Genomic DNA, 56,163 nt, shown 5'->3' with positions numbered 1-56,163 from the left:
TGCAACTGATTCTAATTCTGGTGGAGAAAGTTCTATCGGCTCTACGGTTTCTGCAACCGGTTCCGATGCTGAATGAGAATCATCAAGCAACTCTTCAGTTTCTGCAACTGGTTCCGATGCTGAATGAGAATCATAGAGAGACTCTGGTTTATTTGAAACGGGCAGATTGTCCGGGATGATCGTCGGTTGTGATTCCGATTGATGAGAATCGGCGATCGAGTCTTGAATTTCTGCCGCTTCTTGCAGATTTCGATCGACCTCCGGTTCGCTGTGAACCAGATTTTCTTCGGGTTTCTTTTCAGCCGCTGTCAGCCTTAAAAAGACATCTTCGAGAGTAGCGCGAGACCGGCGCATTTCGCACAGTCCAAATCCAGAGGCGACGATAGCTGTAGCAATTTCTCGTCCGGGTTCTCTTTCCGGTTCGCACAAGGCCCGCAGGCGGTAGCGATTCACTAAAAATTGCTGGCTTGGAATCAATTCGATCGATCGAACTCCCGGCAATGTTTCCAAAGAAGGCAACAGCAGACTGTTTACCAAATCCCCCTCGCCTTCAACTTCGAGTTCGTAACCCTCTCCGACAGCCAACTCTCCCATCAAATTTTCGGGAGTACCCGCAGCGACGATTTTACCGCGATTGATGATGGTGACGCGGTTGCAAGTCATGCTGACTTCCGGCAGAATGTGCGTGGAAAGGATGATTGTGTGCTGGCCGCCAAGACTTTTGATTAAATTGCGGACTTCGATGATTTGTCGGGGGTCGAGGCCGACGGTTGGTTCGTCTAAGATAATGACCGGTGGATCGTGGACGATCGCCTGTGCGATACCGACGCGCTGCCGAAATCCTTTAGAAAGCTTGCGGATTAAAACTTTGCGTTTATCAACCAGTCCGCAGCGTTCGATCGCGGAGGTAACTCGTCGCGCGCGATCGCCCGCAGGTACTTGCTTAATCCTGGCGACAAAAAACAGAAACCCTTCCACACTCATTTCTGGATACAGTGGCGGGTTTTCCGGCAGATAACCGATGCGCTGTCTGACTCCCATCGAGTTTTCGTGAACATCGAGGCCGGCGATACGGGCCGTACCGCTGGATGCCGGCAAATATCCCGACAAAATCCGCATGGTTGTGGTTTTACCAGCGCCGTTTGGCCCCAAAAAACCGAGAATTTCTCCTGATTCGACCGAGAAGGACACGTCCGCGATCGCTGCGGTCGAACCGTAAGTTTTGCTTAAGTGTTCTACTTCAATCATTTGTCAGAAGTGACGCGATTTTAGGTTTGAGATTTTAGATTTACTTTGCCAACCACAGGCGGGACGCCTGTTCCACGAAGTGGAGAGTCCCCCCAGCACAGCGGGTCGATCGAATTTATGGCTCAAATGCTAATTTGATTTTGTTTCCCAGTGTAGTCTGGCAAGAACCAAATCTATCATAAGTGTCGATCGGACTTTGAAGCAAAATGCTAGGTAGTAGGGTGCCAAGCCCGGAAATGAGTAGCCGATGTACATCGAATCGCTACCAACCGACGCACCCTACCAGTAGAGTCCGTGCCTACCCGAACCCTCAACTAGCTGCCTTCGATGTTGTTAGGCGCTGTTTCTAGGTTGATATCGGCATTAAAAACAATCACAAATTGAGCCTTGGGGATTAACTGCCGGACGATCCGCAGATAGCCGTCAGCATCGGAATGCCTGAAAAAGTGGGCCACAGTGATTCGCTGCATATTGGGAAGCAGGCGAACAACCAACCACCTGTTAAGGCGCTGTTTGTAGGGCATAATTAAGTTTGTCTCCATTCAGTGTTGGAGCAAAAGCCAGTTCAATGCTTGTCTAGGGCGCGGACTGGCTTTTGACCTTTGTTAGACTTTGTGTCTATATCTAGGTTATGACACGAACTACATATAGTCAACTGAATAAATAGAATAAACTGAACTAAGTACGGGATAGATAATGACGCTGGGGCAAAAGCTAAGAGAAAGACGTGAAAGTCTAGGTTTGACTAGAATACAAGTGGCAAGAGCGTGTAATGTGGTGGAATCCACAGTTATCAACTGGGAAACCGACAGACACGTCCCCAAGCTATACCCAGCACAGATGAAAGCCCTGTGCGACTTATTGAAATTCTCGATCGAAGATTTAGTCGTGTAGCTTCGGGAGTTAAAATAAAGTAGGTTGGACAATCGCGCTTTTTTGCAGAGAGGGCGATCGCTTTCTATTTAGATTACTGCTGAAATTGAGCCAGCAACCAAGCCCCTACCTGTGCTTGATCTTCAGTGCGACTCCGCCGCAAAGCCTCTTCCAACACAGCAATAGTTAATCCCGGCAAAACTTCCGATCGCACAAGCCGCCGACTGCCATTATCAGCAATAATAGCAAAGGCAATAATTTGAGATTTCTGCACGTCTACTACCCAATATTCAGCGACTTTTAACTCTTCGTAAAGCAACCGTTTTTCACCAATATCATCAGCCAAAGTTGAGTCCGCAACCTCTATCACTAAATCTGGCGGTGGGGTAACATCAAGACTTGCGATCGAACTTCCCCTCGGTGCTAATTGCGCTCTTTCTCCAATATAATATGATACATCCGGTTGACACTCTCGCACTCCAGTTTTCCGGTAGCTACAGTTATCCAATCCGTTAAGAGAAATACCTTTGATAGTACAAAATAGATTAATTGCGAAAAGTGCGATCGCATTATCTCGTGAATGATCAGGCCCTACTGACATAGTTTCAATCCTCATTTGTCCGTTGCGGTAATAGCATTTTGCTTTACTGTAAGCTGGGTCATCTGCCATCGCGATGAACTCTTCCCAGGTTGCTACCACCCAGATATCAGTTGGCAATTTAGTCTTTAGTCCACTCATTTTTTTATCCCAAATATCTCGATCGTATAACACCACTCAATCAAACGCAAACCCTGTTCTCTCTACTCTTCCTCTGCGCCCTCTGCGCCCTCTGCGGTTAAATAAAAAAAATCTCAACTCCTTTTCCAAATCTTAATTTCCCCCAACCAACCCGCACTAACAATAGTCTTCCCATCGCTGCTAATAGCCACAGCACTAACATAGCCAGAATGCCCGCTCAAATTACCTCTCAAATCCCCCGATCGCACATCCCAAAGTCTCACACTCTTATCCCAACTCCCAGTAACCAGCGTAGTGCCATCCCGACTGAATGCCACCGACCAAACCCCGTCAGTATGCCCGCTTAAACGCCGAATTAACTGCCCGTTTCCGGCATTCCACAACCCAACAGTGCCATTGCTGTTTCCCGCAGCTAAACTTTTGCCGTCGGGAGTAAAAGCTAGCGACAAAACAGCCAAGTTTTTGCCGCCAATCGTGCGAATTGCTTGACCGCTAGCTAAATTCCACAACCTAATTGAACCATCTTTACTGCCGCTAGCTAAAGTTTTGTTGTCGGGGCTAATTGCAACAGCATTCACCAACCCAGAATGCCCGGTCAAAGTCCGCAGCAGTTCCCCCGTTTTCGGGTTCCAAATCTTAATCGTTTTGTCCCAACTGCCGCTGGCTACAAATTGACCATCAGGGCTAACGGCAACGCTCGAAACTGCATTGGAATGCCCGCTCAAAGTGCGTACAACCGCACCAGTTTCTAAATTCCAAATTTTCACAGTTTTGTCGTCGCTGCCGCTAGCTAACACCTGGGAGTCCGCACTCGCGGCCAGTGCGTTTACGGCTTCCGTGTGACCTTGCAGGGTAGTTTTTAATTGCCCGCTGGGAAAATTCCAAACTGAGATAGTGCCGTTGCTATTTCCTGTGGTAAAATAAGCTGAAGCAAGGGCAAGGGAACTGACAACTTCCGAAGGCCCTTTGAGGGTATTTGTAGCAGCAAAGGCGATCGCACTTGCGGGCGTGCGGGGCGCATTATTCGCCGGAGTTTTAGGGTTTCCGGCAGTAGGAGATTGGGGAACGACTGGCAGGGAAATAGTCGATCGCCATTTCATGAAAGTATTAATTTCTATTCCCGCCGCCACGATTTTATCGGAGTTTTCCTCTAACCTGACAATGCCGTTAATTGCGACAACTCGCCCTGCATCATCGAGCACCGGGCCCCCGCTCATGCCCGCTCTCACTAAGTTGTTGTATACCAAAGTATAGCCGTTCCAGGGAGTTTGGCGGCCGGTAAGCTGACCTTCCGTGGCGATGAAAATCGGCTGTCTCAGGGAACCGCCGGATATCGGCCAGCCCGCCACATAAGCCTTGTTTCCCTTAGTTGCTGCGGAATTGGCTAATTGAGCCAAGGGGTAGCTTTGAGTGCTGCTGAAAGGTACGATCGCCAAATCCGCACCGGGCATTCGCCGCACGAGGCTATAGTATACAGAGTGAGCTTTGCCGTCGGGAGTTACGACCTCGTAATCGCCGGCTTTATCGACAACGTGCCAGTTTGTGAGAATATAGTATGTGCTGCCCTGCTTCTCTAAAATTACTCCTGAACCGCCTTTTGCCCCCTGGATGCGAACAGTAATTTGTTGGGCAACGGTTTTAACTTTGTCGGCGGTTAATGCGAGGGCGATTTGAGGTGATGTCAGTGGGATGAGGGCGATCGAACTCAGGGCGATCGTAGCACTCAAAATAGCCGGAATTGTTCTGCTGTAATTCATTATTGTGTCAATTTAACATACCCACATATCAACTGACGGAAAAGTTATCCGGTTTGTGGCATATTTACAACGCGAAAATGCCTGCGCGATCGAACTTTCGACATTCGCACAAGCCTCACAATATTTGACACAGCCCTCTGGCTAGCAGAAAAATTTAGAATTGGGAACCACAAATAGACTCAACCATAGCAACTGGCTTATCTCTATTTTGATCTCGGCAAATGATACTTTCAGCCCTACGCTGCCGCGAATATTCCCCATTAGCCATCCAGCCGAGGGGTGCGCCTGCGATCGCGCCGACTGCTAAACCAGTGATGAGGCTCCAAACAAGATGCTTTCTGGCGATCGGGTTTTGTTGCATAAAAATTTATCCTAAAGACTCACCCTTAGAAAAAATATCACAAATAAAATTTACTTTCTTCCTCCTATTTACTTATTTCCTAAGTAGTAACCCACCCTAAGTAGGGTGCGAATTACGCACCTTACTGAGTATGTAGGCTGCCCAATTTTATGCTAAATCAAAAAGCAAAATTTCTGCATCTGCTGCCGCTTCAATCACCACCTCATACTCACCGCTAACCGCCGCAGCGTCGCCATTTTTCAAGGTCAAACCGTTCAGCAAAACCGAGCCGCGAGCCACTTGCACCCAAGCATGGCGATTCGGCTGCAAAGCATGAGAAACCCGCGATTCTTTATCCAAAACAGCCGCATACAAATCAACATCTTGATGCACTTTCACAGCACCATCTCTCGCATCTCGCGCCGCCACTAAGCGCAGTTTTCCGTGCCTTTCTGCTAGGGGAAATTCGCGCTGCTCGTAACTCGGCTGCAAGCCTTTTGTATCGGGTAACAGCCAGATTTGCAGCAAATGAACCGGGTCTGTTTGCGAGTTATTGAACTCGCTGTGCTGGATACCCGTACCTGCACTCATCCGCTGCACTTCACCGGGTTTAATCACTGCACCGGTACCCAAACTATCCTTGTGTTCTAATGCTCCTTCTAATACATAAGTAATGATTTCCATGTCGCTGTGGCCGTGAGTGCCGAAACCTCTGCCGGGGCTAACGAAATCCTCATTAATTACCCGCAAAGAGCGAAAATTCATATAATTTGGATCGTAATAGCCGGCAAAAGAAAATGTGTGGTAACTGTCCAGCCAACCGTGATTAGCGTGTCCTCTTGCTTCACTTTTTCTGACGGTAATCATTTTCTGAATCCTCAGTGAAATTTATCGGGTGTTTCTTTGATGTTTTTATTTTAAACCGAGTCAAGCTATTATGGATAGTACGCACTTAAAAGTGCGGTACTTACCAAAAAGATACTATGCAAGTCCAAGAAGTAAAGGTCGATCGAGCAAATTGCCCTGTAGAACGCACTCTAGAGGTGATAGGCGGGCGCTGGAAAGTCTTGATTCTGCGGGAGTTGTTTCCAGGAGTGAAGCGCTTTAACGAGCTGCAACGAGCTGTCAACGGCATTACTCAGAAGATGCTGACGCAGCAACTGCGGGAAATGGAATCAGATGCGATCGTGCACCGGGAAATTTACCTGCAAGTGCCGCCAAAAGTTGAATATTCGCTAACGCCTTTGGGCGAAAGTCTCAAACCGATTATTAATGCCATGCACGAATGGGGAATTCAGCATATTAGCGAAGATGGAAAATGAGCGGTTTCTAGATGGTTTTTTCCGTCTTCCGACAGATTTCAAATTTTCAACCTAGTTCAACAATAATAATATGAACAACATAGAGCGTCTCGCCACCCTCAACCGCATCCGCAAACTCAGCCGCCTGATGGATACCGCCATTGGCATCCCCGGCACTAAATTTCGCATTGGTTTAGATCCCATTATCGGTTTAGTTCCGGGTGCTGGGGATATCGTAGATACCGCGTTTTCCGCCTACCTAATTTATTTAGCAACTCGATTCAACATTCCCCAAAAAACTCTAGGGAAAATGGTTTACAACATCGGTCTAGAAGCCGTTGTGGGATCAGTACCTTTAGTAGGAGATATCTTCGATGCTTTTTATAAATCAAACATGAGGAATCTGGCCCTTTTAGAAGCACATCTCGAAGAGGCTGAACCCGAACTAGCCGCAGTTGCCGAACCTGTTCCTCAATCTATTAAATTGTAGGTACGGGTTTCACAAACAATAATTGTAAATAACCAGCAATCTCTCAAGCCCGCCCCCACCCAACGAGAAATCCCCGTGCCTATTTTTCCCATTTAAAATGTAGGGGCGGGTTTCACCAACAATAATTGTAAATAACAAACAATCTCTCAAACCCGCCCCCACCCAACGAGAAATCCCCGCGCCTATTTTTCGCATTTAATATATAAATCAAGGTTGATGTGGATGATTTGTTAGGTGGGGGCGGGTTTCTTAGATTGTTCATAGCTGGCCGGTATTATTTGTAAAACCCGCCCCTACATTTTAATCATTGATGTCGTTTAACCGCTTCCACGAAAGCAATAACATCCGCTTCCAAAGTATTAAAAGCCGTTACCAGTCTAACAGTACATTCATCCCACCGATAAAACAGAAAGCCCTCAGCTAAAACCGCTGTAATTACCGATTCGGGAAGTTGAATAAAAATCTCGTTGGCTTCAACCCGATGGCAAAAATTCGCTCCCTCAACTCCCGCCAAACCTGCGGCTAATTTGGCGGCCATATTATTTGCATGAGCCGCATTCTTCAGCCACAAATCATCCGTTATATACGCTTCCAACTGCGCCGACAAAAACCGCATTTTCGAGAAAAGATGCCCGCTGCGCTTGCGGTAAAAAGGGAAAGTCTTTGCTAATTCGCGATTTAAAAAAACCACAGCTTCCGCAGCCATCGCGCCGTTTTTTGTCGCTCCAAACGAGAGAATATCTACACCAGCGCGCCAAGTGATATCCGCAGGAGAACAGCCCAAACTCGCGACAGCATTGGCAAAGCGAGCTCCATCCATGTGCAGGTGCAAATTGTGAGCGCGAACTACTTCCGAAATATGGGAAATGTCCGCTGGATTGTAGACTGTGCCGGCTTCCGTTGCTTGAGTGATGCTGACGGCTGCGGGCTGTACGTGATGGACGACACCTGCACCAGCGCGATCGAGTATTTTTCCTAAAGTCTCTGCCTCTATTTTAGCATGATTTCCTGTTACTGTTACTAACTTTGCACCGCCTGTAAAAAACTCCGGCGCGCCGCATTCATCTACATTAATATGAGATGCCGCGTGACAGTAAACAGCGCCGTAAGGAGGAGTAACAACCGCAAGGGCCAGAGCATTAGCAGCAGAACCAGTTGCTACCGGAAAAACAGTCACCGATGTCTCGAACAAATCCGAAAATTTAACTTGCAAACGCTGTGTATATTCATCATCTCCGTAAGACATCACAGCACCGCAATTAGCCGCTGCAATCGCAGCCATAATCTCCGGCGAAACCCCGGTTGCATTGTCGCTACAAAAATTCATTAGAATAATTGGTAAATAGAATCTATAATATAACTCAACACTCAAGAGTCAACACTCAAGCATTAAACCACGAGGCAGAATTATGGCAGAATACCGCCAAATAGAATACCGCATCGGCAAAGACGGCAAAATTACCGAAACCGTCCTCAACGCCACAGGTTCGAGTTGCACCGAAACCACCGCCGGAATTGAAAAAGCCCTCGGAAAAGTAGAATCTCAAGACTTGCTGCCAGAATACTACCAAGGCGAAGAAAATTTGGTCGTTGAACAAACGCAGACTTTAAAACAAGTTTAGAAGAGTTAAAGATGTTTGATATCCTGGGTGCAACAGTTGATGTAACAACAGTGCCTGCCTTCAGCTTCGCGCTAGCTATCGGGGGCATTTTTCTAATTTTAGTGTACGTTTATGCTGCATCTGAGGCGGGAGATGCGATCGAGTTTAAGTACGATACAATTCTGCGGGAACGCATGAATCAGCTAGACATTCTCGATTGGCAAGATTTAGGCGAAAAAGCAGGCTTAAGTCGCTTTGGGGTGCGCTTAGTGCGGCAGGGAGACGTGGGAAAACTCACCCTAGACCAACTGAGGCGGCTGGCAACAGTGCTGAATTTGAATTTTCAAGAGTTCGATCGCACTTTGAGCGCGCTGCCAATATCGGCTACAATCACAACTAATCCCAGCGAAATAGAAGAATTGAGGCAGCAGTGTTTCCGGCTGCGAGAAGAATTGCAGCAGCAAAAAGCTCAACTAACTGCCGATTTTCGCCGCGCTACCTTTGAACAGTTGCAAACTTTGTTAACCAACTATCCCGCCGCCCGCAAAATGGCAGAAGCCAAGCCGGATATGCCCGCCAAAAATCTCTCAGCTTTGTTTACTCCCTTAGAAAACCTGTTATCAAGCTGGGATTTTCAAACAATCGGTTCTGCGTGGGAACAAACTCCTTACAATCCGCAGTTGCACCAGCCGGATGTTGAGGATATAACAGAAGGAGAATTAGTTTATATTCGGTTTGTCGGCTATCGCGAGGGAGAGCGAATTCTTACTCCTGCTAAAGTTAGTCGCACCCTGCCAGCGGGAATGAAAAATTAAATTTTAAATTTAAAATCACCATGACTACAGTTGCCATTGACTTCGGCACCAGCAACACGGTTGTCTGCATTCTTAACCCGGATACGCAAACACCAGAAACTTTGAGATTGGGCGAGATGTCCCGCATTTTTAAAACCAAGAATTCGAGCGGAGATGTTCGAGAAATATCTGTAGTGCCGACTTTAGTCTTTGTGAACAAGGCGGGAGAGTTGGTGTTAGGAGAAAAAGTGCGATCGCAGCGTTTGGGACAATCCCAGCCCGACCGTTTTTTCAAAGCTTTTAAACGCAATTTAGCTGCCGATTTTCAGCCGCCGCCCCGCAATATCGACGGCGAAACCTACACAGTCGAATCAGTAGCTGAACAGTTTATCAAAACTATTTGGAAACAATTATATTTACAAAATATACAGGCAGACAAAGTAATTTTTACCGTCCCCGTTGGATCATTTGAGCGATATCTAGATTGGTTTCGCGACTTAGGAGAAAGTTTGGGAGTTGCGGAAGTTCAGGTAATAGATGAATCCACAGCCGCCGCCCTGGGATATGCAGTAAAACGCCCCGGCTCTCTAGTTTTAGTAGTTGATTTTGGCGGCGGAACTTTAGATTTAAGTTTAGTTCGCACTGCTGTAACCCCCCCCTTACCCCCCCTTAGCAAGGGGGGGAGAAATCTCGATTCCCCCCTTAGTAAGGGGGAGATAAATCTCGATTCCCCCCTTAGTAAGGGGGAGATAAATCTCGATTCCCCCCTTAGTAAGGGGGAGATAAATCTCGCTCCCCCCCTTAGCAAGGGGGAGATAAATCTCGCTCCCCCCCTTAGCAAGGGGGGGCTGGGGGGGGTGCGTGCCGAAGTGTTAGCAAAATCCGATGCTTATGTAGGCGGCGAAGATATTGACATCTGGATTGTCGAAGATTATTTGCGGCAAATTGGTTCATCGCGGGCAGAAGTCGGCCCAATTGGCTGGCAAAATTTATTAGACATAGCGGAAAAATTAAAAATTCAGCTTTCTCAAGTTAATGAGGCGAAGGAAAGCTGGTTTGACGATGAAAATTTTATGTCTTACGACTTGCAGCTAAACCGAGAGAAGCTTGAGGAAATTCTGGAATCTAGGCAGTTGTTAGAACAGTTGCGGGAAAGTTTAGATGAAGTGCTGATTATTGCACAGGGAAAAGGTATCGGTAAAGCAGATATCGAACAGGTTTTGCTGGTAGGAGGAACTTCTCTAATTCCGGCTGTATCTAACTTAGTGGTTTCGTATTTTGGGCGGCAAAAAGTCCAAAGAGACAAGCCTTTTGAAGCAGTGGCGCACGGTGCTTTAGCATTGACACAATTAGCGAGTGTTGACGATTATTTGCGCCACAGCTATGCAATTCGCCTCTGGGAACCTTATGCTAAAGCTTATGCTTATTCGCCGATATTTAGCAAGGAAATGAAGTATCCCTGCCAAAGTTCCGAAGAGTTGACGTTGCAAGTGGCAATTGAAGGGCAAAGGGAAATTCGGTTAGATATTGGGGAAGTTGCGGAGGTATTGCAAGCGGAGGTTATTTTTAACGAAAAAGGGCAAATGATGAGCAGCTTACTCAACAAACAAACGGATTTTCGCTCTCTGGAAAGCCACCACCAGCAGGTTTGCGTAGCGCATTTGAATCCGCCTGGGGTATTGGGAATTGACAGGGTTTCGGTGAGTTTTGAGGTGGATGAGAGGCGGGTTTTGTTGGCGACGGTGCGGGATTTGGTGACTGGTAAGGTGTTGGTGGAAAAAGGGGCGATCGCCAAACTGCAATAATGGTAAAATCTCAAGTATCATCGGTATTTTTTAGTTAAGTTAAGGACTTTTAAAATGTCATATAGTGAATTTACTACCATCACCAAAGTGCGTGCAGCATTTAACCTCACTGTTAATGAAAAAACTGTTTTGTTTGCAGATGTAGAATCAATTGCACCTAGCGAATATCTCAAAACAACCCTAGCAGAATATATCCCTCTCGCCAATGCTATCAATACTGAAAAAGCTCGATCCGAGTTAATTATTGCTCCCGTATTATTAGAAGTACGGCGCATTTTAAACTTCCAAATCGGCTTTTTTTCCGGCACGGAATTTAATGCCGATCCCGAAAGTGGACTTAACGGGTACTGCGATTATATCCTCACCGCATCCAGCGATTTGTACGAAATCAGAACACCAGTTGTAACCTTAGTAGAAGCCAAAAATGAAAACATCAAAAACGGATTAGGACAGTGTATTGCTGAAATGTTGGGAGCCCAGCGATTCAATCAACAGCAAAATGATGAAATTGAGGCGATTTACGGAGGTGTTACCACGGGAAATGCTTGGAAGTTTCTCAAATTGGTAAATCAAACAGCTTTTATTGACTTGAACGATTATTATATTAACGAAGTTGACAAAATTCTCGGAATTTTAACAAAACCTTTACGAAAAGACTAAAAACAACGATTGAAATCAAATTTATGCCCCCATGAAAAAGCAACAAAATAAATTCAGCCACCTGACGGCAATGGAAAGAATTTCCCTGTCCTTTCCAGCCAGATTTTTATTGGATAAAAACTTGCTGCAAGGCAAAGTCTTAGATTTTGGGTGCGGCTTGGGCAGCGATGTTAGATTGTTGCAGCAAAAAGGCTTCGATATTACGGGTTATGACCCTTATTATTTCCCGGAATTCCCCGAAGATAAATTCGACACAATCATTTGCTTTTATGTTTTGAATGTTTTGTTTCCCGAAGAACAAGCTAATGTCCTGATGGAAGTGTCGCACCTGTTGAAACCGGGAGGGCAGGCGTATTTTGCGGTGAGAAGGGATATCAAAAAAGAAGGCTTTCGAGAACATTATGTCCACAAAAAACCTACATATCAGTGCATTGTCAAACTTCCTTTTAAGCCAGTTCACCTAGATGAGTCTTGCGAAATTTACAAATACGTGCATTACAATCATCAAAGAAATTCAACTAATCACTGCATATTCTGCAATCCGTATAAAAACCTAATTTTGCTAACTGAATCAGCAACAGCTTATGCGATGTTTGACGGTTATCCCGCCAGCAAAGGTCATGTTTTAATCATCCCCAAGCGTCACGTTGCCAATTATTTTGAACTGCCGTTTCGAGAGCAATCCGCTTGCTGGTTTATGGCTAATAAGGTGCAAGAAATGTTAAGTAAAGAGTTTCAGCCAGACGGTTTTAATGTGGGAATCAATATTAATAAACAGGCTGGTCAAAGTCGCAGTCACGCGGCTATTCATGTTATCCCCCGCTACAATGGCGATGCGGCTGGGAATAAAGGCGGAATTAGGTATGTGATTCCCAAGAGTGAAAAATAAAAGTTAGCCAATTGTGAAAGGAATTCTTTTTTACCGCAGAGGCGCAGAGAACACAGAGGAATAGAGAAGAGAGGAATTCATAATTTTTGTAAGGATTGTTATATTTGAGCAAACGGCGAGCAAAATAGAGTTAAAATGTGTTGGCAAGGTCTAAAACTACACATTAGCAGCAATTTGGTGTTCTGTTTATGTCTAAGCGCAAAAAGCAAGCATGGCTCAAGGAAACTCTAGAACTCAAAGAAGACCACAATTGGAAGTCAAAGCCGGGAACCCGAATTTTTGTAGCAGGAAGAGGTGCAGTCCGCTTTGATGTCCCGGAAGATTGGCATTTTGAACCGGATACTAATTCGTTCCGGTTTACGGATAAAAAGCCGCCGGATGATGATTGTCGTTTGGAGGTTTCGTTTAATTTGCTACCACCTAATAACTGGGCAGATTTTCCGCTGGTGCCGCTATTACAGAAGGTAGTTGAAGATGATACGCGAAATCCGATCGCTTTTGGGGAAATTATCCAATTGAAGCGGCAAACTGCCCGCGTTGTTTGGACTGAATTTAAGTTTATCGACCCTCCAGAACAGCGGGAAGCTTATTCGCGAATCTGTATTGGATTGGGTTCTAATGTTCAGTGTTTGATTACTTTTGATTACTGGGTTGACGATGCAGAGCGTTTGACTCCTGTCTGGGATACGGTGATGGATTCGTTAGTTCTGGGTTTGTTTATCAGCGACCCTCGAACGGGGTTCGCACGTCCAGACTAGACCGATTTTCTGGGAAACTTTCAACAACTAATTTTGCTAAGTGTTGAATTGGCAAGCCACCAGTCAGTAAATTTAGAACCTACATTAAACTTTACAACCGCTTTGCCATGTAAATATCTGGCTTGCCAATTCCGTTCGCGTCGGGCATCACTCCCACGATCGCAAAACCCATCTTTTGATAAAATTCGTAGGGATGACCGCGCAAATTTCTAATTTTGGCGACGTGTTCCCAAACGTTAGGATAAAGATTGATGCCTGAAAGAGTGGTTTGATTGTCTTCGTCGTCGGTACCCACCCACAGCACGATCCCTCCCCGGTTTTTAGCTTCTGCTGCTAAATCAGCTACGAGCGATCGACCAATTCCTTGTCTGCGAAATTCTGTTCCCACTACCAGCGGGTGCAGTTCCCAAACATTACCGTCATACTGTTTAATCCCGCCAATCCATCCCAAAACTTGATTGTTGTCGGCCACAGCAATTCGACTGATGCGATCGGCTCCCAAAGATTCTTGCACTTCTTGCAAAGCAGAATTTAGATCGGGCCAAGCATCGGGCCAATGCTCTTTAAAACCTTCAACTATTAATTTAGCTACCTGTTGAATTTTTGGCTCGTCAACCGCACGCAAATCTGTAATTTGTACGTTCATGATTTTACATACTAAATCAAGGATTACGGACTAATACGCTCACAAACCGGATTTTAGAACCGGGGTAAACGGCAAAAACGAAGTCAGGACTCACGAGGGCAACATTCGCTACAGCTTGCCCGATAGCCAGATTTCATATTTCATTCTAGGCTAATTTTGCCATAAAATCGGATTTGGCGATCGGGTAAGGGCGATCGATCTTCTGCAGCGATAATTTGCGATCGCTAGTTTGCTAGATTTGAGTCGATCGGCTAATCCTGAAAATGCTATAATTATTAACAAGTTGTGCTTAGGGAGACTACGGAAATGCAGCTCGCACCATTTGAAGAAAAGATGTGGAATAGTTGGTCCCAAAACACACCAGATCATCGCAGGTTCGATCGCGACACATACCAGCGCTACGACTTCAAAGAAACACCAATCGTTACCGAAATTAACCGTGAAAAGCTTCCCCGGTTTGTTGAATCATTAAAACTTTCTAATTATATAGAAATGCGATCGTTCTACCAAAGAAGGGGTCGTTGGACTGCGACGATGAAATCCAGATTGATAGAGTCATTTATTCTCAATATTCCCGTACCTTCAATAATTCTGTATAAACAAGATTTCAAGCCTTATGAAGTCTTGGATGGTGAGCAGCGAATCTCCGCTATTCAAGAGTTTTATGAAAACCAACTAAAACTGACTGAGCTGGAAATTTTGCCTGAATTAAATGGACATACCTACAGCAGACTTCCTCTACAAATTAGGGCTAATATCGATCGCAGATCCATATCCTCAATAGCAATTCTTGCCGAATTAACATCCAATCCTGAAGCAGACAAGTTCCTCAAAAAGAAAACCTTTGAACGTCTAAATACTGGAAGATTAAATTTCAGCCAACAGGAAATGAGAAACATTTTGTATGGTGGAAAGTTCAATGAACTGTTGCTAAGATTAGCGCGCAATCCCATATTTGCTGAAGCTTGGGGAATTCCGACAGACGATAAAAGCCGAGACTTAGAGAAGAACAGTATTTATGAAAAAATGGAAGATGCTGAATTAGTTTTGCGTTTTTTTGCCCTAAGAAATATAGAACATTATCAAATGGAACTGCCAGATTTTTTAGACTTGTATATGATGAAAACTGCAAGTTTTTCCCTGCACGATATTAATTTTCTGGAAGATTCTTTTATAGAAACTCTTTCATTAGCCTATCGAGTTTACGGACAGCATTTATTTAAACCATTCGATCCTCAATCTCAAACTTGGTCTGAACAATCCAATCGATTCTATTATGATGCGACTATGCTTGGTTTTAACAAGCATTTACTTGATGCCTATCAATTAATGTCTGGAAGACATCGCGTTATTGAAGCAACAAAAAACCTCTTTAACCAACCGGAAGCTCGTTTTTTGACAGGAGGTGGAACAAGTAAAGCAGAGATTCAGGAGCGGCTCGGAATATTTGACGAAATGCTTTCGCAAGTTATCGGAGAGTAACTTGCGATGTTTGAGGAGCTGATCGAGAAAGCTAGTGTCAAAATTTCAACAGTTCGTGCGATAATCAAGACTAACCATCGACTTAGAAGAATCGTATTTCGAGACAGTTTAAATAAACAGAAGTTGGCAGAAGATGATGAATTTGCCGCATTAATAGACGTAATTCCTAGCGAAAAGGAGTGGGAAATTTACGATCGCTCTGCTGTTGTAACCCGATTGTATGCTATTTACGAGCGCTTCGTTGAGGATTTAATTTCTGATTGGCTGCGACGGATGCCCGATTTGGTTCCACGTTATTCAGATTTGGGAGAAAAAATCCAAAATACCCATCGAGAGGGTATAGGGCGTTTATTGATTGACATCAAAAAGAATAGGTTTCAACACCTTTCAGTTGAGAAAGTAGTGCAAGGATTATCCTGTGGAATTACTGACACTGGAAAATACGAACTACTTCCTGATGCTTTCCTATTGCACGAGCAAAATTTACGGAAGGAAGTGCTAGAAACAGTTTTGAAAAATGCTGGGATTGATGAGGCGTGGAAATGGGTAATTAACCACAAAGAAATTAAATATTTTGTAGAGGAAGTTGGCGGCAGTCAAAACACGGCAGAAGGAGAACTCAAACAACTGGTTGACTATCGAAATAAAGCAGCACACGGCTCTACAGATGAGATTTTGGGAACTCAAGAACTGTTGGACTTAGGTGATTTTGTTGAGGCTTTATGTAAATCCCTTGCCGATTTAGTCACCTACAATATAATTTTACGCCAGATCGATCGAGGGCTGGTAAGGGAGATTGGAAAAATTACTGAGTGGTTCAAAAAGCCACAAGCAGGCGTAGCCAAAGTTCAGGAAGTTACCTTAACTGTAGGAGGACGTGTTTTTCTAGTTTTAGTTAATGATGAATTGTCGTACTGCTACTCTCCTAAAATTGAGAGCATTCAGCTTAATGATATTTCCCACAATCAGGTGGAAATAACCTCGGAGGCAGAAGTAGGGTTAAAGTTCGATCGGGATGCCAGAATAGGATTGACTATTTATGTAACTAAATCAAACCAAGTTGACTGAATCTTTCGTTAACTGCGAACTGCGATCGCCCCAAAATCCCGACCTAACGATCGCACAAGTGCCGTACAATTAACCCACCATCCGGCATCAACCAACCTGCTAACCCCATGCTTTGCGATTACCTAGTACAAATCCTCACCGCCCGCGTCTACGATGTTGCTCAAGAAACAGCCCTAGAATGCGCCCCGAATCTATCAGCACGGCTCAACAATAAACTTTTGCTGAAGCGAGAGGATATGCAGTCGGTGTTTTCCTTCAAACTGCGGGGTGCGTACAACAAAATGGCGCAACTGTCGCCGGATTTGCTAGCACAAGGCGTCATTGCAGCTTCCGCCGGCAACCACGCCCAAGGAGTCGCCCTCGCCGCCCGCCACCTCGGAACTCGCGCGATCATAGTCATGCCCGTAACGACGCCGCAGGTGAAGGTAAATGCGGTGATAGCCCGTGGTGGAGAGGTAGTCTTGCATGGGGATGCTTACGATGATGCTTACGCTTTTGCGCGTCAATTAGAGGCCCAAAAAGGTATGACTTTTATTCACCCTTTTGATGACCCCTACGTGATTGCTGGACAGGGTACGATCGGCATGGAAATTCTGCGGCAACATCAAAAACCAATTCACGCGATTTTTGTGGCAATTGGTGGCGGCGGATTGATTTCGGGAATTGCGGCCTATGTCAAGCGGTTGCGGCCGGAAATTAAGATTATTGGCGTCGAACCGGTGGATTCCGATGCAATGAATCAATCCCTGAAAGCGGGTAAACGGGTGCGTTTGTCGCAGGTGGGTTTATTTGCTGATGGCGTTGCTGTGCGGGAAGTTGGGGAGGAAACTTTTCGGTTGTGTCAGGAGTATGTGGATGAGATTATTTTGGTGGATACGGATGATGTTTGCGCGGCGATTAAGGATGTTTTTGAAGATACGCGATCGATCTTAGAACCTGCTGGCGCTTTGGCGATCGCAGGTGCGAAAGCTTACGTGGAACGGGAACAAATCGCAGGAGAAACATTAATTGCTGTTGCTTGTGGCGCGAACATGAATTTTGATCGGCTGCGTTTTGTAGCAGAAAGAGCCGAGTTTGGCGAACGCCGCGAAGCCATTTTTGCAGTCACAATTCCCGAACAACCGGGAAGTCTCCGCAGGTTTTGCGAATGTCTGGGCAAGCGCAATTTAACTGAATTTAGCTATCGAATTGCGGATGAAAAAGAAGCACATATTTTTATCGGCGTGCAAATTGAAAACCGTGCGGATGCGGTGAAGATAGCCGCAAGTTTTGAAGATTGTGGTTTCAAGACTTTGGATTTAACTGATGATGAATTAACGAAATTGCACGTGCGGCATATGGTGGGCGGGCGTTCGATGCTGGCAGATCATGAATTGTTTTATCGCTTTGAATTTCCCGAACGTCCGGGTGCGTTGATGAAGTTTGTCGGTTCGATGAGTCCTAACTGGAATATCAGCGTTTTTCACTATCGAAATAATGGCGCCGATTACGGGCGAATTGTGGTGGGAATTCAAGTACCGCCCGATGAGATGCAGGAATGGCAGGCTTTTTTGGATACGCTGGGCTATCAGTATGGGGATGAGAGTCAAAATCCGGCTTATAAGTTGTTTTTGAGGTAGGGTTTATGACTCGGCGGTTTCAACCGCTTCTTGTCAAACGAAGTCCGCGCAACGCGAGACTAAGAAAATGGACGCGAACAAAGTCATGTCTGGTTTTCGACGCATCAAACTTCCGATCGCAAATTCCGCACATCCTCTATACTGAGTCCGGTTGTTTGACTGATAGTTGCATCATCCAGGCGATCGAGCAATTGCCGTGCGATCGCCAGCTTTTCTGCTTGAACGGCTTGGAGTATAGCTCCTTGTTGGTCATAAATAAACATTTCTCGCCGTTCGATATCCGCCAATTCATCAGGTGTTAAATTGACTTGATTTGCGATGTCAAAGGCTTGATGAATCTCTGGAACGCTATCCATTACTGCCGGGACATCCGTTATTGTCCTCGCATATTTCATGAAATATATCCATTTATCCGCAAGGGTTTCTAGCTGGTCTACTTCTTTGGTGAATTTAGGAAGTTCTACAAATACCAACTCGATGTTATTATCGGTATATGGGAGATTGCTCGTTACTTCTTTGTAGACAAATCTCGAAATTAGTCGAGCGCTATTTGCAAACATCTCGAAATCAGTCAGTGTTAATGCTATCACTGGTTTGAGCATTCGGTAGCCTTCTCCTTTTTGCAATTGAAAGGCGTAAGTTTTGGCTGCGTTGTACAAAACTCTCTTGCCGAAAGACTCTACGTTTAATACCTGCATTTCAATAATGACTAGCCTACCATCAATTAGTTTGGCTTTGACATCTAAATAAGTATCTTTCAAGCCTTCGACTTTGGGCGGTAAGTTAGGGTCGATAATTTCTAAGTCTGCAATGGTAGGATTGCCATCGTAAATCATGGCGTTGAGAAAGCTGATGAGAATGTCTTTGCTTTCTGAGGAGCCAAATATTTTTTTGAAGGCGTAATCGGTTTTGGGGTTGATGAATGTCATGGTTGGAATCGGGAATCACGATCGCTATTTCGATTTTATCATCGGTGCTCTTTTTGAAATAAATCTCATTCCGATCGCAAATTCTGCACGTACTCAACGCTAAGTCCGGTTATTTGAGCGATTGTTGCGTCATCTAGGCGATCGAGTAACTGCCGTGCGATCGTCAGCTTTTCTTCTTGTCGGCCTTCTTGTCGGCCTTCTTGTCTGCTTTCTTGTCTGCTTTCTTGAACAGCATCTTTAACAGCTTTAATTATCGCTCCTTGCTGGTCGTAAATAAACATTTCTTGCCGTTCGATATTTGCTATTTCCTCCGGGCTTAAATTCACTCGATCTGCGATGTCAAAAGCTTGATGGATTTCGGGTACGCTATCCATTACTGGCGGGATTTCCGTTATCGTTACCGCGTATTTCATGAAATAGAGCCATTTATCTGCTAGAGTTTCTAGTCGGTCTACTGTTTTGGTAAATTTTGGTAATTCTACAAATACTAACTTTAGATCGTTATCGGGATAGGGTAAGTTAGAAATCTCTTCTTTGTAGACAAATCGCGAAATTAAGTTGTTGCTGTTTTTAAACATCTCGAAATCAGTTATTGTTAAGGCAATTACTGGTCTGAGCATTCGATATCCTTGTCCCTTTTGCAATTGAGATGCGTAGGTTTTGGCGGCGTTGTACAAGATTCTTTGTCCGAAAGATTCGACGTTTAATACCTGCATTTCAATGATGACTAAAGTACCGTCGGCTAGTTGGGCTTTGACATCTAAAGAGGAGTCTTTTAAACCTTCGACTTTGGGCGGGAGGTTGGGGTCGATAATTTCTAAGTCTTCAATGGTAGGATTGCCCTCGTAAATTATGGCGTTGAGAAAGCTGATCAGAATGTCTTTGCTTTCTGAGGAACCAAATATTTTTTTGAAGGCGTAATCGGTTTTGGGGTTGATGAATGTCATGGTGGGAATCGGGAATAACGACCGCTATCTCGATTGTATCAATAGGGCGATGGCTACGCCCCGGCCCCGGCCTACGAACTTGACGGGCGATCGCACGATTCCGAAACATCAGGTTTATGAAATGCGATCGCCCTCCTCGTCAGTTGCGTCAATTCTTCTGCAACCATTTGGTGAGCACGCGCATCCACTGGCCGGTATTCGGTGCACGCTGCAAGTCGCTCCAGTCTGCCATTTGGGCAAAACCTAGTCGCACCAGCCAATTTACTACGGCGGTTATGCCTTGGCGGGAGCCAACAACCATGATACGCACGGGTTCCCGGTTTTCTCGATCGTCCGTGGGTTCTGCCTCTTGTTGGGTGTCCTTGGGCGGTTCGATTGGAAAGTCTTTAGCCATTGGGAAGTCCTCATCTTCAAAATCAACCTATGACTACATATGTGTAGTTACCAATATCATACCGCAATGAATACATATATGTAGTCATTTACGGTTGGGGCATCCCTTGGCATCATGGGGTGCATGGGGAAAGCTGGTCGAGTTTTGAGAGATGTGCTGAATACCTATGGCATTAGCCAAAACAAATTGGCGATCGCAATGGGCGTGCGACGTTCCGTTGTCTATCGTTGGTTTAATGAGCTCATCGATCCAACGGGAGACACGCTTGTGAAGATGGTTGTGGCGTTAAAGTTGCTAGATATAGATGCAGCGCGGGAGTTTGTGCAGCGCTATTTGGGTGAAGTTTTGGAGGATGAGGGTGAGGGTGAGGTCGATCGATCTACAAACACAGAATAGACTTATTGTTCAGAAGGTCGATCGAGCTTTTCCAGATAGACGCGATTGGAAGTACAATAAAGTTGAAGAATCTCGGTAGAGCGGCATCAAGTTAACCGCATTGTTTACGAGCCAATAAATGAGGTGATTGTGCAATGGATAAACTAGAGCATTATCGTCAGTCGATTCAAGCATTATTGACCCAATATGCGGCAATTCCGGTCTCCAACGGTGCGATCGAGTCGCAAATAATTTTTGATACGCAGCGGGATCATTATCAGGTGACGAATGTTGGTTGGGATGGGCATCGGCGGGTGTATGGATGTGTGATCCATTTGGATATTAAGGATGGCAAGATTTGGTTGCAGCAGAATACAACGGAGATGCGAGTCGCGCACGAGTTGGTGGCAATGGGTGTGGCAGAGGATGATATTATCTTGGGATTTCAAGCAACCTATGTGCGCGAATATACGGGATTTGGGGTGGCTTAGCCATTCCCAAGGATGCGGCAATGTTTTTTTTAGAAAGAAACCGGGTTTTTAGGAAAATATTTCGTTGCAGCCAGTACCCAAGGCAAAAAACCCGGTTTCTGGGCCCTGATGCGGAAGTTTTAATAAAGCGGCTCTTGGATAATTATAATGGGTACAGAAGTCTAGCAAGGAGAATGTGCGATCGTGACCGTCCGGGAAGAACTAATCAATGAGATCGATCGAGCATCAGATGATTTACTTCAGGTGCTATTGAGTTTTTTGCGTCAGACGCGCTTGTCGAATGCTGAGCCTTCTATGTTGACAGATTTAGCTGAGATTTCGAGTGCTGGATTGACAGCGCAAAAGCATTATCCTCTGCGCGGGATGCCGTTGGTAATTGCTGAGGATTTTGATGAGCCGATGTCAGATTTATGGGATGCGCTGGGTACATGAATTCTGGTGGAGATTAACGCTTCAGCTCAATATCGAACTCAAGCCGAGAACGATAAAAGTGAACGTCAAATTCTAAGAAGAAATTTGTCTGTCCCAGAATCAATGATACGCGGTCACTTTTTGCCCAAGCAAATACTAATCTTACCGGAGCAAACTCCCCTATTTCAGCCATGAAAAATACTGGCATCGCTGGTTGATTACCAATGTTACCAGCAAGTCGAATAATGGCTTTACTGTCATCCCAAACTAAGCCAAGCTGAGTTCCTATTTGGTAAGGCAATACATTCACGGTTGCACCGCTATCTACTAACCCAACAACTTCGACTCCCTGGTTATTGTGGTGCAGAATCAAGGGAATGCGGGGTAGGCTATCAAACTCATCTTGAGAGGGGTCATTGGTAGAGTATTGGAATCGCATAATACTCAGTTTTCGTTGTTGTTAGCCAAATTCATTGCCTGCATCAAAGCTGCACCAGCACCAAAAGTATCGTAGGGTGTTGGTAGGTAGTAAATCTTGTAAGGTTCCAAAGGGAAAATATCCTCACTGATATCTTCTTCCGCCATTAGAATGCGGATTAACTCTCGTTTCTCGATCGCAGACAGTTGTCTAATGGTAGGGAGTAATTCTGTTAGTGTCATCAGTTGTTTTCCTACGATGCGTCTATGTTAACGGTAGCAGCTTAGCGTAGTAATTGCAACTTCCAGGGGAGTTTTACAAAGATAGGCGCGATCGCAACTAAGATGCGATCGCGCGGCGGTATGATATTCCTGACGTTGAAACGATTTGGAGTTGCGGGCGATCGGGCTTTTTTCTGGTTAGGGCGATCGCACTTCACGCACCACAATTTATTCTGGTTTCATCCAACCTTTAACGATAGCCTTCCCGACAATGACATAGCGAGTGTCTAAAAACTCTTCGATCGCAGCTTCACCACTAGCCTGCAATGCAGCAATCAAGCGACGCTTGAAACTAGGGGTTGTTTCATCATGAACGTACTCAATCTTTTCGGCTTCAGTAGGATTTGGATTAATTCTTGCTAACTGTTCGAGAAGTTGTTGAATTTCTTTAGCTGAAGCAGCAAGAGTTTGCTTTTGCTCAGACTCAGATAATATATTGTTGACTTGGATACTAGCTCCCTGGGTCATTTGATTAGCGACGTTTCCCCTGTTAGAAGCACCGTAGATGGTTCCACCGCTCACAGCACCGTAAACATTTCCACCACTCACATTAATTGACCGATTATTGTCAGACATACTTTAAAATACTCCTTAATCACAAACTATTTTACTATTGATTTAGGATAAAATGTATCAACATCGTTTCTTGATAAAAACCGATTTGGCTTTTCATTTGCTTTCAGTGGTATCCAAATTGAAGTGCTTTTATTTTGAGCCATAATATTCTTGAAATTCAGATCGTCCTCATCTTTAATGGTAAAACAACTTTTGAATCCTAAGTCAGGCACTGGTACATCTTTTGTTTATGCATAAATCATCAACTCGTAATCACCTGTTTTGACCTGGAATTGTCTTCCTCCTATTTCAGTAATCCAATCAAACCGAATTACTTTATTCACCGAAGAAAGACCTTTTATAGCAATTGGCTGAGCTAAATTTTCATCTTGAAATTCAGAATTTTCAATCTTAACGAAGGTAGTCCATGTCATGTCATAACAATCATCATGACCTTGTTTGGAAACAACTAAGCGAATACGTTGAATTGTTCCACCTTTTGGACTCCAATTGTAAAATGTGATCGGTAGGTTAAATCCTACTCCCGCAATGCTTGTACTACTTGTTGTAACATTAGTTTTAGGAACGGGGAAAAGTATGATATCTCTTCCAAAACATAACTGAATACGTTCTTTTCTAAAATTAGAGCTATAAGCAACAGCAGAAGATACAAGTAAGCTAAGTAGAGAAACTACCATTGTGATCCAATCAGTTTCTTTATTTGTTTGTTGTACAGCGGTAGTATCGTTGAGTGTTAAAACATTTTGCGATGGAGTAGGTGATGATATCGGTGCTTTTTTAGTTGAAGTACCAGAGCCTTGTTTGATGGTGCCAGTATCTGGTCTATTTGTAGGTTGCTGAGCTACGGATTTAATTGAAGTAGCTAATAATGAAATAGTACATATTGCTAATAGCATTTTATTTATCCTCATGCCACCATATCCATATTCTTGATGTAATGCTTCATATTTACATATATTTGAATATTGGCGGAAATTTCTCATTTGCAGTTTATTACGCTTGTAGGAAATAATCGCAATTGACTTTACACAAATATTAATATAATCATTACTTTTAATTATAAACGGAGCATTCAAAGCCGTAAACCCAAAAAAGTGGGAAAAAGTTGGATCTTCATAAAATTGCTATAGACACTTTAGATACTAGCTGGAAAAAGTTGGAAAAAGTTGGAAAAAGTTTGGTATAGTAACCATACCTATCTCACCATCCCACCTATGGATAGTCCTCAGATATTGCAATTTGTCGATGAAGCTGTCTATACCAACACAGGTAAACGTCTAAATAACTTGCAGCGGAGGATTATCGCAGGCATACTGAAGCGTCAAAGATATGCTGACGTTGCAGAAACTTATGGTTATAGCTCCCAGCACGTTAAAAAGGCTAGTCACGAGCTTTTGCAAATGTTATCTGAAGTGTTTGGCGAACAAGTGAAAAAAAGTAATCTTGAATCCGTCTTAGAAAGGCATATAAATCTGAATATAACTTTTGGCAATGAAAACAATATTAATAAAAATCTTATTGGTATTGGCTGCATAAATAATTGCCCTGAACCCTCTACTCCTACGCCAGATAAAAGTCAGCCGGAAATTCCCGACTTGCAGGAGGAAAGCAAAAATCAAACTAAGATTGAAACAATTGATAAATTACGGCAGTTTGGCTTGAGCGACGAGCAAATTGCAGAAGCGCTAGATATACCTTTAGAGCAGGTTAAACAGGTGGACTTGGAGGAGTAAAGTCTGCTACAGTAATGAACAGGTAAGTTTTGAGAATAAATTAGGAGGATCAATTGAAAATCAAAATTATCATTCACGAAGCAGAAGAAGGCGGATACTGGGCAGAAGTTCCTGCTATTCCTGGCTGTGCAACTGAGGGAGAAACTTTTGAGGAATTGCTGCAAAACCTCTATGAAGCGATCGAAGGTTGCCTTGTTGAAGTAAGATAAAATATCCCCAGATTTTTTCAGCTATGAACACAAAACTCATTGAATCCTTAGTACAAATCATCCAGACACTCTCAGAAGAAGAGCAATTGCTAATCAAAGCAAAACTATTTAGTAACATCCCCTATCCTTCTACTGCGGAAATAGCCCAGTTAGCCCAAAGCGGAGGAGCATTTCAATTCCTGCACGACGAACCTGATATTTACACCCTTGAAGATGGAGAGCCAATTTAGTGAAGCTAAAAAAAGGAGATATTGTTTTAGCTGAATTTCCCTTTACAGATTTGAGTCAGAAAAAGTTACGTCCGGCTTTAGTGCTGTGGGCAAGTTCAACCATAGATGAAATTACGCTCTGCTTCATTTCTTCGCAAAATGTCACTACCCTAAGTTTAGATGAATTTGCTTTAAATGCTTCAGATCCAGAATTTCCCAGCACGGGATTAAAAGTATCTTCTAAAGTTATAGTGACTCGGATTGTCAGTCTTGAACAGAGATTAATAGTGAGAAGATTGGGCGAGTTAGGAAGTCAGAAAATGCAGGAATTGAATGCAACTATCATACAAGCATTTCAATTAGTATAGCCTTGTTTACTCTCGCGTACTTGCCGGAAACGATCCAAAATCCCTGCAATAAACGTTTCGCCATCAATCGGTGGAGTATGTTCCGACATGGCAACAGCAGCATCTATCTTAACTCGTACACCATCGATCCACTGGCGATCGGCGAGAGCTGCTTGAAACTCATCAAGCCATTCGAGAAACTCTGCGAGTTCATTTTCTGGAAGTTCCCTTACTGCTGTCTTGAGTTCTGAAATGTTCATGGGTAATTAACTTTTTTTGCTAATAGCCGTTTACCTGTGTACTCTAATTATCAGATTGTTCCCATGAAATAGGGGAGAAAATCTCCGACGCAACCGACAACACAAACTATAGCAATCCTAAATCATTTGCATAATTATTGTAGGGGCAATCCGACCCCTACTCCCCGTGGTTGCCCGATAGATAAGGGGTAGGCACGGGGAGTAGGGGTAGCACTACCCCCTACAAATTTATCTGAATCATTTAGGATTGCTATAGAATCATCGTGCAAACTCATAGGCAATATTCGTGATGCGGCCGCGCCAGTAGGGCAATAGCGAGCCATCAGGCAGTTGCCACGCCACCTCACCGGAGAGGGGAATCCGCATACCGTCTCGCAATTCGTAGTCCCAGAAGCGGCCTTGCCAGGGCGCAAACACCAGCCCGCCGTTAACTGTACGGGCGCGGGCCTCGGCGCGGATACTGGCGATTAGCCCTGCTTCATCAAAGCGGAAATCCAGGGAAACAGCGGTGTCGCCATCCTGTAGCGTTGCTCTGGCCGAAGAATTGTCGATCGCATCCCAGCGAACACCCTGACTCGGCAGCAGTCTCGTCGGATACCAAGCCGCCTCCGCGAAAAAGCGCATCAGTTCGCCTTGTGCAGCTTCTGGAGTGCCGCGGAGATCCGCCAGAGTCACCAGGCCCAGCAGCGCTGCATGGAGGATGCCTTCGCCAGAAATGTAGGCATCATGAACAAACGCATTGATACCGGGCATCATGGCAATTCGCCCCTCCCAGTCAAAGCCTGGGCGCTGAGTAATTACCAATTGAGTTGAGGTGAAGGCGCTCCATTTTTCTGCGGTTTCGCTCATGTTAAACGTGCCTTCGTGGGAAACCCGCGCTGCTACAATTAGCGGTTGTCCATCCTCGATCACCGCGCGAAAGTAGCGCTGCACTGGCTGGGGTAAATCGGCAATTTCCCGCGCATCAAATGTGAGAGGTTTAATCGGCGATCGCGCAGCTTCCAGATTTGTTCGCAGTTCCTTGGTACCCAGATGCCAGCGGTATCCTCCAAGGGCGATCGCGCCAACAATGCCAACTACAAGCGCCAGGATAATTAGTACGATCGGCACATGATTACTCCTCTTGATATTTCAATAAGCTGTCGCCCATTTAATTTTTAAGCTAGGGTTTACTTAAACTTTTGTGGCGCGGGCATCCTGCCCGCGCTCCATCTTCAATTTAAATGCCAAATAGCTTACCAGTTAATCCAGAGCGAGTCTTAAACCCATCTACCAACTACAACTCTCAGCGTTCCATCTGCCAAAGTTTCCTCTTCTTCAACATGAAAACCCTCTGAATGCACCGCCGCCATCAAACTTTTCCGCGCGTATTTTTGACTGATTGAATTGATAAATTCCTGCTGATTAATTCGAGCGCCCCAAAAATCCGCCACCAATTCGTAATCCTCTCCGCTGCGGCGAAAACCCAAATCGTAACCATTGGATTGCCGAATCACGTACTCGGCATTAGTTTTGTCACCCCGATAACCCCGTACCTGCACATTGGACTCTACTTGATAACCCAACTCTTCCAACACTTGATGCAGCAGTTCGCCGTTCTTGATCTGAACCTTGATAGTTGTGAAGTGTGACATATCACTTTCGGATTTTTGTGTAAAACGCTGATTTGATTATAATAGCATAAACAGCAAGAGTCAAGAAGTTAGAAATTGTGCTCTTAAACCCGGTTTTAGCGTCACAGAAAGCAGCCCGGGTACAAGCCCCCGGATTCATAGGTTCAGAAAATCACAACAGAGTATCCGATAACAATTGCCCCGATTTATCCGTGCGTGAGTTCGCTTTCTTCAATCCTCCAATTCTTCAAATCTAAAATCCAAAATCTAAAATCTAAAATCGTATGATGGCCGACAATTCTAATCAACCTAGAGAATATGATGCCGTCCTCGGCGGCCAAAGTCAAATCCCGATCGCCGCCGCAGTTTTGGGAGGCATCGCCGGAGTCAAGCAGCGCTTCAACAGTCCTAGTATCGAGGCTCGGATTGCCGCTGTTAAAGATGCTCCTAAATACGGAGGCGCTGGTTTAAATTTAGCAATTGAGGCGCTGCTTGACCCCGCAGCAGAAGTGCAGCGAGTTGCTTATTTAATTTTGCGATCGAGGACAGAACCTCTAGTGCGCCAAGCTTTAAAAGAATTCGTGCCTTACAAGCTTTTTGACTCCATTCGCAGTGTGAAAACTGGCACAAATGTTGCGATTAGTCCCGGAGGATCTCGCACGGCGAGTTTGCACGGCAAAATAATTAGAATTTGCGATGTAGATACAGGAGAAATACTCTATACTGTTGACAAGTATCCCCGCGCTCAAGAAACTTTTGTCCTTTGCCAAGAAAGCGAAGTTTTTGTGAGAAGCAGAAATACTCCGAAACATCGTGCGATCGAAATTTGGCAAGGAGGAGAATTGCGGCATACTTCTCTCGGACATGAAGGGGAAATTAGCGCAATTGTTATCAGTCCCGATAGTCAAGTTATCGCCACAGGTTCGGCAGATACTACTATCAAAATTTGGAATTTAGAGACGGGAAAGTTAATCTGTACTTTTGGCAGTCTTTTAACTTGGGGAGCTCATAAAGCAGGAATTGTTAGTCTTGCTTTTAGCCCGATCGCACAAACTCTCGCTAGCAGCAGTTCTGACGGTACAATTAAACTGTGGAACCTCCGCAGCAGAGAATGCTTCCAAACAATTAAGGGTTACGCGAATTGTCTGGCTTTCAGTCCAGACGGGCAGACTTTGGCTACTGGCGGCTGGGACAGAAATATTCAACTGCGGCCGCTATCGAATCCAGATAGTTCAATCACTTTGGCCGGGCATTTTAACTCGATAAATGCGATCGCCTTTAGTGCCGACGGACTCACTGTTGTCACTGCTAGTGCCGATGGTAATATCAAATTTTGGAATGCCAGTACGGGCGAAAATATTCACACTCTCAGCGGACATCAAAACTCTGTTACTTGTCTTACTTTTAGCAGCGATGGTGAAACTATTATCAGCGGCAGCTTAGACAAAACTGTCAAAATTTGGGGAGTTAATTGAAGGAAGTTCGGCAACGATCACTGTACAAGATGTAGCGGATGGAAGAAAGAGGAATAGGGAATAGGGAATAGGGAATAGGGAATAGGGCAGAAGGCAGAAGGCAGAAAGAAGAGGGAATCGACTTCATGATTTTCACAAATTAAGTACCTCCTAACCATTCAGGCGCTGCCTATATTTCTATTTTCCCGATTCCAGATTCCTCGGTGCGTGAATCTACGCAAACAAATATAATAAATTTACAATCCCAGTTCTTGTGCAAGCCGAGGATTGCGGAACTTCTTTTTGCATTACTACAAATAGTGACCGTAAAAATACCGACGCATCGGCCTTATTCAGCTTATTATCAATTTGTGAACTGTCGCCGGAAAGCCTGAGCGAGCCTCAATTTCTGAATCCTTTAAAGTAGCTTTAATATATCGCATCTTGGTCGGAGGAGTATTCCTGCTAATTGTAATATTTGACTTAAAAAGTTTATGCTTAAAAGATAGGCTGAGGTTAAATATACAGTGCGCCCTAGAGCAACCATGTCACACTGCAACCAATCCATCTGTCGTTCCCGCAATCTCCCAGAAATGTGCGCTACTGCTGCCAGTTGGCAGCAAAAAGCCGATCGACTAAGGGTAGAATTAAACACCACCCAGGATCTGCTTCACGCAGAAATCGCTCGGCTCAAACAAGCCAACGAAACCCTTCACGCCGCCGTCAGTTGTGCCCCAATTTTCCTGTGGGCCACAGACAGAGACGGCAAGTTAACCCTTGCAGCAGGGAAAGGATTAGAAAATTTGGGACTCAAACCAGGTGCAACTGTCGGGCTGTCGATTTGTGAAGTTTACAGCAGCCAGCCAGATATCTTAGAAAATATTGCTGAGGTACTAGCAGGAAACGATCGCACTTGGAACGTCCGAGAGAGGCATTTTATTCACGAAATTCGATCGGCAGCCCTGCGAGATGGAAACGGCGAAGTTGTCGGCGCCGTCGGTGTTTCTACTGAAATTACCGAGCGCGAGCAGTCCATCGCCACTCTGGAAACGGCAAATCAAGAATTAGAAGACAGACTGCAGCAGCAAACGGCTGTCTTCAATGCAGCACTTGCCGAAAGCGAAAAAAAGTACCGCAACCTCGTAGAAACCTCCCAAGAATTGATTTGGTCGATCGATATTGAAGGCCTCTTGACTTTTGTCAATTCCGCCGCCAAACGCATCTACGGTTACGAACCGCCAGAAATGATCGGACGGCGTTTCACCGATTTTTTAGTTCCCGATCAAGAAAATAGACCAAGAGAAATATTTGCCCAACTTTTAGCGAGAACCAAAATTCAGCCACAAACCGCTAATTCTCCTTACGAAACAGTACACCTTCGCAAAGACGGTACTCCCGTCCACCTGCGCGTCAACAGCATCGTCAACCAAGCTGAAAACGGCGCTATTTTAGGGTTGTGCGGAACGGCGACAGATATTAGCGATCGCAAGCGATCGGAACAAGCACTCCAAGAAGCTACAGACCAACTTCGCGCCGTCTTGGATGCCGTACCCGGACTGATTTCTTGGATCAGTTCCGATTTGCGGTATATTGGAGTCAACCAGCACTTAGCAACCTCATTCAACCTGTCTCCTGAAAGCTTTGTCGGTCAAGAAATCAACTTTCTCGACAAAGGCTCGACTTTCGGAGAACTGATCCGAATTTTTTTTAACAGTTCATCTCAGCAAACCTGCCAAGAAATAGAAATAGAAATTAACGGTTTCGTCCGCAACTATTTGATAGTAGCTCAGAAATATCATCAGGGAACCGCAGCAGTTTCTGTAGGAATAGACATTACCGACCGCAAGCGTGCAGAAGCTCTCAAAAACCAATTGATCTGCTCGCTGCAAGAATCCGAACACAAATTTCGTAGCCTTTATGAAGCCACCAGCGACGCAGTAATGTTGCTTGACGAAAAGGAGTTTTTTGACTGCAACCCCGCTACCTTAAAAATATTTGGCTGTAGCAACACCAAAGAATTTTACGGCAAGAAACTGAGCGACTTTTCCCCACAATTTCAGCCTAGCGGACAAGACTCATCCAGTCTAGCAATACAGAGAATATCGACAGCAATGCAAACAGGTAGCTGTCGCTTTGACTGGGTACAAAAACGACTCGACGGTTCAGAATTTCCCGCTGAAGTGCTGTTAAATGCAATGGAAATTAACGGACGAAAAGTAATTCAAGCAGTAGTGCGGGATATTACAGATCGCAAGCGCGACGAAGATGGCATCAAAGCATCCCTCGCAGAAAAAGAAGTTCTCCTCAAAGAAATTCACCACCGTGTCAAAAACAACCTCCAAGTTATTTCCAGTTTGCTCAAACTTCAGTCACGCTACATCCAAGACAGCCACGTTAGTGAAATGTTAAAAGAAAGTCAAAACCGAGTCAGATCAATGGCCCTGGTTCACGAACAATTGTATCAATCCAAAGACTTGTCAAACATTGACTTTGCTGAATATATCCAAAATCTCGCCCACAATTTATTCCAAGCTTATGAAAATCATGCAGAAGGCGTCAACTTGCAAACAAATATTGCGCCGTGTTCACTCAATATTGATACGGCCGTTCCTTGCGGGTTAATTATCAACGAGCTTGTAACAAATGCCCTCAAATATGCCTTTAAAGGACAAGTTAAAGGTAAAATTAACATAGATTTCACTTTAGATAATAACAGAGTTTGCGTGCTAACCGTGAGCGACAGCGGAATTGGTTTTCCTCAAGACTTAGATTATCGCAAAGCCCGAACGTTGGGTTTGAGACTTGTCGGGTCTTTAGTCAAGCAAATCCGGGGGGAAATAGAACTGTTAGAAACTGCGGGCACGACTTTTAGAATAACCTTTTGTCAACCCAAATTGCACTCGGAGGAGAAAAATTAGTGTCAAACAAAAAAATTCTGATAGTTGAAGACGAGAGCATCATTGCGGAAGACATTTCCGACAGTTTGATATCTCTAGGATATAGAATAACTGGGATGGTATATTCTGGAGAAGAAGCGATTGAATCGGCCGCCAAGTTCCGCCCGGATTTAGTTTTAATGGATGTTAACCTGCAAGGAGAAATCGACGGCATTACAGCAGCCGAAGAAATTCGCTTGCGCTTTCAAATTCCCGTAGTTTATCTGACAGCTTATGCCGATGAAACTACTTTGCGACGAGTCAATAGTACAAAACCGTTCGGCTATATTGTCAAGCCCTTTGAAGAAAAAAACTTGCACACAACTATTCAACTGGCACTTTACAGACATCAGTATGACAGCTTGACAAACCTGCCGAATCGTTCATTTTTGCGAGAAAAGTTAAGTCGAGAATTAGATGGTCAAAAAGAATTGTCAGGAGTCGTTCCAGTTGTCACGCTTAGCTTAGATAAAATCAACCGCATTAACAGTACCTGGGGACACGATATCGGCGACTCGGTGCTTTGCAGCATCGCCCAGCGGCTAACTAACTGCATGGAAAACATTAATATTGTTGCTCGTTTGGAAGCGGCAGAATTCGCGCTGATTCTTAAACCAGTTGCAGAAAAACAGGATGTGGCTAAGATTGCTCAAAACATTTTAGATATTGTATCCCAAGGTATGATTATCAAAGATTGCGAAGTCTATGTCACGGCTAGTATGGGGATCTGCTTGTATCCCGGAGACGGCATCGACGGAGATGAAATGCTGAAAAATGCTTATATAGCAATGTATCAATCTCAGCAAAAAGGCGGGAATAATTATAATTTTTATACGCCCAAAAAGGCGAATTATTTCATCAATACACTTCTTCAAGAAACTTCGCTGCGCCATGCTTTAAAAAGCTCAGAGTTTGAAATATACTATCAGCCGCAAATAGAAATTAAAACAGGTAAAATTATTGGTGCTGAAGCTTTAGTCCGCTGGAATCATCCAGAACGGGGGCGAGTTTCTCCGGGGGAATTTATTCCAATGGCTGAAGAAATGGGCTTGATTGCGCCGTTGGGTGAATGGGTATTAGAGACTGCTTGCAGGCAAACTAAAACATGGCAGAGAGCAGGTTTACCGCCCCTGCGAGTGGCAGTTAACGTGTCAGCCCGTCAATTCGAGCGCAAAAATTTCACGGAAAGAGTCAGGGAGATATTAACAGAAACCGATCTCGATCCCCAGTGTTTGGAATTAGAACTGACGGAAAGTCTTGTTTTGCAAGACGAAATTGCAGCAGCTAAAGCTTTTACGGTGTGGAAAGATCAGGGTATTAGGATAGCAATTGATGATTTTGGAATGGGATATTCTTCTTTGAGTTATCCAAAACGCTTTCCGTTTGATGCGCTCAAAATAGACAAGAGTTTTATTCGCGATATTGCAGACGATCGCCAAAATGCAGCGATCACAATAGCGATTATTCAAATGGCACACTGCATGAACATGACGGTGGTGGCTGAGGGGGTAGAAAATGAGCAAGAACTTGATTTTTTGTGCGAGTACGAATGCGACGAAATTCAAGGCCATCTTTTCAGCCCAGCTTTGCCAAGGGCTGAGTTTGAAGCGCTGCTGAAAAGCGATAAGTGCTGGGATTTACATCAATTCCGGTTGCAATCCTCCGGAATAGTTGACTGTTGACTGTTGACTGTTGACCGTTAACTGTTGACAACTGACAACTGACAACTGACAACTGACAACTGACAACTGACAACTGCCAACTGACTAATTCAAAAGATACGATCGCCCAACCAACTTCCCAGCCACAGCCCAAAACCGGAAGTAGCCACCAACAGGATAACCGTGTAAAGCCCGCTGCTGGTGTGGATCAACCTTTCTGCGGCTACCATCCGGGCCACAACTCCAGCAATAATGCCGATCGCAGCCCAAGCCCCATAAACAGCCTTAGATCCGGCGATAGCCAAAGCTTGGACGAGATCCCCCGAACCCGCCCCAGCAAAAACCCCCGCCCACGCCCCAATCCCCAGCCCGATCGCACCTCGGAGCCCGACGGGGCCGCCAGAATTGACGCCTAGTTCCGTCGCCAGCCCGCACATCAAGCCGACAATCGCCCAACACACGGCCGCCACCAACGCCTTAACCCAATTCCCAGAAACCGTTCCCGCCATCAATCCCACCACTGCCACCACTCCCCCTACAGCCAAAACAGCAGCCACAGCCCGATACTGGGCCTCGGAACTGGCGATCGCCCCCAAACCAGCCCCAACTGCTGCCCAAGCAGCCCCTGTGACCCTTCCTCCCGCCTGAAAACCAGCGATCGACCCCCCTACCGCCCCAGCCAAAACTAACGCCGCCAGCCACACTCTAGGCGTTGCCGAACCCTCCGCCAGCAAAATCGCGGCCCACAGCCAATCTGCACCGCAGATTAAAGCCCACATCCACAGCGGGGCCGCTGATTTCGTCAAAATCCAACCGGTCAAAGCGTAACTCGCCACAGCGATTGCCAGCGGCCACCAAGGGAAGCTTGAATAGTGTTGAGATGGCCGCACTTCCCTCGGCGGGATTCGTGGTTTTGAGTATTGAGTTGAAAATTCTGTTTTCCTTCTCGAAGTAAGCTTTCGATAGTTTTGAGATGGCCCTGCTTTCCTCGCAACGATTCGCCCTGGTTGCTTTGTGCCCCGCCACGCTGGGCTATTGTGAGTGGTAAATCGTTTCTTGCTTGAAGAGTTTTTTTGAGTTAGAAATTTTTTGGAGGGGGCTTTTGGGCGGGTTTGACGGCGCTGGGAACCAGGCTTGGCGGCTGATTTTGCAGAACGCCTTCTCAGCGGCTTTTCCGGCGCAGGGGGCGGTGGCTGCTGAAACTGTTGTTCGATCGACTTTGATTCAGGCTGACTCAGAAATAACACCAACTCCTGGTAAGCTTCATTAATTTCTGTTAATCGTTGTTGAGCTTTTTGTTGCAGGCGATCGTTGTGGGCAAACCGATCGGGATGCCACACAAACGCTAAATCCCTGTAAGCGCGCTTAATTTCTTCTAGGGAACTTCCCGGCTCAATTTCGAGGATTTCGTAGCATCGATTAATGTCAGCCATAGGCTTCGGGCAGGTGTTGGTAAATTCGCGTGAAGCGAAGCTATCCCCTAGGGAATCGTACTTAACTCAATTGGCGTAAGTCCCACGCTGTAATTGTACTCAATTGGGCGTTGGGATATAAGCTTTCGCAAGGTCTATGAAATAATCAAAAATTTCCTGATTTCTCACAAAAAGATGGTAAGATATAAGTGGTTGCGACCCACCCACTCGGCTGCAAACAACAGGTCACAGTAGCAGTAGTATGCTTACCAAGGATAACTGCGAGAGAAAGGGGGAAAAGACAGACCGCTGGTTATTGGGATACGTCCTAATTTGAAATACAATCCAAGTTTGTCATACGGAATAGTTTTTTGCCTTGGGAAACAGGGTTTCTGCGTGGGTTCCCTACGAAGGGATAAAGGCTGCAAAGCCTTCTTATGCTGTGTAAGACTTGGATCGTCTTGAGTGACGAATATTCAGCAATGGATATCCCCAACGCCCGCAACGGCAAATGAGACACGAAGCCTACACGCTCACCGCAAGGTTAGTGTGAGGTATTTCACCATCTTGTACTATTCTCAGCCAAGCTGCACATTAAGCCGAGATCCGATCGAGTGTCAAGCGTCCTCAAGTCTGCGGGCCATCCTTCCGGTCGATCAATGCAGGCGGACAACTGAGTACAATGAGAAAATCCTTTCGTGCGATCGGTATTTGTGTCTGTGTCGGCAAATCAAGCTCCCATCTTCATCTTAGTTGACGGCCACTCTCTGGCCTTTCGCTCCTACTTCGCCTTTGCCAAAAGTCGAGACGGAGGCTTGCGAACGACAACAGGCATTCCCACCAGCGTCTGTTTTGGCTTTCTCAAGTCGCTGCTGGAAGTAATGGCGGCCCACGACCCCCAGTACATGGCGATCGCCTTTGACCTCGCCACACCCACATTTCGCCACGAAGCAGACGACACTTACAAAGCCGGTCGAGCCGAAACACCCGAAGATTTTAAGCCGGATATCAAAAATCTGCAAGAATTGCTCACCTATTTGAATTTACCTGCAATAACTGCTCCCGGCTACGAGGCGGACGATGTTTTGGGAACTTTGGCAAACAAAGCCAGCGCGGCGGGTTATCAGGTCAAAATCCTCACGGGCGATCGAGATTTGTTTCAATTAGTAGAAACCGAAAAACAAATCAGCGTATTATATTTGAGTACCGATGAACTCAGGCGATCGGGCAAAGGCAAATCCCAAGAATACGGCCCGGAAGCAGTCAAAGAAAAACTCGGCATTTTGCCCGAACAAGTAGTAGATTACAAAGCTTTGTGCGGCGACAAATCCGACAACATCCCCGGAGTAAAAGGCATCGGCGACAAAACCGCCCTGCAATTGCTGGAAGCTTACAATTCCCTTGATGGAATTTATGCAGCCATCGACGAGATTAAAGGAGCAACTAAGAAAAAGCTAGAAGAAGGCAAAGAAGCTGCTTATCATTCTCAACGCATGGCGACAATTGTCCAAGACGTGCCATTAGAAATCAACTTAGAAGATTGCCAGCTTATAGGTTTTGACGAATCAGCCTTGATTCCGATGCTGGAAAAGTTGGAATTTAAAACATTTTTAAGCAAAGTTAAACAAATTCAAAAGCGTTTTGGTGGCGTAGAAGAGAAGGAAAAACAAGAAGAAGAATCCTCGTTCCCCGGCTCTGCCCGGGAACGCATATCCAGAGGCTCTGCCTCGTCGGAAAACACCCTAGAACAGCCATTGGAGGGTGTAGAAAAGCCCTTGGAACAGGGCGGGCAAGATGCCCACCCCACAATAGATAAGTCACCTCCAACTTCTGAAAGTTCAGAAGAAAACGCCTTATCCTTTTGGAGTCATGATGATACCAAAGCCGCCCAGCAGGAAAACAAACTGCCCATTAAACCCCGAATAATTCAAACAACCGAACAGTTAAACGAATTAGTCGAACTGCTACAAACCTTCACCGACAAAACTACACCCGTGGCGTGGGATACCGAAACCACCGCGATCGAACCGCGAGACGCCGAATTAGTCGGAATTGGCTGCTGTTGGGGAATCGGTGAAGAGGATCTCGCTTACATTCCCACGGGACATAAAACGGGCAAAAACTTGGACAAAGCCACAGTTTTGAATGCTTTGCGTCCGATTTTGGAAAGCGAGAATTATCCCAAGGCGCTGCAAAATGCTAAGTTCGATCGATCGATCCTGCGTTGTCAAGGAATCAAACTAGCCGGAGTCGTCTTCGACACCATGCTAGCCAGTTACGTACTCAATCCAGAAACTAGCCACAGCCTCAGCGAATTGTCAAAGAAATACTTAGGCATTGTTGCCCAAACTTACAATGAATTAGTGCCAAAAAACAAAACAATTGCTGACATCAGCATTGGAGAAGTAGCTAAATACTGCGGCATGGATGTTTACACTACATTTCAGTTAGTAGGTAAACTTAGAGCAGAATTGAAGGAAGCTGATAAAACTAGCTTTCCCCGAAAAACTTTGGAGGGGTTATTGCTGGAAGTAGAACAGCCCCTAGAACCAGTTTTAGCAGAAATGGAATATCAGGGGGTTCGCATAGACCTAGGACATCTTAAAGAACTCTCCAATCAACTGGAACCGCAATTAGCAGCTATTGAGCAGGAAATTTATAACGCCATACCTCTTGAGGATTTCAAGGCTTATCTCGCCGAAAAAATCGAACATATCGAACCCACTTTAGGGACGGTTCCTCAGAAAGTTTACGAAGCCGTACCTAGTGCAATTTTAAAGCCTTATCTCAAGAAAATATTGCCAAAAAATAACCTTAATTTGGCTGAAATTAAGCAGAAAGTTGACAACACAGCACCCAGTGAACTTTTAAAGTTGAACTCACCATCCCAGTTGAGCGAACTGCTGTTTGACATACTCAAGCTAAACACCAAAAAGTCTCGTAAAACTGCGACAGGCTTCTACTCCACCAATGCTGACTTCCTAGAAAATTTGCAAGGAGACCATAAGGTTGTCGATGCTATCTTAGATTACCGTACCCTGCAAAAGCTTTATTCTACCTATGTAGATGCTATACCGAAGCGGGTGCGTCCCGATACTCAGCGATTGCATACTGATTTCAATCAAACTGTTACAGACACAGGTCGTCTGTCTTCTTCTAATCCTAATTTGCAGAATATTCCCATCGGTACGGAATTTTCTAAGCAAATTCGCAAAGCTTTTTTACCCGAAGAAGGTTGGCTGATGGTGTCTGCTGACTATTCTCAAATTGAACTGCGAATTTTGGCTCACTTGAGTCAAGAACCTGTGTTAATTGAAGCTTATCAAAATAACCGAGATGTGCATACCGTGACGGCTCAACTTTTATTTGAAAAGGAAGAAATAACTCCCGACGAGCGCAGGTTTGGCAAAACGATTAATTTTGGGGTAGTTTACGGTATGGGAGCGATCAAGTTTGGGCGATCGATGGGCAAGACTTCCAAAGATGGCAAGGAGTTTATTGCTAAATTTAACGCTCGCTATAGTAAAGTTTTTGAATTTTTGGAGAAAGTAAAAAAAGAGGCGATCGCCCTCGGATACGTTACCACAATTTTAGGCCGCCGCCGTTACTTAAACTTCGAGAGCGAAAGCCTCCGCGACTTAAAAGGCCGCAATCCCCAAGACATTCACTCCGATCGACTTAAATCTGTCAGCAGAGATGATGCCCAATCTTTGCGGGCCGCAGCCAACGCTCCGATTCAAGGCTCTAGTGCTGATATCATTAAACTTGCCATGATTGAGGTACACAAAATTTTGCAAAACTATCAGGCGCGGCTGCTGCTGCAAGTTCACGATGAATTAATCTTTGAAGTACCTCCCGATGAATGGGAAGAATTGCAGCCGAAAATTAGAAGTGCGATGGAAAATGCTCTGCCACTTAGCGTACCGCTGATAGTTGACATCCACGCTGGGCAAAATTGGATGGAAACTAAATAAAACACAGAAATATGAGCCAACTTAAAATCGCCATTTTCCCAAAAATAAAAACCATAAGTGCAGTTGCTGTGCTATTGCTACTATTCGGGTGTCCGCAAAAGTTTGCACCGAATAACTATGCTGTCAAGCGAGTCAGCGACGGCGACACCCTTGTCGCCAGTGATGCCGCCGGGAAAGATATCAAAGTGCGTTTTGCCTGTGTAGATGCACCGGAAGTCGCGCACACCAATGCTGAGAAAAATAGCAAAGCAGCAGCAAAAAAAAATCAATTTAAGTGGGGAAATCTAGCCCACCAAAGAATGCAGCAGCTAGTCAAAAAAGGGGGTGGTCGCGTTGTTTTGACTGTCACCGATACTGACCGCTACGGCCGCCAAGTTAGCGAAGTTCGCTTGCCAAACGGCACATTTGCCCAAGAAGTTTTGACCCGCGAAGGATTAGCAATGGTTTACCGTCCTTACTTGAAAAACTGTCCGAGTGCAAGTATTCTGGAACAAGCAGAAGCCGAAGCTAAGAAAAATCGCCGCGGCGTTTGGGGTGATTCCAAGTTTGTGCCAGCTTGGCAATTTAGACAGAACGGCAAATGAGCGAAATTTTGATTTTGTGGTAATTGTTCTTTATCTAAGAATCCCCATGTTAGAAATCACCGTAAAAAACAACGCTATCTGTTTCGGTAAACACTTCTCCCTGAATTTTGAACGCACTTTGCGGATACCCGACGACGGTAAAACCTATCCCTTACCGCCGGGATTAGGCGATTTTCCAGTCTGCAAAGTTGATGACTACATTTCTAGAGTACCTGAAACTTGGAAAGAACACGGGGGCGTGTTTATTCCCATGTATCAACGGGAAGCTTTGTGGATTTATTTTAGAGGCGTTGATTGGCGGCCCAATGCTGTTAAAATTGCTGTTGGTAAAATCAATGCCGTTTCAGGCAAACCTTGGCAGCAAAAACTGCAAGCTGATGACCAAGATTATGTCATTTGTCCCGATCAACCCTGGTTAGATGGTATCAATGCTGGTGAAGGTTACATCCGCCAATTTGTTGCTATGCCTCTCGGTATGGGTTACACTGTCGAAGGACAAGTAACTGGTAAAGAAGAATTTGGTGGCCTTCAAATCATTGTATTCGATCCGAAACCAGGGTTATTTCCAGAAGAACCGCCGCCCTCACAATTACTGAGAGGTAGAGGCTTTAGTGATTTTGCACCTCTCGATTGTATCGCATTTGGTGGTGCGGAAATGGGATTAGCAGCAGGTGGTAAAATGAAACAAGAAATTTATCCCGATAGTTACGGTATCAACACCTGGGACGAGACGAATTTCGGCAGAGTATACGTCCACATTGTTAATAGCATGATGTATCGGGAAATCACTGGTAAAGAACCGCCAAACACGCCCGTTTCTGCCAAAACTTACAGTGAATACAATCTTCCTTGGTTCGACCTTTACGACGAACAAAAAGGCTCTGTCGCACCCTCAACTATCCTTTCTCAAGTCAAGTCTGTCAAAGAGATGGACGAAAATCAGGGATTTGCACCGCAGCAAGACGATACATCTGTTGACATTCCTCAAGCACAAATTAAAAAGCTCAAAGTCGATCCCGATGGAGTCAGAGATGGCAATTGGTAGTCTACTAGCAGAATCTCGATTGTATATAGGGACAATTAATCAATTGCCTTTGTAAATAGACAGTGCTGCATCAGGCCTGCTAAATTAGACACTACCTGTCGCAGTAAGGCGCGCCGAGACGTACCCTACCGATAGATTCTTTGTGCAAATCCAATCAATTAGCAAAAAATTAACCTTAAGGGACATCAATGAATTTCAAACATCTGGTTATTTCCGGCATGGCTCTGCTCCTCGGTACTGCAATCGTAGGAAATGCTATTGCTCAAGAACTGACCAACGACCAAAAAACGGTTGTTTGTCGCTTGAAAACAGAAGTTGACCAGCGGAAAGGCAACGGTCAAAAATTAGTATTTGTGCCGTTGCTGGGCCAAGTTCGCAAGCAAGTTTCATCTCCTTTTAGAGCAACACTGCATCCTAATGTGGAGTATGTTTTTGTTGCCACTTGCGACGGAAATTGCCAGGATTTAAACTTATCTCTCAAGGATGCCAGCGGTCAGGAAATCGCTGTGAGTCAAAAAACAGGCGAACTGGCGTCAATCTCTTTTACTCCCCCATCCCAAGGCGAATATCAAATCAGTGCTAAGCCTGGGGAATGCACGACGGCGGAGGGTTGCAGTTACGGCCTGGGAATCTTCGTTCCGGCAAGTGCTAGCGTACCTAATGCTTCAAGAATTCCTGCGGAGATAGCACAATTTCGACTTTGCCAGTAGAGGAACAGGGATAGAGTTGTGGGTTGCGAGTAGAGTAGAGTCTTGAATCAGACATCTAACTCATAACTTGCAACTTATAACTCGCCACTCATAATATCGCAACCACGCCCGACGGTGAGGACGTTCTTAATTACTCAAACCCTCCCTTTGACTGTTTCTTCCTTCTTTCTTCTTCCTTATGCTATGATTTGTTACGCATAACTCCTCCAAACAGTCAAGCCGATCGAGCTGTGGAACCCTGCAAAGACCCAATAACTGCCGAAACCTGGCCCGAAGCCAAAACTTTATTTACCCTCACGCAGGCATCAATTAGAATATAGATGGTGCCTCTCAAAGGTGACGAGTACATTGCCCATGTCTTTAACCTTAGCTTTGAAAAATCAACTGCAGAACCGTCCTCAAATAGGGTTGAAAAGTCTGTTGGGCCGCTTAGGTATCAGGCAGAAAATCGGCTGCGGATACGCCTTGGTCATTAGTATTGCCGTTTTGGGTGCTGTGGCGGGACGGGGAGTAGAATCCTATCACAAACAGCAAGTTAGAGAAAAACTAGCGCTCGATCGAGATAAAGCGGAAATCCTGACAAACCTCAACAACACGGTGCAGGAAGTCAGAATTCAGCAGCAAGAGCTCGCGAGTCTGACGGCCCAACCGCAAATTTTCGATCGCCAACGCTCGGAATTCCTGACTCGCGTTGCTCAGATGAGCGGCATCCTCGAACAACTGCAAACCCTACCGCCGACGAAGAATGCCGAGGTTGCCAAAGACTACGAACTGCTTCAACAGTTCGCTCAAACCAACGGCAAAACCGTAGAATCATACTTTCAACAAGTACAAAAATTGTTGGCGGCTGCCAAATTATCTGCTTTGAATCCGCAACAGCAGCAGGCTTTGGGGCGGAACTTGAACAATTTTGTGGCGGGCGAAACTGCTTTGAAACTCAAACAGTTTTCCGAGGATTCAGCCCAACTGGCCGTCAACTTTCGCGAGAAAGCAGACGAGGCATTGAGAACCTACGAAAATGCCGAAAAACTCGGAACTCTCATTCTCGTTTGCTCTCTCTTGATATCAGGTGCGATCGCAGCAATTCTAGCAGCATACACCAGCGGGGCGATCGCTCGCTCCTTAGAAGCCACCACCCTCATCGCTCAGCGAGTGACAGAAGAATCTAACTTTGATTTGCAAGTACCCGTCACTACTTCCGACGAAGTGGGAAGGCTAGCAATTTCCCTCAACGAACTAATCCAAAGAGTAGCCGAATACACCGAAGAATTGCACGAAGCAAAAGTAGCAGCCGAAGCGGCCAACCGCTCGAAAAGTGCATTTCTCGCCAACATGAGCCACGAACTACGCACCCCCCTCAACGCCATCATTAACTACAGCGAAATGCTGCAAGAAGATGCTCAAGATTCCGGTTCAGAAGACTTTCTCCCGGACTTAGAAAAAATTCAAACCGCAGGCAAACACCTGTTAGATATGATTAGCGATATCCTCGATATTTCCAAAATAGAAGCAGGTCACGTCACCCTTTATTTGGAAAACTTCGACGTGGCAACGATGATTGAAGAAGTGATGACTACGGCTCAACCGCTAGTAGAGAAAAAAGGCAATGCTTTAGCACTGAAAACAAAAGGCGAACTCGGCACAATGTACGCCGATCAACCGAAAGTGCGGCAAATTCTCCTTAATTTGCTCAGCAATGCTGCCAAATTTACCGAAAAAGGCGTCATTACTATCGGCGTGGAAAGAATTAAAATTGAAAAATCAAGACCGGGGAAACAAAATAAAAATAATGATATTCAATCGGGTTCAAGCTACACTTCTCAAGTTGTAATATTTCGAGTCAGCGACACTGGCATCGGCATGACAAACGAGCAATTAGAGCAGATATTTAAACCTTTTACCCAAGCTGATGCTTCGACTACCCGCAAGTACGGAGGGACGGGTTTGGGGTTGACAATTAGCCAGCGTTTGTGTCAAATTCTCGGCGGCGAAATTAGCGTCGAAAGCGAAGATGGGAAAGGTTCAACTTTTATTGTCAGTCTCCCGGAACGGGTAGTGATGCAGGCATGAAGTCAATCGATTTTAGATTTTAGATTTTAGATTTTAGATTTTAGATTAAAGAATTGAAGCATTGAACCCACGGATAAATACGTTCGGCAAGTTTCATCGGATACAGGTTTTTTATTTCTGGACGGATCAATCCGGGGGCTTGTATCCTGGATGCTTGATTGTCAGGCAATATCTGGATTTTGACACGGATATACGGATTAATTATTGAGCATTTGTCAATAGTCAGGAGGCAGATATTCAAGGAAAAAGAAAGAGGGAGGAAGGAAGAGGGAAATTTTAAAATGTATTGATATAGCAAGCGCTTTCGTCGGTTAGGGCATAAAGTGTAAATAGCCCCAATTGCCGTGCGATCGCAAAACCCATCTCCAAAGTTGCACTCTTAAATATGAATACTTGGGACAGTTGTTGATTACTAACCGTAGGAGAAGGGTTTCAAGGCTCCAAGGCGATCGAGCTACCAACGGAAAATTGAGGGTTTCAGACTACGAAATAAAAACTGTTCGGACTATTGAAATATCAGGGCTTATGAATATTACTCGCGTTTCAGTTGACTCAGCAGGCAATCAGGGCAATCGAGGGCCATTGGGCACCTTTTCCTCTGCTTCCATTTCGCCCGACGGGCGGTTTGTGGCGTTTGAATCTCCAGCATCCAACCTCGTGCCGGGAGACACTAACGCTAGCGAGGATGTCTTTGTGCGGGACACGCTAGCCAATACCACCACCCGTGTCTCTGTTGACTCAGCAGGCAATCAGACTCTCGGCGACTCCTACAGCCCCTCCATCTCAGCCGACGGGCGGTTTGTGGCATTTTGGTCTGATGCCACAAACCTTGTGCCGGGAGACACTAACAATACAAACGACTTCTTCTTACGGGACTTGTTGACGAATACCACCACCCGCGTCTCTGTTGACTCAGCAGGCAATCAGGTGACGAACAATGCCTCCGGAGGTGGCTCCATCACCCCCGACGGGCGATTTGTGGTGTTTTTTTCTGACGCCTCCAAGCTAGTGCCGGGGGACACTAACAATACAGCCGACATCTTCGTGCGAGACTTGTTGACGAATACCACCACCCGCGTCTCTGTTGACTCAGCAGGCAATCAGGCGAACAGGGAGTCCTACGGCTCCTCCCTCTCAGCCGACGGGCGGTTTGTGGCATTTTCCTCTCTTGCCACAAACCTAGTGCCGGGGGATACTAACAATACAAACGACATCTTCGTGCGGGACTTGTTGACAAATACCACCACCCGCGTCTCTACGAACTCAGCAGGCAATCAGGCGAACGGGGAGTCCTACAACCCCTCCCTCTCAGCCGACGGGCGGTTTGTGGCATTTTCCTCTTTTGCCACAAACTTCGTGCCGGGGGACACTGACAATAACATCGACATCTTCGTGCGGGACTTGTTGACGAATACCACCACCCGCGTCTCTACGAACTCAGCAGGCAATGAGGGGAACAGTAACTCCAACAGCGCTTCCATCTCAACCGACGGGCGGTTTGTGGCGTTTCATTCTAGTGCCTCCAACCTCGTGCCGGGGGACACTAACAATAGAAGCGACATCTTCGTGCGCGACACGCTAGCCAACACCACCACCCGCGTTTCTGTTGACTCAGCAGGCAATCAGGGGAACAGCCTGTCCTTCGAGGCCTCCATCTCTGCAGATGGGGGGAGAGTAGCGTTTTCATCTGATGCCACTAACCTCGTACCGGGAGATACTAACAATAACATCGATGTTTTTGTTTCTGACATCGGTAACATTCCAGGCAATAATCCTCTTGGTAACAACATCAACGGCACTCCCGGCAACGACAACCTGTCTGGCACCAGCGGCAAGGATATCATCAACGGTGTGGAAGGTAATGACGTACTCACCGGTTTGCGGGGCAACGATATCCTTGTCGGGGGCGAGGGCAGCGATATCCTCAATGGCGCCAAAGGTTTTGACACTCTCAACGGCGGTTTGGGAAACGATATTCTAGTCGGCGGCGCGGGCAACGATGTATTTGTTTTAGGTGCGGGATTGGGAGTTGATACGATCGCTGATTTCGCCAACTCTCAAGATACCGTGCAACTAATCAATGGCTTGACCTTCGGACAGCTATCAATTTCGCCGGGAACTGACGGCACATTAATTACAGTAACCAGCAGCGGTGAAGTTTTAGCTTCTTTGATAGGTGTTGCTCCCAATCTCATCGTTTCTGAAGATTTCATCTCGGTCTAGAGATAGTAAAGTGGTCATTTGTGAAATCACTTTTACTCAGGGAACATGATTAAAATTGGCCAACAATCCTTGTAAGTTTTGATAATTCCCAGGTCAAAACCTGGGAATATAGCAAGCCTAAAGAACAAAGCCTTGTACAACAGTAGTTTTCAAGACTCCTTCAAAAGTGCGTTCTGTCTTGTCCAGCAGGACAACGACATTGCGCCCGTTCGGAGACAAACGAACTTCTCGGATTGAATAAGAGAACACCCAATCTTGAAAATTGTTCAGCGTTCCGAGGACACGCGGCCGACCGTTATGATTAATTACAAGACGCATGGCCGCGCTTTCTCTGCCAGCCGAAGCATTTTTTTGCCGCTGTTCTAGGCGAATTTGTAAAGGCTTTGCTGTATTGACTTTGACGGCGACTGTCTCGCTTCCATTGGCTCCGGGAGTACGAGAAATAATGTTCAGTTTAGTTCCAGCTTGAGGAGGAGTTAACTTCAAAGTTTGCCTGCTATTCCAACTTTTTTTAAGCAAGTCATCTTCGGCCATTTTAGTGCTTTTATTGGAGTCTGGTTCGCCATATTTAGTTTCGATACACCCATTTCTGATGCAGGAATTTGCAGCAACTTGGACAATTTGCAATTCGGCTTTGGGAATTCCCGCTCCTGTATCTCTCGAACTTTCTAGATACAAGTAGTAATTGCTGTCGGCGGAAAAACCCGACATCCGGTGTGCGGCACGCCAGGTACTTGCCAAAGCTTCAGGGGCTAGTGCGATCGCGGCACTTGCTATAATTCCTAACGAAAATAAAGGTAAAATTTTCATGGCTATATTTTCCAGGTGTGAGAGTTATAGCGGCTGTTATTGATGAGTAAAACAATAACGCTTCGGGTTTCGCTATAGGACTGTGACGGTTCTCAAGTCCTCTCTCCTATTTACATGAGTGTTTCTCGATTTTCCGCAGCAGGAGACTGTTTAAGAATGTGCCGTTTTTGTAAGTGGCACTAGAAAGCATTTTTAATGTGAGAGTTGGTCTTATCTCACATCTTGCACTCTTCTCAAGAACAGGCAAGATGCCTGTTCCACAAAGAGTGAATTTTCTTCTTGTGGAACAGGCATCTTGCCTGTTCATAAAAGCTTATTGACAATGGTGCAACATCTCATACCAATTTTTTATGAGGTTGCATAGAATCCGATCCCCCCTAGCCAAGAGGGCGGGCACGGGGGCACCGCCCCTACTAAGGGGGGGGACAAGATTCTTCTCTTTCGTCCCCCTTATTAATAAGGGGGATTTAGGGGGATCGAGATATGTGCAACTTCACATTAAATTGGTATCAGTCTTATCCAAGAGTCCAACTTTTAGGCGCGGCAGTTTGCTTTTCCTTGCGAGAGACTGCTACACAGGACGGAAATACCTATCTCAAGATAGGGGAACACCGATCCGCCCCCTCTCCGCAACTCCCTACAATGACAATTGTACGGGCGATCGAGCAATTGCCTCTACAGCAATCATCATTTTTAATGCAGGGAATTAAAATTTATGCAACCAAATAATCCAAACCAATTTACCGAAAAAGCCTGGGAAGCCCTCGCCCGCACCCCCGAAATCGTCAAAGCAGGTCAGCAGCAGCAGCTAGAAAGCGAACATTTGATGAAAGCTTTGCTGGAACAAGAATCGGGGCTCGCTAGCAGCTTATTTAACAAAGCGGGAGTTTCTGTAGCAAAATTGCGCGATCGCACGGACGAGTTTATCAGTCGCCAGCCGAAAATTACTGGAAGCGGCGGCAACGTTTATCTAGGTCGTTCTCTCGACACTTTGCTCGATCGCGCCGAAACTTATCGCAAAGAGTACGGCGATGAATTTATTTCGGTCGAGCATTTGATACTAGGTTACGTTAAGGACGATCGTTTCGGCAAAAATCTACTACAAGAATTTAAACTATCTGAAGCTAAGCTCAAAGATATCATTACCCAAGTCCGGGGGAACAACAAAGTGACTGATCAAAATCCAGAAGGCAAATACGAAGCGCTGGAAAAATACGGCCGAGATTTGACAGAAGCCGCGCGTCAAGGCAAACTCGATCCGGTAATCGGACGCGATGACGAAATCCGCCGCACGATTCAAATTTTGAGCCGTCGCACCAAAAATAATCCGGTATTGATTGGGGAACCGGGAGTCGGCAAAACTGCGATCGCCGAAGGACTCGCCCAGCGAATTATCACCGGAGATGTGCCGCAATCTCTCAAAGACAGACAATTAATTAGCTTAGATATGGGCGCGTTAATTGCCGGGGCAAAATTCCGGGGAGAATTTGAAGAACGCTTGAAAGCAGTGCTCAAAGAAGTGATGGACAGCAACGGCAAAGTCATCTTATTTATCGATGAAATTCACACCGTTGTCGGTGCCGGTGCAACTCAAGGATCGATGGATGCCGGCAACTTACTTAAACCCATGTTAGCGAGGGGAGAATTGCGCTGTATCGGTGCTACAACTCTCGACGAATACCGCAAGTACCTCGAAAAAGATGCGGCACTAGAACGCCGTTTTCAACAAGTTTATGTTGACCAACCGACAGTTGAAGATACTGTCTCGATTTTGCGGGGATTGAAAGAACGCTACGAAGTTCACCACGGCGTAAAAATTTCTGACAGCGCCTTAGTGGCGGCGGCTACTTTGTCTACTCGATATATTAGCGATCGCTTCCTTCCAGACAAAGCCATTGACTTAGTGGACGAAGCAGCCGCTAAACTCAAAATGGAGATTACCTCCAAGCCGGAAGAACTAGACGAAATCGATCGCAGGATTTTGCAGCTAGAAATGGAAAGACTGTCGCTGCAAAAAGAAAGTAATGCTGCTTCGATCGAACGCTTGGAAAGACTGGAAAAAGACTTAGCCAACCTCAAGGAACAGCAAAGCGCTTTGAATGCCCAGTGGCAATCGGAAAAAGGTGTTATCGGCAGCATTCAAAAGATTAAAGAACAGATTGATAAGGTGAATATTGAAATTCAGCAAGCTGAATTAAAATATGACCTTAACCGCGCTGCTGAGTTGAAATATAGCAAGTTAACTGAATTGCAAAAACAATTGCAAGAAGCAGAAGCTCAACTGTCAGCAACTCAAACCACAGGTAAAACTTTGCTACGGGAAGAAGTTACAGAAGGTGACATAGCCGAGATTATTTCCAAGTGGACGGGAATTCCGATTAGCAAGTTAGTTGAATCGGAAATGCAGAAACTTCTGCACTTGGAAGATGAACTGCACAAGCGGGTAATCGGACAGGATGAAGCGGTGACGGCGGTTGCAGATGCAATTCAGCGATCGCGCGCAGGTTTAGCAGATCCAAATCGTCCGGTTGCGAGTTTTATCTTCCTCGGCCCCACGGGTGTTGGCAAAACCGAATTAGCCAAAGCATTAGCGTCTTATTTGTTCGACACCGAAGAAGCGATCGTGCGAATTGATATGTCGGAATACATGGAAAAACACGCGGTTTCCCGATTAATTGGTGCGCCTCCGGGATACGTTGGCTACGACGAAGGCGGACAATTAACTGAGGCTGTGCGCCGCCGTCCTTACTCCGTGATTCTATTCGATGAAATCGAGAAAGCGCACCCGGATGTCTTCAACATCATGCTGCAAATTCTGGATGACGGCCGCGTTACCGATGCTCAAGGTCACACAGTAGACTTTAAGAATTCTGTGATTATTATGACATCGAATGTCGGCTCTCAATACATTTTAGATGTGGCGGGAGATAACGAACAAATGCGGAGTCGGGTGATGGAAGCGATGCGGGGAACTTTCCGCCCAGAATTCTTGAACCGGATTGATGAGATGATTATCTTCCACGGTTTGAGTAAGGCCGAACTGCGGCAGATTGTGCTGTTGCAAGTTAAGCGCTTGGAAAAACGCTTAGCCGATCGCAAAATGTCTCTGAAATTGTCGGAATCTGCGATCGACTTCTTAGCAGAAATTGGTTACGATCCGGTTTACGGTGCGCGGCCTCTGAAGCGGGGAATTCAACGCGAGTTAGAAACGCAAATGGCGAAGGGTATTTTGCGGGGAGATTTTGCTGACGGCGATACCATTTTTGTGGATATCGAGAATGAAAGGTTGGCGTTTAAGCGGCTGCCGGCACAGTTGGTGACTGCGAAATAATAGGAGTTGGGTGGGCTGCGGCCCACCTTATTTTTTGGGCGATTCCCTACGGGATAGCTGGGCTTCATGCACTTTTTTTTCTAAATTACGGTAGGTAATTGAAAAACTTCTAAAATCTTTTGTTTCAAAGTAACTAAGTCATCTGTAGCTGCATGAGCTTCATAAATAGCTTCGGATGCTGCTACAAAAGGATCTGCATCAAGGGCAAAATAGAGTGAATTCACGGCGCGCGCTGTGTGAAATGCAGCTAAATAATCTGATAATTCTATATTGCCTTCTCCCATTTTTTCTTGCAAGTCCCACTGAATCTCATCGAGTCGATCGACCAAGGATTGAAGTTTGTTTTGAAGTGAAACATCACCACATTGACCTTTTTCTAGCGCGTCTAATCCTTCGTCAAGAATTGGGTGACTCAAGCTAGTGCGCTCAATTGCGAATTTACAAGCGGCTTTGGCTGCATTTCGCTGTTCGGAAATAGTTGCTTGTTTCAGCATTTCCGATTGTTCAGGAGCGATAATTTCTAAGCGATTTTCTGTCATTGTGTAATTAACTCCTTGGATTAGATTTTTGGGGACTTGCGACTAAGCCGCCAGCGCCTTCTATCGTTTGGACGCAGTTTTCACAAATAGGACGCCCTGCTGCTACTGCAATTACTTTACAATCATTTTTAACGGCCCAAGCAACTATGTTAGCTTCTGCATGACCAAAACCGGGAATAACGGTTTCTCCGAATAGAAGTGCAGACTTTACTCCCGGACGCAAGTAACCATTGGGTTCGCTGGTTCCTATCACTACTCTGCGGTTTTCTTGGGCGTTTTCAACAACCCCAGCACCCATTGTTACTCTAGATTGCGCGGGTGGTGATAAAGCTTGCTGTAAGGCGATCGCTCGCGTTCGGGCAATGCCTTCAGGATTGCTGAAAAGTTCTGCTTCTGTGTAGTCTTCTGGCAGTGTTGTCTCCTCGGTTGTTAAAGATATAGGCTGTGGTGATCGCTTAAGGGCGATCGCTTTCTGATTTATCTTTTTTCTGTTCTTGGCGTTCTGGAACAGATTTAGTCAGCAGGTACGTTGCCAAACTGCTAACGGATCTGCTGTCTTCTTGTGCCCATTCTTCGAGAGCTTTTTGAATTTCCTCTGGTAGGTATGCGGTAACTCTTCCCCGTGAAGCCATTCGTTGTACTGCAAAACATTTCAACACACTCCATCTTACGCCGTGGCCATCGCTTAAGGGCGATCGCTTTCTGATTTATCTTTTTTCTCGTCTTGGCGATCTCTGACTGCTTTAGCTGCGACATGGGAGAGAAGGTTTGCGAGGGTTCTATCTTCTTCTTCGGCCCATTCGGACAACGCTTGATGAACGTCTTCTGGCAGTGTAACTGTTACTCGCATACGTGAAGGCATAGGTGGGCACGGTTTTACTTCAATTGTCTTTAATTTTACACTCTAACATCATTTTATATCTTTTTATGTCATTTGCATCTAATAACATCAAATGATGCTATAAGTGTATATAGGGTTCAGACCCTAAAAAGTCAGAAGCCAGCCCCTTACTGTGGAAGGTTCCGGGCTGGCTCTGGCTCCAAAAATATCAATGGAGACGAGTTCTATGTTGACATACAAAGACCGCTTGTGTTGTTCGGCGATCGCCCGTTTGTTACCCTCTGAGCAATGGATAATTGTTGCCCGCTTCCGCAGTCGTTCTGACGCAGACGGCCATTTTCAGTTTTTGCGACAAACTATACCGCACGTTAAGTTTGAGGTTGTGTTCGATTTAAGCGGGGACAGCAACCGTTTATCGGCGTTGGGCCGCTGTGCCAATTCCCTCGCCAGCCGGTTATAAATTGTAATTTTCCGGCTGTTTTGAGTTGATTTAATTTGGGGGATCGCACTTTTTTTGATAAGTGCGATCGTCCGTACCCTCTCAGCCAAATCAGAATTTACACTGGGGTGGCCTCAAGACTGAAATTCTCCGAACACGACTTTATCAACCTTGGGCTGTGGTAAAATGATCGTGTCCACAACACTTTCTCGTTACTTAAAAATATGCGATCGAAACTAGAACAAATTACGCTGCAAGACAGAAATGCTGCTGAAATGGAAATTCGCGACAATCGGCAGCAAATTAATTACGACACCAAACAGTATCCACTCGAAATACTCGTTCAAAAATATATGGAAGGAATTGACGATGATACTAATAAGTTGTTTATTCCCGACTACCAACGTGAAATGACTTGGGATGAAGCAAGGCAATCAAAGTTTATCGAATCTGTAATTTTGGGGCTGCCAATACCTTATCTATTCGTTGCTGATATCGGTGATGATGAAAATGATGAATCACGTTTAGAGATCGTAGACGGTGCAGAACGCATTCGTACTCTAACCAGATTTGTAAACAACGAATTAACCTTAATTGGACTGAAAAAATTAGAGCATTTGAATGGATTTAAGTTTGCTGATTTACTCCTGCCTCGTCAGAGGCATTTCAATCGAACTACACTTCGGGTAATCCAACTAAGCAAAACTGCCAATGAGGAATTCCGAAGAGATTTATTTGAGCGGCTACAATCATTTTAATAGCCAAGTAAATACATTTAAAAGAGAGCCAAAAATCTCTGGGTATTAGTTTGAGGAATCAAAAAGTAGTTGTGTGTATTGAATATATCTGCGATCGACTGGTAAGATAATCATGGAAACTGTACTCTTCGACTTTCATACACGCGCTAAAGATGTGGATGATTACTTCATTTTTCTGGAGAGCTTGGAAAAACAGACAACGAAGTTAGCTGTATTCGATCCTGCTGGCACATACAAAATACAAAGTCTCGATCCTGAGTTAGCAAAAACTCTGAGAGCTAATGGTTTTTTGTTACTGTATAACTTAGTTGAATCCACTATGCGAAATGCGATTGAAGCCATATTCGAGGAGTTTAAAAATAAAGCCATCTCTTTTGACGATCTCAAACCAAAAATTAAAATAGTTGTTCTTCAAAATCTTAAAAATCGTTCTCCTAAGAAAATTCATTTAACAATCAACCAAATCTCTACAGATATCATCACAGCTACATTTGAGCGCGAGGAACTGTTTTCAGGAAATGTGGATGCTAGGTTGATTAAAGAAATAGCAGAAAAATATGGTTTTTCATATCAAACAGACTTTACTAAGACAAAGAACGGGAAAAATCTTGTAGTTGTTAAAAGCAACAGGAATGATTTGGCGCATGGGATTAAGTCTTTTGAGGAAGTGGGGCAAGATCAGGCTATTGAGGAACTATTAGAAATTAAGGAAGAAGTCGTAGAGTATTTGACGCAAATACTGGAAAATATCAGAGATTATCTTGACAATGAAGAGTATTTGGAGTTACCCACAGGTAATCCTTAATTTTTGTTTTCTTCAGTCCGCGCAGGTGTCCAGAAACCGGGTTTTTGCGAGAATACTTTTTACAGCCTGCTGAAACAGCAAAAAACCCGGTTTCTCGCGATCGCCATCAACCTAAAATGACGCAATTACGTTAAAAAACCGCGTTTTTGCGTCCAGGACTACTAACTTACTTTCGCACCATCACAGACTTAATCACAGCATTAGGCTGATACTTATTAGTCTGAAAAAATCCCCCTTGACCAGCGCCATAAACTCCCGCAAATTGTTTCCCTTCAGCCTTGGGAACAAACATAATGTTTCTAGTGGGTTGCTTGGCAAATACAACCCCTTCTCTCATTTCATTATCCACGTTATAAGATAAAGTAGCCTTGCCGTAAATGGCCTCAGCTTGTTTCAGAGTCATTCCCGGCCCGACGCCCTGAACAGTTTTATAATTAGAATTATCAGTCATCAAAAGTTCAATGACATCGGTATCTTTTAGCTTTGTACCCGCAGCGTAGATAATCCGATATTGCACTTTTCCCGATCGGCTGACAGCCACAGCATCAAAGTCTACCATAAAAGGAGACTCTACCTTAAACTGCGCCGTGGAACCCAGAGCCTTTTTCAATTGTCCGAAAGTCATTCCCACCTTCGCCGCTCCAATTGTGCGATCGGAAATTGTTAAACTTGCAGAAGGTGTTTTTTGAGCAGCATTTGCCGTTTCCCCCAGCTTATTTGCACCCCTAGGCGCAATAGCGGAACCCGGAACCGAAATTAAGGTGAGGTAACTGCCGATCGCCAGCAAAGCAGCTATCATTGATCCAGACAAAACTTTAATATTCAACATGACTAATTCTCCTAGATTTCAAATGCGACTATCTACCCGCATCTTTTTGACTATCCTGGGCCTCACCCTCCTAGTTTGGATTCTCAGAGGTGTTGGGATATTGACATTCATTCCCGGTGGTGTGATATGGATACTAATTTTGTTGTCTTTTGTTGCGGGTATCCTCAGCACTTTACTCCGCAGGTAAGCCGGCATCCGGTAATTAATAATAGTTTTTTGACTGTTCACTGTTCACTGTTCACTGTTCACTGTTGTCATAACAAATAACAAATAACAAATGCCCAATGCCCTGTTTGGCCAATGCCCTGTTTGGCCAATGCCCGTTATTTTAGTTTCATTGCCTTTGCGACTGTTACATTTAACTGAGCGCCGATCAGCATCACCAAAGAAGAAATATCGAGCCACAGCAGCAACACAATAAAAGTTCCGATCGTGCCGTAAGTCCAACTGAAATTGCCCCAATGCCCAACATAAACCCGAAATAAAGCTGAAAAGAGCGCCCACAAAATAGCAGCAAAAACAGCTCCAGACAAAATAGGAATATCTGGTTGACGGCGGCTAGGCCCGTAGCGGTAAACAAAGGCAAAGGCAAGTGATACAATTCCCAAAGAAATCGGCCACCGCCACAGCCGCCAAACACCTAACAATTGCGACTCCAAAGGGCAATTGCCGGCGAGTAGCAAGCAATTTTGAACATCTTTTAAATCGCAATTGGCAACGGACTCCAGCAGGCAACTCTGGCGGGCAATAGCTTGTACAATTAAGTCGCTGACAAAGACTACTCCCGATGCTAGAATTAACAGCACAATTGTACCGATACTCAGCGCCAGAGAAATAAGTTTTGCTTTCCAAAATGGTCGAGTTCGATCGCTAGGGATTTCATGGATGCGATCGAGTGCAGCCATCGCCGCGCTCATTACTCCAGAAAATGCCCAAATCGCCCCAAGAAAGCTCACCGAAAACAGCCCTTTACTGCGAGTTAACAGAATTTCTTTGATTAAGCCACCAATCAACTTCCGCACGTCATCGGGTATAACTTCGCCCAAAAGACGGGCGATTTGATACAGTGTTGACTGCAAAGGTTCAAAGAGGGCGATCGCAGATAAGATAGCCAACAGCCCCGGAAACAGCGCCAGCATAGAATTGTAGGCCATTTCCGCAGACAGCCCCGGCAAGCGCTGTTCTCCCGCCTTCGCCCCGACTTCCTTGAGCGTGCCCCAAGTCAAACACCGACAAAACAGCCAAAATCCCCCAAATTTCCGTTTGAGTGCTCGAAGCAGCCTCAAAAATGCCTGAAACAAAGCTAAAATCAGGTAGCGCAACCAGTAAAAAATGTTCATAGCGCACAGGCAATGGGGCGAAAGATGAGGTACACAAGTCGTTAATTAATTAAGGCATTATCAACTCGCAATTGCCAATTCCCAATTCCCCCATCTAAAATCTAAAATCTAAAATCTAAAATCTAAAATCAATATTATGGCTCAGGATGTCAGACAGTGGTTAGATGAAATCAAGCGGCTGCAACAGCAGTTAACAGAAGTTTCGCGCGATCGAGATGAGGCCGGTGAAAGTGCCGCTCAGTGGCGCCAACTATACAATACCGAAGCCGAGCAGCGGCGGAATGATGCTAAATTAACTCAGCAAACCATCGCTTCTCTGGAAGCACAAATAGAGCAATTACAAAATTTTTCCCCCCTTGTGCCCGAAGGCGACGATGCTGGAGTTGCTCGCCAGCAGGAAGTCGAACAACTGCAAACAGTAGGCGAACTTAAAGCTAAGTTAGCAGAAGTTCTCGAAGAACGCGATCGGGCGATCGAACAAGTTAAACAACTCACTCAAGCCCTCAAACAAGAAGAAGCCCGTCACGCCGAAACTAGCAAAAATTTAACTAGCGCCCTCGGAGATGCCGTTGACTTGCTCACGAAAGCCCAAAATCCTGCCCCTGCAAAAACGGAGACAGTATATTCTTTAGAGATAGTACCTACTCGCACTGCAAATCCTGGCGAAACTGCTCTGGAAATCCGCCAAACTTCTGCCCCAGGCAAAAATCCCGCCCAGCTTCCACCTTCTAAAAATCAGTTACTCGATTTACCGCCCTTTGGGAATTAGGAGTTACAAATTCAGGAATTTTCGGCATGGCGAGTCCCCTTAGCAGGTGGGATTTAGTCAGCGATGCGTTGTTTTTGCCTTAACTGCAATTAGGCTGCATTAATTTATCAGCTTCTTTAGGATATTCAATTCCGCTTATATCGGAATGATTAAACCACAGAGGACGCAGAGGATACAGAGGAAGGGAAGAGAGATGAATAATTCCGATGAAGGGCTGAGTTGATATTATTCCGCATCTACGGATGGTCTACTAATCGATGTAACTGTACTATAGCAATCCTAAATCATTCTCATAATTAGGGCTTGCTGAATAATCGATCGCACATCAAGAATAAGAGCGATCGATATATTCAAGCTCGATTAAAGATAA

General features: G+C 45.2%; 60 protein-coding genes and 1 pseudogene. 34 read left to right on the top strand and 27 right to left on the bottom strand.

The annotated features are described in order from the left end of the window. Positions 1-213: 213 nt before the first annotated feature. Both QUB12_RS17515 and QUB12_RS17510 read right to left on the bottom strand, forming a co-directional pair. Positions 214-1,248: pseudogene (locus tag QUB12_RS17515) on the bottom strand (ABC transporter ATP-binding protein); the annotation flags it as partial. Between the two features lie 314 nt (positions 1,249-1,562). Further along, a complete protein-coding gene (locus tag QUB12_RS17510) occupies positions 1,563-1,772 on the bottom strand; it encodes a hypothetical protein (RefSeq protein WP_332999805.1) in 210 nt (69 codons plus the stop codon). A 172-nt stretch (positions 1,773-1,944) separates the two neighbouring features. Between QUB12_RS17510 and QUB12_RS17505 the strand changes: the two genes are divergently transcribed. Further along, complete coding sequence (locus QUB12_RS17505; RefSeq protein WP_332970604.1) at positions 1,945-2,142, top strand: helix-turn-helix transcriptional regulator; 198 nt, start codon at positions 1,945-1,947, stop codon at positions 2,140-2,142. 73 nt (positions 2,143-2,215) lie between these two features. On the opposite strand, the gene QUB12_RS17500 is transcribed toward QUB12_RS17505, so the two are convergent. The 4 genes from QUB12_RS17500 to QUB12_RS17485 form a co-directional block, all read right to left on the bottom strand. Next, a complete protein-coding gene (locus tag QUB12_RS17500) occupies positions 2,216-2,860 on the bottom strand; it encodes a Uma2 family endonuclease (RefSeq protein WP_333052734.1) in 645 nt (214 codons plus the stop codon). A 113-nt stretch (positions 2,861-2,973) separates the two neighbouring features. Then, the gene (locus tag QUB12_RS17495) at positions 2,974-4,617 is read right to left on the bottom strand and encodes a trypsin-like peptidase domain-containing protein (protein WP_333142567.1); all 1,644 of its coding nucleotides are present in this window, start codon (positions 4,615-4,617) and stop codon (positions 2,974-2,976) included. A gap of 154 nt (positions 4,618-4,771) precedes the next feature. Then, the gene (locus QUB12_RS17490) at positions 4,772-4,978 is read right to left on the bottom strand and encodes a hypothetical protein (RefSeq protein ID WP_333142568.1); all 207 of its coding nucleotides are present in this window, start codon (positions 4,976-4,978) and stop codon (positions 4,772-4,774) included. Positions 4,979-5,125: 147 nt separating this feature from the next. Next, entirely contained in the window at positions 5,126-5,824 is a 699-nt protein-coding gene (locus QUB12_RS17485; protein WP_333142569.1) for a pirin family protein, read from the bottom strand. Between the two features lie 116 nt (positions 5,825-5,940). On the opposite strand from QUB12_RS17485, the gene QUB12_RS17480 reads away from it, so the two are divergent. Then, positions 5,941-6,279, top strand: coding sequence for a helix-turn-helix domain-containing protein (locus QUB12_RS17480; RefSeq protein ID WP_333129966.1), 339 nt, complete (start codon positions 5,941-5,943; stop codon positions 6,277-6,279). A gap of 70 nt (positions 6,280-6,349) precedes the next feature. Further along, a complete protein-coding gene (locus QUB12_RS17475) occupies positions 6,350-6,748 on the top strand; it encodes a DUF4112 domain-containing protein (protein WP_333142571.1) in 399 nt (132 codons plus the stop codon). Positions 6,749-7,052: 304 nt separating this feature from the next. Here the strand turns inward: QUB12_RS17475 and QUB12_RS17470 are convergent, their stop codons facing one another. After that, positions 7,053-8,075, bottom strand: coding sequence for a beta-eliminating lyase-related protein (locus tag QUB12_RS17470; protein WP_333142572.1), 1,023 nt, complete (start codon positions 8,073-8,075; stop codon positions 7,053-7,055). Between the two features lie 82 nt (positions 8,076-8,157). Between QUB12_RS17470 and QUB12_RS17465 the strand changes: the two genes are divergently transcribed. From QUB12_RS17465 to QUB12_RS17440, 6 genes are all read left to right on the top strand, one after another. Then, positions 8,158-8,370, top strand: a complete 213-nt coding sequence (locus QUB12_RS17465) for a DUF2997 domain-containing protein (RefSeq protein ID WP_006633566.1) — start codon at positions 8,158-8,160, stop codon at positions 8,368-8,370. An 11-nt stretch (positions 8,371-8,381) separates the two neighbouring features. Beyond that, positions 8,382-9,164: an XRE family transcriptional regulator gene (locus tag QUB12_RS17460; protein WP_333142573.1), complete on the top strand. Its 783-nt coding sequence runs from the start codon at positions 8,382-8,384 to the stop codon at positions 9,162-9,164. 20 nt (positions 9,165-9,184) lie between these two features. Continuing rightward, a complete protein-coding gene (locus QUB12_RS17455; RefSeq protein WP_333142574.1) occupies positions 9,185-10,948 on the top strand; it encodes an Hsp70 family protein in 1,764 nt (587 codons plus the stop codon). A gap of 54 nt (positions 10,949-11,002) precedes the next feature. Beyond that, positions 11,003-11,608 (top strand): hypothetical protein, encoded by a 606-nt coding sequence (locus QUB12_RS17450; protein ID WP_333142575.1) that lies wholly within the window; start codon positions 11,003-11,005, stop codon positions 11,606-11,608. A 31-nt stretch (positions 11,609-11,639) separates the two neighbouring features. Beyond that, the gene (locus QUB12_RS17445; protein ID WP_333142576.1) at positions 11,640-12,497 is read left to right on the top strand and encodes a bifunctional class I SAM-dependent methyltransferase/HIT family protein; all 858 of its coding nucleotides are present in this window, start codon (positions 11,640-11,642) and stop codon (positions 12,495-12,497) included. 188 nt (positions 12,498-12,685) lie between these two features. After that, positions 12,686-13,255 (top strand): hypothetical protein, encoded by a 570-nt coding sequence (locus tag QUB12_RS17440; protein WP_333085073.1) that lies wholly within the window; start codon positions 12,686-12,688, stop codon positions 13,253-13,255. A gap of 91 nt (positions 13,256-13,346) precedes the next feature. Here the strand turns inward: QUB12_RS17440 and QUB12_RS17435 are convergent, their stop codons facing one another. Continuing rightward, entirely contained in the window at positions 13,347-13,901 is a 555-nt protein-coding gene (locus QUB12_RS17435) for a GNAT family N-acetyltransferase (protein WP_333142577.1), read from the bottom strand. A 306-nt stretch (positions 13,902-14,207) separates the two neighbouring features. On the opposite strand from QUB12_RS17435, the gene QUB12_RS17430 reads away from it, so the two are divergent. From QUB12_RS17430 to ilvA, 3 genes are all read left to right on the top strand, one after another. Further along, positions 14,208-15,383, top strand: a complete 1,176-nt coding sequence (locus tag QUB12_RS17430) for a DUF262 domain-containing protein (protein ID WP_333142578.1) — start codon at positions 14,208-14,210, stop codon at positions 15,381-15,383. A gap of 6 nt (positions 15,384-15,389) precedes the next feature. Further along, a complete protein-coding gene (locus QUB12_RS17425; RefSeq protein ID WP_333142579.1) occupies positions 15,390-16,451 on the top strand; it encodes an MAE_28990/MAE_18760 family HEPN-like nuclease in 1,062 nt (353 codons plus the stop codon). A gap of 86 nt (positions 16,452-16,537) precedes the next feature. After that, positions 16,538-18,070, top strand: coding sequence for a threonine ammonia-lyase, biosynthetic (ilvA, locus tag QUB12_RS17420; RefSeq protein ID WP_333142619.1), 1,533 nt, complete (start codon positions 16,538-16,540; stop codon positions 18,068-18,070). A gap of 104 nt (positions 18,071-18,174) precedes the next feature. Here the strand turns inward: ilvA and QUB12_RS17415 are convergent, their stop codons facing one another. The 3 genes from QUB12_RS17415 to QUB12_RS17405 form a co-directional block, all read right to left on the bottom strand. Continuing rightward, positions 18,175-18,999, bottom strand: a complete 825-nt coding sequence (locus tag QUB12_RS17415) for an Rpn family recombination-promoting nuclease/putative transposase (RefSeq protein WP_333142580.1) — start codon at positions 18,997-18,999, stop codon at positions 18,175-18,177. A gap of 65 nt (positions 19,000-19,064) precedes the next feature. After that, the gene (locus QUB12_RS17410) at positions 19,065-19,946 is read right to left on the bottom strand and encodes an Rpn family recombination-promoting nuclease/putative transposase (protein WP_333142581.1); all 882 of its coding nucleotides are present in this window, start codon (positions 19,944-19,946) and stop codon (positions 19,065-19,067) included. 148 nt (positions 19,947-20,094) lie between these two features. Further along, positions 20,095-20,340 (bottom strand): hypothetical protein, encoded by a 246-nt coding sequence (locus QUB12_RS17405; RefSeq protein WP_333142582.1) that lies wholly within the window; start codon positions 20,338-20,340, stop codon positions 20,095-20,097. A gap of 123 nt (positions 20,341-20,463) precedes the next feature. On the opposite strand from QUB12_RS17405, the gene QUB12_RS17400 reads away from it, so the two are divergent. The 3 genes from QUB12_RS17400 (at position 20,464) to QUB12_RS17390 (ending at position 21,638) form a co-directional block, all read left to right on the top strand. Then, entirely contained in the window at positions 20,464-20,736 is a 273-nt protein-coding gene (locus QUB12_RS17400; RefSeq protein ID WP_333032399.1) for a helix-turn-helix transcriptional regulator, read from the top strand. 134 nt (positions 20,737-20,870) lie between these two features. Then, positions 20,871-21,206 carry a XisI protein gene (locus QUB12_RS17395; RefSeq protein ID WP_333142584.1) on the top strand — a complete coding sequence of 112 codons (336 nt, stop codon included), beginning with the start codon at positions 20,871-20,873 and terminating at the stop codon, positions 21,204-21,206. Between the two features lie 183 nt (positions 21,207-21,389). Beyond that, the gene (locus QUB12_RS17390) at positions 21,390-21,638 is read left to right on the top strand and encodes a hypothetical protein (RefSeq protein ID WP_333142585.1); all 249 of its coding nucleotides are present in this window, start codon (positions 21,390-21,392) and stop codon (positions 21,636-21,638) included. 13 nt (positions 21,639-21,651) lie between these two features. On the opposite strand, the gene QUB12_RS17385 is transcribed toward QUB12_RS17390, so the two are convergent. The 5 genes from QUB12_RS17385 to QUB12_RS17365 form a co-directional block, all read right to left on the bottom strand. Further along, positions 21,652-22,056 carry a hypothetical protein gene (locus tag QUB12_RS17385; protein ID WP_333142586.1) on the bottom strand — a complete coding sequence of 135 codons (405 nt, stop codon included), beginning with the start codon at positions 22,054-22,056 and terminating at the stop codon, positions 21,652-21,654. A gap of 5 nt (positions 22,057-22,061) precedes the next feature. After that, a complete protein-coding gene (locus QUB12_RS17380) occupies positions 22,062-22,277 on the bottom strand; it encodes a hypothetical protein (protein ID WP_333142587.1) in 216 nt (71 codons plus the stop codon). A 41-nt stretch (positions 22,278-22,318) separates the two neighbouring features. Continuing rightward, on the bottom strand, positions 22,319-22,474 hold the full coding sequence (locus QUB12_RS17375; protein ID WP_333300526.1) for a hypothetical protein: 156 nt from the start codon (positions 22,472-22,474) through the stop codon (positions 22,319-22,321). Positions 22,475-22,484: 10 nt separating this feature from the next. Then, entirely contained in the window at positions 22,485-22,892 is a 408-nt protein-coding gene (locus QUB12_RS17370) for a hypothetical protein (RefSeq protein ID WP_333142589.1), read from the bottom strand. A 227-nt stretch (positions 22,893-23,119) separates the two neighbouring features. Further along, positions 23,120-23,968 (bottom strand): hypothetical protein, encoded by an 849-nt coding sequence (locus QUB12_RS17365; RefSeq protein ID WP_333142590.1) that lies wholly within the window; start codon positions 23,966-23,968, stop codon positions 23,120-23,122. Between the two features lie 138 nt (positions 23,969-24,106). Between QUB12_RS17365 and QUB12_RS17360 the strand changes: the two genes are divergently transcribed. The 4 genes from QUB12_RS17360 to QUB12_RS17345 are packed head-to-tail and all read left to right on the top strand — an operon-like array spanning position 24,107 to position 25,411. After that, complete coding sequence (locus QUB12_RS17360) at positions 24,107-24,625, top strand: hypothetical protein (RefSeq protein WP_333142620.1); 519 nt, start codon at positions 24,107-24,109, stop codon at positions 24,623-24,625. Between the two features lie 53 nt (positions 24,626-24,678). After that, the gene (locus tag QUB12_RS17355; protein ID WP_333142591.1) at positions 24,679-24,834 is read left to right on the top strand and encodes a type II toxin-antitoxin system HicB family antitoxin; all 156 of its coding nucleotides are present in this window, start codon (positions 24,679-24,681) and stop codon (positions 24,832-24,834) included. Between the two features lie 23 nt (positions 24,835-24,857). Further along, a complete protein-coding gene (locus QUB12_RS17350) occupies positions 24,858-25,064 on the top strand; it encodes a hypothetical protein (RefSeq protein WP_333142592.1) in 207 nt (68 codons plus the stop codon). Next, positions 25,064-25,411, top strand: a complete 348-nt coding sequence (locus QUB12_RS17345) for a type II toxin-antitoxin system PemK/MazF family toxin (protein ID WP_333142593.1) — start codon at positions 25,064-25,066, stop codon at positions 25,409-25,411. The genes QUB12_RS17350 and QUB12_RS17345 overlap by 1 nt, the downstream gene beginning before the upstream one ends. Here QUB12_RS17345 and QUB12_RS17340 read toward each other — a convergent pair. From QUB12_RS17340 to QUB12_RS17330, 3 genes are all read right to left on the bottom strand, one after another. Then, a complete protein-coding gene (locus QUB12_RS17340; protein ID WP_333142594.1) occupies positions 25,399-25,650 on the bottom strand; it encodes a hypothetical protein in 252 nt (83 codons plus the stop codon). The genes QUB12_RS17345 and QUB12_RS17340 overlap by 13 nt on opposite strands. Before the next feature lie 258 nt (positions 25,651-25,908). Continuing rightward, entirely contained in the window at positions 25,909-26,760 is an 852-nt protein-coding gene (locus QUB12_RS17335; protein ID WP_333142595.1) for a DUF6920 family protein, read from the bottom strand. A gap of 149 nt (positions 26,761-26,909) precedes the next feature. Further along, entirely contained in the window at positions 26,910-27,284 is a 375-nt protein-coding gene (locus tag QUB12_RS17330; RefSeq protein ID WP_333142596.1) for a DUF1257 domain-containing protein, read from the bottom strand. Between the two features lie 263 nt (positions 27,285-27,547). On the opposite strand from QUB12_RS17330, the gene QUB12_RS17325 reads away from it, so the two are divergent. The 3 genes from QUB12_RS17325 (at position 27,548) to QUB12_RS17315 (ending at position 33,335) form a co-directional block, all read left to right on the top strand. Further along, a complete protein-coding gene (locus QUB12_RS17325; RefSeq protein WP_333142597.1) occupies positions 27,548-28,738 on the top strand; it encodes a WD40 repeat domain-containing protein in 1,191 nt (396 codons plus the stop codon). Between the two features lie 524 nt (positions 28,739-29,262). Next, on the top strand, positions 29,263-31,635 hold the full coding sequence (locus QUB12_RS17320) for a PAS domain S-box protein (RefSeq protein WP_333142598.1): 2,373 nt from the start codon (positions 29,263-29,265) through the stop codon (positions 31,633-31,635). After that, on the top strand, positions 31,635-33,335 hold the full coding sequence (locus tag QUB12_RS17315; protein ID WP_333307789.1) for an EAL domain-containing protein: 1,701 nt from the start codon (positions 31,635-31,637) through the stop codon (positions 33,333-33,335). Before QUB12_RS17320 ends, QUB12_RS17315 begins: the two co-directional genes overlap by 1 nt. An 89-nt stretch (positions 33,336-33,424) precedes the next feature. On the opposite strand, the gene QUB12_RS17310 is transcribed toward QUB12_RS17315, so the two are convergent. Continuing rightward, positions 33,425-34,747 (bottom strand): J domain-containing protein, encoded by a 1,323-nt coding sequence (locus QUB12_RS17310; protein WP_333307787.1) that lies wholly within the window; start codon positions 34,745-34,747, stop codon positions 33,425-33,427. Between the two features lie 677 nt (positions 34,748-35,424). Here QUB12_RS17310 and QUB12_RS17305 point away from each other — a divergent pair. The 6 genes from QUB12_RS17305 to QUB12_RS17280 all read left to right on the top strand — a co-directional run bounded on the left by QUB12_RS17305 (position 35,425) and on the right by QUB12_RS17280 (position 45,332). Beyond that, positions 35,425-38,700, top strand: a complete 3,276-nt coding sequence (locus QUB12_RS17305; protein ID WP_333142601.1) for a DNA polymerase I — start codon at positions 35,425-35,427, stop codon at positions 38,698-38,700. Positions 38,701-38,711: 11 nt separating this feature from the next. Further along, the gene (locus tag QUB12_RS17300; RefSeq protein WP_333142602.1) at positions 38,712-39,284 is read left to right on the top strand and encodes a thermonuclease family protein; all 573 of its coding nucleotides are present in this window, start codon (positions 38,712-38,714) and stop codon (positions 39,282-39,284) included. A gap of 46 nt (positions 39,285-39,330) precedes the next feature. After that, positions 39,331-40,329 carry a hypothetical protein gene (locus QUB12_RS17295; RefSeq protein WP_333307785.1) on the top strand — a complete coding sequence of 333 codons (999 nt, stop codon included), beginning with the start codon at positions 39,331-39,333 and terminating at the stop codon, positions 40,327-40,329. Between the two features lie 188 nt (positions 40,330-40,517). Then, on the top strand, positions 40,518-41,039 hold the full coding sequence (locus QUB12_RS17290) for a hypothetical protein (RefSeq protein ID WP_333279792.1): 522 nt from the start codon (positions 40,518-40,520) through the stop codon (positions 41,037-41,039). Positions 41,040-41,393: 354 nt separating this feature from the next. Next, entirely contained in the window at positions 41,394-43,109 is a 1,716-nt protein-coding gene (locus tag QUB12_RS17285) for an ATP-binding protein (protein WP_333142605.1), read from the top strand. A gap of 525 nt (positions 43,110-43,634) precedes the next feature. After that, complete coding sequence (locus tag QUB12_RS17280) at positions 43,635-45,332, top strand: calcium-binding protein (RefSeq protein ID WP_333142606.1); 1,698 nt, start codon at positions 43,635-43,637, stop codon at positions 45,330-45,332. Positions 45,333-45,449: 117 nt separating this feature from the next. Here the strand turns inward: QUB12_RS17280 and QUB12_RS17275 are convergent, their stop codons facing one another. Further along, positions 45,450-46,142, bottom strand: coding sequence for a DUF2259 domain-containing protein (locus QUB12_RS17275; protein WP_333142607.1), 693 nt, complete (start codon positions 46,140-46,142; stop codon positions 45,450-45,452). 483 nt (positions 46,143-46,625) lie between these two features. Here QUB12_RS17275 and QUB12_RS17270 point away from each other — a divergent pair, with 483 nt between their 5' ends. Beyond that, positions 46,626-46,871, top strand: a complete 246-nt coding sequence (locus QUB12_RS17270) for a hypothetical protein (protein WP_333142608.1) — start codon at positions 46,626-46,628, stop codon at positions 46,869-46,871. Next, complete coding sequence (gene clpB, locus QUB12_RS17265; RefSeq protein WP_333142609.1) at positions 46,858-49,473, top strand: ATP-dependent chaperone ClpB; 2,616 nt, start codon at positions 46,858-46,860, stop codon at positions 49,471-49,473. The genes QUB12_RS17270 and clpB overlap by 14 nt, the downstream gene beginning before the upstream one ends. Positions 49,474-49,553: 80 nt before the next feature. Here clpB and QUB12_RS17260 read toward each other — a convergent pair whose 3' ends face one another. From QUB12_RS17260 to QUB12_RS17245, 4 genes are all read right to left on the bottom strand, one after another. Beyond that, a complete protein-coding gene (locus QUB12_RS17260; protein ID WP_333142610.1) occupies positions 49,554-50,012 on the bottom strand; it encodes a hypothetical protein in 459 nt (152 codons plus the stop codon). Between the two features lie 7 nt (positions 50,013-50,019). Continuing rightward, positions 50,020-50,310 carry a hypothetical protein gene (locus QUB12_RS17255; RefSeq protein WP_333142611.1) on the bottom strand — a complete coding sequence of 97 codons (291 nt, stop codon included), beginning with the start codon at positions 50,308-50,310 and terminating at the stop codon, positions 50,020-50,022. 157 nt (positions 50,311-50,467) lie between these two features. Further along, a complete protein-coding gene (locus QUB12_RS17250) occupies positions 50,468-50,644 on the bottom strand; it encodes a ribbon-helix-helix domain-containing protein (RefSeq protein WP_333142612.1) in 177 nt (58 codons plus the stop codon). A gap of 53 nt (positions 50,645-50,697) precedes the next feature. After that, positions 50,698-50,874, bottom strand: coding sequence for a ribbon-helix-helix domain-containing protein (locus QUB12_RS17245; RefSeq protein WP_333124348.1), 177 nt, complete (start codon positions 50,872-50,874; stop codon positions 50,698-50,700). Positions 50,875-51,079: 205 nt separating this feature from the next. Between QUB12_RS17245 and QUB12_RS17240 the strand changes: the two genes are divergently transcribed. From QUB12_RS17240 to QUB12_RS17230, 3 genes are all read left to right on the top strand, one after another. Then, on the top strand, positions 51,080-51,313 hold the full coding sequence (locus QUB12_RS17240) for a hypothetical protein (protein WP_333142613.1): 234 nt from the start codon (positions 51,080-51,082) through the stop codon (positions 51,311-51,313). Between the two features lie 203 nt (positions 51,314-51,516). Continuing rightward, entirely contained in the window at positions 51,517-52,050 is a 534-nt protein-coding gene (locus tag QUB12_RS17235; RefSeq protein WP_333142614.1) for a DUF262 domain-containing protein, read from the top strand. A gap of 112 nt (positions 52,051-52,162) precedes the next feature. Then, positions 52,163-52,855, top strand: coding sequence for an MAE_28990/MAE_18760 family HEPN-like nuclease (locus QUB12_RS17230; protein ID WP_333142615.1), 693 nt, complete (start codon positions 52,163-52,165; stop codon positions 52,853-52,855). Between the two features lie 166 nt (positions 52,856-53,021). On the opposite strand, the gene QUB12_RS17225 is transcribed toward QUB12_RS17230, so the two are convergent. Together QUB12_RS17225 and QUB12_RS17220 are read right to left on the bottom strand one after the other, a co-directional pair. Next, complete coding sequence (locus QUB12_RS17225) at positions 53,022-53,684, bottom strand: hypothetical protein (RefSeq protein ID WP_333142616.1); 663 nt, start codon at positions 53,682-53,684, stop codon at positions 53,022-53,024. A gap of 323 nt (positions 53,685-54,007) precedes the next feature. Next, positions 54,008-55,024, bottom strand: a complete 1,017-nt coding sequence (locus QUB12_RS17220) for a YihY/virulence factor BrkB family protein (RefSeq protein ID WP_333142617.1) — start codon at positions 55,022-55,024, stop codon at positions 54,008-54,010. A gap of 136 nt (positions 55,025-55,160) precedes the next feature. Here QUB12_RS17220 and QUB12_RS17215 point away from each other — a divergent pair, with 136 nt between their 5' ends. Then, a complete protein-coding gene (locus QUB12_RS17215) occupies positions 55,161-55,793 on the top strand; it encodes a hypothetical protein (RefSeq protein WP_333142618.1) in 633 nt (210 codons plus the stop codon). The last annotated feature ends 370 nt before the right edge of the window (positions 55,794-56,163 follow it).

The organism is Microcoleus sp. B7-D4, assembly GCF_036705125.1.
Classification (GTDB): domain Bacteria; phylum Cyanobacteriota; class Cyanobacteriia; order Cyanobacteriales; family Microcoleaceae; genus Microcoleus.
Note: the sequence above shows the minus strand (reverse complement) of the source record. Positions and strands in the feature narration are given on the sequence as shown.

What these genes read in the sequence shown, in the direction of transcription:
- QUB12_RS17510 (WP_332999805.1), bottom strand. Translation starts at nt 1,772, where the DNA reads ATGCCCTACAAACAGCGCCTTAACAGGTGGTTGGTTGTTCGCCTGCTT.
- QUB12_RS17505 (WP_332970604.1), top strand. Translation starts at nt 1,945, where the DNA reads ATGACGCTGGGGCAAAAGCTAAGAGAAAGACGTGAAAGTCTAGGTTTG.
- QUB12_RS17500 (WP_333052734.1), bottom strand. Translation starts at nt 2,860, where the DNA reads ATGAGTGGACTAAAGACTAAATTGCCAACTGATATCTGGGTGGTAGCA.
- QUB12_RS17495 (WP_333142567.1), bottom strand. Translation starts at nt 4,617, where the DNA reads ATGAATTACAGCAGAACAATTCCGGCTATTTTGAGTGCTACGATCGCC.
- QUB12_RS17490 (WP_333142568.1), bottom strand. Translation starts at nt 4,978, where the DNA reads ATGCAACAAAACCCGATCGCCAGAAAGCATCTTGTTTGGAGCCTCATC.
- QUB12_RS17485 (WP_333142569.1), bottom strand. Translation starts at nt 5,824, where the DNA reads ATGATTACCGTCAGAAAAAGTGAAGCAAGAGGACACGCTAATCACGGT.
- QUB12_RS17480 (WP_333129966.1), top strand. Translation starts at nt 5,941, where the DNA reads ATGCAAGTCCAAGAAGTAAAGGTCGATCGAGCAAATTGCCCTGTAGAA.
- QUB12_RS17475 (WP_333142571.1), top strand. Translation starts at nt 6,350, where the DNA reads ATGAACAACATAGAGCGTCTCGCCACCCTCAACCGCATCCGCAAACTC.
- QUB12_RS17470 (WP_333142572.1), bottom strand. Translation starts at nt 8,075, where the DNA reads ATGAATTTTTGTAGCGACAATGCAACCGGGGTTTCGCCGGAGATTATG.
- QUB12_RS17465 (WP_006633566.1), top strand. Translation starts at nt 8,158, where the DNA reads ATGGCAGAATACCGCCAAATAGAATACCGCATCGGCAAAGACGGCAAA.
- QUB12_RS17460 (WP_333142573.1), top strand. Translation starts at nt 8,382, where the DNA reads ATGTTTGATATCCTGGGTGCAACAGTTGATGTAACAACAGTGCCTGCC.
- QUB12_RS17455 (WP_333142574.1), top strand. Translation starts at nt 9,185, where the DNA reads ATGACTACAGTTGCCATTGACTTCGGCACCAGCAACACGGTTGTCTGC.
- QUB12_RS17450 (WP_333142575.1), top strand. Translation starts at nt 11,003, where the DNA reads ATGTCATATAGTGAATTTACTACCATCACCAAAGTGCGTGCAGCATTT.
- QUB12_RS17445 (WP_333142576.1), top strand. Translation starts at nt 11,640, where the DNA reads ATGAAAAAGCAACAAAATAAATTCAGCCACCTGACGGCAATGGAAAGA.
- QUB12_RS17440 (WP_333085073.1), top strand. Translation starts at nt 12,686, where the DNA reads ATGTCTAAGCGCAAAAAGCAAGCATGGCTCAAGGAAACTCTAGAACTC.
- QUB12_RS17435 (WP_333142577.1), bottom strand. Translation starts at nt 13,901, where the DNA reads ATGAACGTACAAATTACAGATTTGCGTGCGGTTGACGAGCCAAAAATT.
- QUB12_RS17430 (WP_333142578.1), top strand. Translation starts at nt 14,208, where the DNA reads ATGCAGCTCGCACCATTTGAAGAAAAGATGTGGAATAGTTGGTCCCAA.
- QUB12_RS17425 (WP_333142579.1), top strand. Translation starts at nt 15,390, where the DNA reads ATGTTTGAGGAGCTGATCGAGAAAGCTAGTGTCAAAATTTCAACAGTT.
- QUB12_RS17415 (WP_333142580.1), bottom strand. Translation starts at nt 18,999, where the DNA reads ATGACATTCATCAACCCCAAAACCGATTACGCCTTCAAAAAAATATTT.
- QUB12_RS17410 (WP_333142581.1), bottom strand. Translation starts at nt 19,946, where the DNA reads ATGACATTCATCAACCCCAAAACCGATTACGCCTTCAAAAAAATATTT.
- QUB12_RS17405 (WP_333142582.1), bottom strand. Translation starts at nt 20,340, where the DNA reads ATGGCTAAAGACTTTCCAATCGAACCGCCCAAGGACACCCAACAAGAG.
- QUB12_RS17400 (WP_333032399.1), top strand. Translation starts at nt 20,464, where the DNA reads ATGGGGAAAGCTGGTCGAGTTTTGAGAGATGTGCTGAATACCTATGGC.
- QUB12_RS17395 (WP_333142584.1), top strand. Translation starts at nt 20,871, where the DNA reads ATGGATAAACTAGAGCATTATCGTCAGTCGATTCAAGCATTATTGACC.
- QUB12_RS17385 (WP_333142586.1), bottom strand. Translation starts at nt 22,056, where the DNA reads ATGCGATTCCAATACTCTACCAATGACCCCTCTCAAGATGAGTTTGAT.
- QUB12_RS17380 (WP_333142587.1), bottom strand. Translation starts at nt 22,277, where the DNA reads ATGACACTAACAGAATTACTCCCTACCATTAGACAACTGTCTGCGATC.
- QUB12_RS17370 (WP_333142589.1), bottom strand. Translation starts at nt 22,892, where the DNA reads ATGTCTGACAATAATCGGTCAATTAATGTGAGTGGTGGAAATGTTTAC.
- QUB12_RS17360 (WP_333142620.1), top strand. Translation starts at nt 24,107, where the DNA reads ATGGATAGTCCTCAGATATTGCAATTTGTCGATGAAGCTGTCTATACC.
- QUB12_RS17350 (WP_333142592.1), top strand. Translation starts at nt 24,858, where the DNA reads ATGAACACAAAACTCATTGAATCCTTAGTACAAATCATCCAGACACTC.
- QUB12_RS17340 (WP_333142594.1), bottom strand. Translation starts at nt 25,650, where the DNA reads ATGAACATTTCAGAACTCAAGACAGCAGTAAGGGAACTTCCAGAAAAT.
- QUB12_RS17330 (WP_333142596.1), bottom strand. Translation starts at nt 27,284, where the DNA reads ATGTCACACTTCACAACTATCAAGGTTCAGATCAAGAACGGCGAACTG.
- QUB12_RS17325 (WP_333142597.1), top strand. Translation starts at nt 27,548, where the DNA reads ATGATGGCCGACAATTCTAATCAACCTAGAGAATATGATGCCGTCCTC.
- QUB12_RS17320 (WP_333142598.1), top strand. Translation starts at nt 29,263, where the DNA reads ATGTCACACTGCAACCAATCCATCTGTCGTTCCCGCAATCTCCCAGAA.
- QUB12_RS17310 (WP_333307787.1), bottom strand. Translation starts at nt 34,747, where the DNA reads ATGGCTGACATTAATCGATGCTACGAAATCCTCGAAATTGAGCCGGGA.
- QUB12_RS17300 (WP_333142602.1), top strand. Translation starts at nt 38,712, where the DNA reads ATGAGCCAACTTAAAATCGCCATTTTCCCAAAAATAAAAACCATAAGT.
- QUB12_RS17295 (WP_333307785.1), top strand. Translation starts at nt 39,331, where the DNA reads ATGTTAGAAATCACCGTAAAAAACAACGCTATCTGTTTCGGTAAACAC.
- QUB12_RS17290 (WP_333279792.1), top strand. Translation starts at nt 40,518, where the DNA reads ATGAATTTCAAACATCTGGTTATTTCCGGCATGGCTCTGCTCCTCGGT.
- QUB12_RS17285 (WP_333142605.1), top strand. Translation starts at nt 41,394, where the DNA reads ATGTCTTTAACCTTAGCTTTGAAAAATCAACTGCAGAACCGTCCTCAA.
- QUB12_RS17280 (WP_333142606.1), top strand. Translation starts at nt 43,635, where the DNA reads ATGAATATTACTCGCGTTTCAGTTGACTCAGCAGGCAATCAGGGCAAT.
- QUB12_RS17275 (WP_333142607.1), bottom strand. Translation starts at nt 46,142, where the DNA reads ATGAAAATTTTACCTTTATTTTCGTTAGGAATTATAGCAAGTGCCGCG.
- QUB12_RS17270 (WP_333142608.1), top strand. Translation starts at nt 46,626, where the DNA reads ATGTGCAACTTCACATTAAATTGGTATCAGTCTTATCCAAGAGTCCAA.
- clpB (WP_333142609.1), top strand. Translation starts at nt 46,858, where the DNA reads ATGCAACCAAATAATCCAAACCAATTTACCGAAAAAGCCTGGGAAGCC.
- QUB12_RS17260 (WP_333142610.1), bottom strand. Translation starts at nt 50,012, where the DNA reads ATGACAGAAAATCGCTTAGAAATTATCGCTCCTGAACAATCGGAAATG.
- QUB12_RS17255 (WP_333142611.1), bottom strand. Translation starts at nt 50,310, where the DNA reads ATGGGTGCTGGGGTTGTTGAAAACGCCCAAGAAAACCGCAGAGTAGTG.
- QUB12_RS17250 (WP_333142612.1), bottom strand. Translation starts at nt 50,644, where the DNA reads ATGGCTTCACGGGGAAGAGTTACCGCATACCTACCAGAGGAAATTCAA.
- QUB12_RS17245 (WP_333124348.1), bottom strand. Translation starts at nt 50,874, where the DNA reads ATGCCTTCACGTATGCGAGTAACAGTTACACTGCCAGAAGACGTTCAT.
- QUB12_RS17240 (WP_333142613.1), top strand. Translation starts at nt 51,080, where the DNA reads ATGTTGACATACAAAGACCGCTTGTGTTGTTCGGCGATCGCCCGTTTG.
- QUB12_RS17235 (WP_333142614.1), top strand. Translation starts at nt 51,517, where the DNA reads ATGCGATCGAAACTAGAACAAATTACGCTGCAAGACAGAAATGCTGCT.
- QUB12_RS17230 (WP_333142615.1), top strand. Translation starts at nt 52,163, where the DNA reads ATGGAAACTGTACTCTTCGACTTTCATACACGCGCTAAAGATGTGGAT.
- QUB12_RS17225 (WP_333142616.1), bottom strand. Translation starts at nt 53,684, where the DNA reads ATGTTGAATATTAAAGTTTTGTCTGGATCAATGATAGCTGCTTTGCTG.
- QUB12_RS17220 (WP_333142617.1), bottom strand. Translation starts at nt 55,024, where the DNA reads ATGAACATTTTTTACTGGTTGCGCTACCTGATTTTAGCTTTGTTTCAG.
- QUB12_RS17215 (WP_333142618.1), top strand. Translation starts at nt 55,161, where the DNA reads ATGGCTCAGGATGTCAGACAGTGGTTAGATGAAATCAAGCGGCTGCAA.